Annotated in this window: 58 protein-coding genes, 2 tRNA genes and 1 other RNA gene (1 of these 61 running past the window's edge); 38 read left to right on the top strand and 23 right to left on the bottom strand. The window is 64.5% G+C overall.

What is annotated here, in order from left to right; translation table 11 throughout:
* On the top strand, positions 1-905 hold the 3' portion of the coding sequence (gene nudC, locus CH289_RS25365) for an NAD(+) diphosphatase (RefSeq protein ID WP_037142684.1). Its footprint begins 1 nt before the window's first position; only the last 905 of its 906 coding nucleotides appear in the window; the start codon is cut by the window's left edge — 2 of its three bases fall inside, at positions 1-2; its stop codon occupies positions 903-905.
* 43 nt (positions 906-948) lie between these two features.
* On the opposite strand, the gene CH289_RS25360 is transcribed toward nudC, so the two are convergent.
* A complete protein-coding gene (locus CH289_RS25360) occupies positions 949-1221 on the bottom strand; it encodes a mycoredoxin (RefSeq protein WP_026347939.1) in 273 nt (90 codons plus the stop codon).
* A 109-nt stretch (positions 1222-1330) separates the two neighbouring features.
* Between CH289_RS25360 and CH289_RS25355 the strand changes: the two genes are divergently transcribed.
* From CH289_RS25355 to CH289_RS25345, 3 genes are all read left to right on the top strand, one after another.
* The gene (locus CH289_RS25355) at positions 1331-3457 is read left to right on the top strand and encodes an ATP-dependent DNA helicase UvrD2 (protein WP_020112087.1); all 2127 of its coding nucleotides are present in this window, start codon (positions 1331-1333) and stop codon (positions 3455-3457) included.
* Positions 3458-3587: 130 nt separating this feature from the next.
* Positions 3588-3893 carry a hypothetical protein gene (locus CH289_RS25350; protein ID WP_230594153.1) on the top strand — a complete coding sequence of 102 codons (306 nt, stop codon included), beginning with the start codon at positions 3588-3590 and terminating at the stop codon, positions 3891-3893.
* A 277-nt stretch (positions 3894-4170) separates the two neighbouring features.
* Complete coding sequence (locus CH289_RS25345; RefSeq protein WP_170947480.1) at positions 4171-4434, top strand: WhiB family transcriptional regulator; 264 nt, start codon at positions 4171-4173, stop codon at positions 4432-4434.
* Positions 4435-4509: 75 nt separating this feature from the next.
* Here CH289_RS25345 and CH289_RS25340 read toward each other — a convergent pair whose 3' ends face one another.
* The 3 genes from CH289_RS25340 to CH289_RS25330 all read right to left on the bottom strand — a co-directional run bounded on the left by CH289_RS25340 (position 4510) and on the right by CH289_RS25330 (position 8357).
* The gene (locus CH289_RS25340) at positions 4510-5826 is read right to left on the bottom strand and encodes an ABC1 kinase family protein (protein WP_019666054.1); all 1317 of its coding nucleotides are present in this window, start codon (positions 5824-5826) and stop codon (positions 4510-4512) included.
* Positions 5827-5898: 72 nt separating this feature from the next.
* Entirely contained in the window at positions 5899-6780 is an 882-nt protein-coding gene (locus CH289_RS25335) for a hypothetical protein (RefSeq protein ID WP_020112086.1), read from the bottom strand.
* Between the two features lie 149 nt (positions 6781-6929).
* Positions 6930-8357: a zinc-dependent metalloprotease gene (locus CH289_RS25330; protein WP_020112085.1), complete on the bottom strand. Its 1428-nt coding sequence runs from the start codon at positions 8355-8357 to the stop codon at positions 6930-6932.
* 281 nt (positions 8358-8638) lie between these two features.
* Between CH289_RS25330 and CH289_RS25320 the strand changes: the two genes are divergently transcribed.
* On the top strand, positions 8639-9661 hold the full coding sequence (locus CH289_RS25320) for a YlbL family protein (RefSeq protein ID WP_020112083.1): 1023 nt from the start codon (positions 8639-8641) through the stop codon (positions 9659-9661).
* Positions 9662-9671: 10 nt separating this feature from the next.
* On the opposite strand, the gene CH289_RS25315 is transcribed toward CH289_RS25320, so the two are convergent.
* The gene (locus CH289_RS25315; protein WP_170947479.1) at positions 9672-10277 is read right to left on the bottom strand and encodes a PPA1309 family protein; all 606 of its coding nucleotides are present in this window, start codon (positions 10275-10277) and stop codon (positions 9672-9674) included.
* Between the two features lie 227 nt (positions 10278-10504).
* Between CH289_RS25315 and CH289_RS25310 the strand changes: the two genes are divergently transcribed.
* Positions 10505-13483, top strand: coding sequence for a UPF0182 family protein (locus CH289_RS25310; protein ID WP_026347936.1), 2979 nt, complete (start codon positions 10505-10507; stop codon positions 13481-13483).
* A 107-nt stretch (positions 13484-13590) separates the two neighbouring features.
* Here CH289_RS25310 and CH289_RS25305 read toward each other — a convergent pair whose 3' ends face one another.
* Positions 13591-14193 carry a transglycosylase family protein gene (locus CH289_RS25305; protein ID WP_019666048.1) on the bottom strand — a complete coding sequence of 201 codons (603 nt, stop codon included), beginning with the start codon at positions 14191-14193 and terminating at the stop codon, positions 13591-13593.
* Positions 14194-14713: 520 nt separating this feature from the next.
* Here CH289_RS25305 and CH289_RS25300 point away from each other — a divergent pair.
* A tRNA-Met gene (locus tag CH289_RS25300) sits at positions 14714-14790 on the top strand.
* 159 nt (positions 14791-14949) lie between these two features.
* Positions 14950-15468, top strand: coding sequence for a heme-degrading domain-containing protein (locus CH289_RS25295; protein WP_020112081.1), 519 nt, complete (start codon positions 14950-14952; stop codon positions 15466-15468).
* Here the strand turns inward: CH289_RS25295 and CH289_RS28070 are convergent.
* The 5 genes from CH289_RS28070 to CH289_RS25275 all read right to left on the bottom strand — a co-directional run bounded on the left by CH289_RS28070 (position 15465) and on the right by CH289_RS25275 (position 20226).
* Positions 15465-15644, bottom strand: coding sequence for a hypothetical protein (locus CH289_RS28070; protein ID WP_141216288.1), 180 nt, complete (start codon positions 15642-15644; stop codon positions 15465-15467). The two genes, CH289_RS25295 and CH289_RS28070, sit on opposite strands and share 4 nt — an antisense overlap.
* Positions 15645-15753: 109 nt before the next feature.
* The gene (locus CH289_RS25290; protein WP_094728823.1) at positions 15754-17028 is read right to left on the bottom strand and encodes an RNA polymerase sigma factor; all 1275 of its coding nucleotides are present in this window, start codon (positions 17026-17028) and stop codon (positions 15754-15756) included.
* A gap of 13 nt (positions 17029-17041) precedes the next feature.
* The gene (locus tag CH289_RS25285; protein WP_027498870.1) at positions 17042-17377 is read right to left on the bottom strand and encodes a YciI family protein; all 336 of its coding nucleotides are present in this window, start codon (positions 17375-17377) and stop codon (positions 17042-17044) included.
* Between the two features lie 172 nt (positions 17378-17549).
* Positions 17550-18773 (bottom strand): acyl-CoA dehydrogenase family protein, encoded by a 1224-nt coding sequence (locus CH289_RS25280; RefSeq protein ID WP_019666043.1) that lies wholly within the window; start codon positions 18771-18773, stop codon positions 17550-17552.
* A gap of 46 nt (positions 18774-18819) precedes the next feature.
* On the bottom strand, positions 18820-20226 hold the full coding sequence (locus CH289_RS25275) for an acyl-CoA dehydrogenase family protein (protein ID WP_019666042.1): 1407 nt from the start codon (positions 20224-20226) through the stop codon (positions 18820-18822).
* Positions 20227-20349: 123 nt separating this feature from the next.
* On the opposite strand from CH289_RS25275, the gene CH289_RS25270 reads away from it, so the two are divergent.
* A complete protein-coding gene (locus CH289_RS25270; RefSeq protein WP_019666041.1) occupies positions 20350-20718 on the top strand; it encodes a DUF1304 domain-containing protein in 369 nt (122 codons plus the stop codon).
* Between the two features lie 65 nt (positions 20719-20783).
* Here CH289_RS25270 and hisN read toward each other — a convergent pair whose 3' ends face one another.
* On the bottom strand, positions 20784-21572 hold the full coding sequence (hisN, locus tag CH289_RS25265; protein ID WP_020112077.1) for a histidinol-phosphatase: 789 nt from the start codon (positions 21570-21572) through the stop codon (positions 20784-20786).
* Between the two features lie 58 nt (positions 21573-21630).
* The gene (locus tag CH289_RS25260) at positions 21631-22122 is read right to left on the bottom strand and encodes a beta-class carbonic anhydrase (RefSeq protein WP_019666039.1); all 492 of its coding nucleotides are present in this window, start codon (positions 22120-22122) and stop codon (positions 21631-21633) included.
* A gap of 344 nt (positions 22123-22466) precedes the next feature.
* Here CH289_RS25260 and prfB point away from each other — a divergent pair, with 344 nt between their 5' ends.
* The 19 genes from prfB (at position 22467) to CH289_RS25165 (ending at position 40167) form a co-directional block, all read left to right on the top strand.
* On the top strand, positions 22467-23579 hold the full coding sequence (gene prfB / locus CH289_RS25255; RefSeq protein ID WP_019666038.1) for a peptide chain release factor 2: 1113 nt from the start codon (positions 22467-22469) through the stop codon (positions 23577-23579).
* A 7-nt stretch (positions 23580-23586) separates the two neighbouring features.
* The gene (locus tag CH289_RS25250) at positions 23587-24492 is read left to right on the top strand and encodes a mechanosensitive ion channel family protein (protein ID WP_019666037.1); all 906 of its coding nucleotides are present in this window, start codon (positions 23587-23589) and stop codon (positions 24490-24492) included.
* Positions 24489-24962, top strand: coding sequence for a hypothetical protein (locus CH289_RS25245; protein WP_020112076.1), 474 nt, complete (start codon positions 24489-24491; stop codon positions 24960-24962). Before CH289_RS25250 ends, CH289_RS25245 begins: the two co-directional genes overlap by 4 nt.
* Positions 24963-25030: 68 nt before the next feature.
* Positions 25031-25720 carry a cell division ATP-binding protein FtsE gene (gene ftsE / locus CH289_RS25240; RefSeq protein ID WP_019666035.1) on the top strand — a complete coding sequence of 230 codons (690 nt, stop codon included), beginning with the start codon at positions 25031-25033 and terminating at the stop codon, positions 25718-25720.
* A gap of 92 nt (positions 25721-25812) precedes the next feature.
* Complete coding sequence (gene ftsX / locus CH289_RS25235) at positions 25813-26718, top strand: permease-like cell division protein FtsX (protein ID WP_019666034.1); 906 nt, start codon at positions 25813-25815, stop codon at positions 26716-26718.
* 120 nt (positions 26719-26838) lie between these two features.
* Positions 26839-27312, top strand: a complete 474-nt coding sequence (gene smpB / locus CH289_RS25230) for an SsrA-binding protein SmpB (RefSeq protein ID WP_094728820.1) — start codon at positions 26839-26841, stop codon at positions 27310-27312.
* Positions 27313-27363: 51 nt separating this feature from the next.
* Positions 27364-28215 (top strand): DMT family transporter, encoded by an 852-nt coding sequence (locus CH289_RS25225; RefSeq protein WP_080733949.1) that lies wholly within the window; start codon positions 27364-27366, stop codon positions 28213-28215.
* Between the two features lie 65 nt (positions 28216-28280).
* Complete coding sequence (locus CH289_RS25220; protein WP_033190591.1) at positions 28281-29690, top strand: NAD(P)H-binding protein; 1410 nt, start codon at positions 28281-28283, stop codon at positions 29688-29690.
* 81 nt (positions 29691-29771) lie between these two features.
* Positions 29772-30142, top strand: a transfer-messenger RNA (tmRNA) gene (gene ssrA, locus CH289_RS25215).
* Positions 30143-30268: 126 nt separating this feature from the next.
* On the top strand, positions 30269-30931 hold the full coding sequence (locus tag CH289_RS25210; RefSeq protein ID WP_230594059.1) for an alpha/beta fold hydrolase: 663 nt from the start codon (positions 30269-30271) through the stop codon (positions 30929-30931).
* Positions 30928-32184 (top strand): NAD(P)/FAD-dependent oxidoreductase, encoded by a 1257-nt coding sequence (locus tag CH289_RS25205; protein WP_170947472.1) that lies wholly within the window; start codon positions 30928-30930, stop codon positions 32182-32184. The genes CH289_RS25210 and CH289_RS25205 overlap by 4 nt, the downstream gene beginning before the upstream one ends.
* The gene (locus CH289_RS25200; protein WP_033190592.1) at positions 32175-32915 is read left to right on the top strand and encodes a DUF1365 domain-containing protein; all 741 of its coding nucleotides are present in this window, start codon (positions 32175-32177) and stop codon (positions 32913-32915) included. The genes CH289_RS25205 and CH289_RS25200 overlap by 10 nt, the downstream gene beginning before the upstream one ends.
* Positions 32912-34183, top strand: a complete 1272-nt coding sequence (locus CH289_RS25195; protein WP_020112071.1) for an SAM-dependent methyltransferase — start codon at positions 32912-32914, stop codon at positions 34181-34183. Before CH289_RS25200 ends, CH289_RS25195 begins: the two co-directional genes overlap by 4 nt.
* Entirely contained in the window at positions 34180-35478 is a 1299-nt protein-coding gene (locus tag CH289_RS25190; protein WP_020112070.1) for an SAM-dependent methyltransferase, read from the top strand. Before CH289_RS25195 ends, CH289_RS25190 begins: the two co-directional genes overlap by 4 nt.
* Positions 35475-36278 carry a DUF1295 domain-containing protein gene (locus CH289_RS25185; RefSeq protein WP_020112069.1) on the top strand — a complete coding sequence of 268 codons (804 nt, stop codon included), beginning with the start codon at positions 35475-35477 and terminating at the stop codon, positions 36276-36278. Before CH289_RS25190 ends, CH289_RS25185 begins: the two co-directional genes overlap by 4 nt.
* Positions 36279-36353: 75 nt before the next feature.
* Positions 36354-37994 (top strand): phosphoglucomutase (alpha-D-glucose-1,6-bisphosphate-dependent), encoded by a 1641-nt coding sequence (pgm, locus tag CH289_RS25180; RefSeq protein WP_026347934.1) that lies wholly within the window; start codon positions 36354-36356, stop codon positions 37992-37994.
* On the top strand, positions 37991-39214 hold the full coding sequence (locus CH289_RS25175) for an MFS transporter (RefSeq protein WP_019666023.1): 1224 nt from the start codon (positions 37991-37993) through the stop codon (positions 39212-39214). Before pgm ends, CH289_RS25175 begins: the two co-directional genes overlap by 4 nt.
* Positions 39215-39234: 20 nt before the next feature.
* Positions 39235-39987: a DsbA family protein gene (locus tag CH289_RS25170; protein ID WP_026347933.1), complete on the top strand. Its 753-nt coding sequence runs from the start codon at positions 39235-39237 to the stop codon at positions 39985-39987.
* Between the two features lie 107 nt (positions 39988-40094).
* Positions 40095-40167: transfer RNA gene (locus CH289_RS25165), tRNA-Ala, on the top strand.
* A gap of 69 nt (positions 40168-40236) precedes the next feature.
* On the opposite strand, the gene CH289_RS25160 is transcribed toward CH289_RS25165, so the two are convergent.
* Entirely contained in the window at positions 40237-40584 is a 348-nt protein-coding gene (locus CH289_RS25160; RefSeq protein WP_019667997.1) for a histone-like nucleoid-structuring protein Lsr2, read from the bottom strand.
* A 444-nt stretch (positions 40585-41028) separates the two neighbouring features.
* Here CH289_RS25160 and CH289_RS25155 point away from each other — a divergent pair, with 444 nt between their 5' ends.
* Entirely contained in the window at positions 41029-42024 is a 996-nt protein-coding gene (locus tag CH289_RS25155; RefSeq protein WP_027498869.1) for an N-acetylmuramoyl-L-alanine amidase, read from the top strand.
* A 29-nt stretch (positions 42025-42053) separates the two neighbouring features.
* A complete protein-coding gene (locus CH289_RS25150; protein ID WP_020112067.1) occupies positions 42054-43121 on the top strand; it encodes a CobW family GTP-binding protein in 1068 nt (355 codons plus the stop codon).
* Here the strand turns inward: CH289_RS25150 and CH289_RS25145 are convergent.
* From CH289_RS25145 to CH289_RS25135, 3 genes are read right to left on the bottom strand one after another with little or no spacing between them, the layout of a single operon-like run.
* A complete protein-coding gene (locus CH289_RS25145) occupies positions 43118-43531 on the bottom strand; it encodes a molybdenum cofactor biosynthesis protein MoaE (RefSeq protein ID WP_020112066.1) in 414 nt (137 codons plus the stop codon). The two genes, CH289_RS25150 and CH289_RS25145, sit on opposite strands and share 4 nt — an antisense overlap.
* Positions 43528-44502: a bifunctional molybdenum cofactor biosynthesis protein MoaC/MoaB gene (gene moaCB / locus CH289_RS25140; RefSeq protein ID WP_230621125.1), complete on the bottom strand. Its 975-nt coding sequence runs from the start codon at positions 44500-44502 to the stop codon at positions 43528-43530. Before moaCB ends, CH289_RS25145 begins: the two co-directional genes overlap by 4 nt.
* A 44-nt stretch (positions 44503-44546) precedes the next feature.
* The gene (locus CH289_RS25135) at positions 44547-45794 is read right to left on the bottom strand and encodes a molybdopterin molybdotransferase MoeA (RefSeq protein WP_230594060.1); all 1248 of its coding nucleotides are present in this window, start codon (positions 45792-45794) and stop codon (positions 44547-44549) included.
* Between the two features lie 131 nt (positions 45795-45925).
* On the opposite strand from CH289_RS25135, the gene moaA reads away from it, so the two are divergent.
* Both moaA and CH289_RS25125 read left to right on the top strand, forming a co-directional pair.
* The gene (gene moaA / locus CH289_RS25130; protein ID WP_019668003.1) at positions 45926-47011 is read left to right on the top strand and encodes a GTP 3',8-cyclase MoaA; all 1086 of its coding nucleotides are present in this window, start codon (positions 45926-45928) and stop codon (positions 47009-47011) included.
* Positions 47004-47246, top strand: a complete 243-nt coding sequence (locus CH289_RS25125) for a MoaD/ThiS family protein (RefSeq protein ID WP_019668004.1) — start codon at positions 47004-47006, stop codon at positions 47244-47246. The genes moaA and CH289_RS25125 overlap by 8 nt, the downstream gene beginning before the upstream one ends.
* Positions 47247-47252: 6 nt before the next feature.
* Here CH289_RS25125 and nadE read toward each other — a convergent pair whose 3' ends face one another.
* A complete protein-coding gene (nadE, locus tag CH289_RS25120) occupies positions 47253-48098 on the bottom strand; it encodes an ammonia-dependent NAD(+) synthetase (protein ID WP_019668005.1) in 846 nt (281 codons plus the stop codon).
* A gap of 37 nt (positions 48099-48135) precedes the next feature.
* Positions 48136-48729 (bottom strand): TetR/AcrR family transcriptional regulator, encoded by a 594-nt coding sequence (locus CH289_RS25115; RefSeq protein ID WP_019668006.1) that lies wholly within the window; start codon positions 48727-48729, stop codon positions 48136-48138.
* A 105-nt stretch (positions 48730-48834) separates the two neighbouring features.
* Between CH289_RS25115 and CH289_RS25110 the strand changes: the two genes are divergently transcribed.
* The 6 genes from CH289_RS25110 (at position 48835) to nrdF (ending at position 54003) form a co-directional block, all read left to right on the top strand.
* A complete protein-coding gene (locus CH289_RS25110) occupies positions 48835-49401 on the top strand; it encodes an NAD(P)H-dependent oxidoreductase (RefSeq protein ID WP_020112064.1) in 567 nt (188 codons plus the stop codon).
* Positions 49402-49439: 38 nt separating this feature from the next.
* Positions 49440-49562 (top strand): type B 50S ribosomal protein L36, encoded by a 123-nt coding sequence (ykgO, locus tag CH289_RS25105; RefSeq protein WP_019668008.1) that lies wholly within the window; start codon positions 49440-49442, stop codon positions 49560-49562.
* A gap of 448 nt (positions 49563-50010) precedes the next feature.
* Complete coding sequence (nrdH, locus tag CH289_RS25100) at positions 50011-50244, top strand: glutaredoxin-like protein NrdH (protein ID WP_019668009.1); 234 nt, start codon at positions 50011-50013, stop codon at positions 50242-50244.
* A gap of 38 nt (positions 50245-50282) precedes the next feature.
* On the top strand, positions 50283-50747 hold the full coding sequence (nrdI, locus tag CH289_RS25095) for a class Ib ribonucleoside-diphosphate reductase assembly flavoprotein NrdI (protein ID WP_020112063.1): 465 nt from the start codon (positions 50283-50285) through the stop codon (positions 50745-50747).
* Positions 50748-50794: 47 nt separating this feature from the next.
* The gene (gene nrdE, locus CH289_RS25090) at positions 50795-52957 is read left to right on the top strand and encodes a class 1b ribonucleoside-diphosphate reductase subunit alpha (RefSeq protein ID WP_019668011.1); all 2163 of its coding nucleotides are present in this window, start codon (positions 50795-50797) and stop codon (positions 52955-52957) included.
* A gap of 44 nt (positions 52958-53001) precedes the next feature.
* Complete coding sequence (nrdF, locus tag CH289_RS25085) at positions 53002-54003, top strand: class 1b ribonucleoside-diphosphate reductase subunit beta (protein WP_019668012.1); 1002 nt, start codon at positions 53002-53004, stop codon at positions 54001-54003.
* A gap of 27 nt (positions 54004-54030) precedes the next feature.
* Here the strand turns inward: nrdF and CH289_RS25080 are convergent, their stop codons facing one another.
* From CH289_RS25080 to CH289_RS25065, 4 genes are all read right to left on the bottom strand, one after another.
* Positions 54031-54228, bottom strand: coding sequence for a type II toxin-antitoxin system antitoxin (locus tag CH289_RS25080; protein WP_020112062.1), 198 nt, complete (start codon positions 54226-54228; stop codon positions 54031-54033).
* 4 nt (positions 54229-54232) lie between these two features.
* Complete coding sequence (locus CH289_RS25075) at positions 54233-55150, bottom strand: SPFH domain-containing protein (protein ID WP_027498868.1); 918 nt, start codon at positions 55148-55150, stop codon at positions 54233-54235.
* Between the two features lie 165 nt (positions 55151-55315).
* Positions 55316-55786: an NUDIX hydrolase gene (locus tag CH289_RS25070; RefSeq protein WP_019668015.1), complete on the bottom strand. Its 471-nt coding sequence runs from the start codon at positions 55784-55786 to the stop codon at positions 55316-55318.
* Between the two features lies 1 nt (position 55787).
* On the bottom strand, positions 55788-56852 hold the full coding sequence (locus CH289_RS25065) for an ABC transporter substrate-binding protein (RefSeq protein ID WP_020112060.1): 1065 nt from the start codon (positions 56850-56852) through the stop codon (positions 55788-55790).
* Positions 56853-57215: the final 363 nt, after the last annotated feature.

Raw genomic sequence — 57215 nt, 5'->3', positions numbered from 1 at the left:
TGCCACGATTCGAACTCGCTTCTCCACCGTTGTTGTCCCGCTCGCCACTCGATCGAGCCGAGGAACTTCGAAAGAACACCGACGCGCTGCGCAGCGGCTGGCCGACGGCGAAGGTACTGCAGGTCGATCACCGAGGAAGGCTCCGGGTCGAGGGCGATTCTCTGGTGTACGTCGATGCGACGGACCTCGGTTCGGAACCCGCGCTGGACGCCGTGTTTCTCGGCATCGACGACGGACGTCATCTGTGGGCGCAGCGCGTCGGGGCTCTGACCGGCGAGCTGGGGGACCTTCGGACCATCGGTGAGCGTCTGGACGCGACCCAGCTGTCGATCCTGACGAGCGCGCTCGCGATCCTGAACTGGCATGCGAGTGCAAGCTTCAGTGCGCTCGACGGCGCAGCGACGACTCCGTCGGCGGCCGGGTGGTCGCGGGTCAGCACGTCCAACGGCCACGAGGAGTTTCCCCGCACGGACCCCGCGGTCATCTGCCTCGTGCACGACGGAGCGGACAAGGTCCTCCTGGCCCGGGCTCCGGCGTGGCCGGAGCGTCGATTCTCGGTCCTCGCGGGCTTCGTCGAAGCGGGCGAATCGCTCGAGACCTGCGTCCTACGGGAGATCCGCGAGGAAGTCGGCATCACCGTCTCCGACATCACGTACCTCGGCAGTCAGCCGTGGCCGTTTCCGCGGTCGGTGATGATCGGGTTCTCCGCCGTCGCCGATCCCGAGGTTCCGCTGAACTTCCTGGACGGTGAGATCGCCGAGGCGCACTGGTTCGACCGCAGCGAGGTCCGAGCGGCTCTCGAAGTCGGCGACTGGGCCGCCGACTCCGACTCACGGCTTCTGTTGCCGGGCTCGATCTCGATCGCCCGGGGCATGCTCGAAGCGTGGGCGGGCTCCGCCGGTTAGGTTGCGCAGCGTCGTTACCGCGTCCGACCCGCCACGCGTGGCATCAGAGTCCGAGTGCGCTCTTGACGGCGGCGAGTGACGGGTTGGTCGCGGTCGAGCCGTCGGCGTACAGAACGGTCGGGACGACGTGGTTGCCGCCGTTGACGCTGCCGACGAACTCGGCGGACTTCGGATCTTCCTCGATGTCGATCTCGGCGTACGCGATGCCGGCTTCGTCGAGCTGGGTCTTCAGACGCCTGCAGTAACCGCACCACGTCGTGGAGTAGACGGTCAGTGCCGCGGGGGACTCGGGTGCTGAGTTCTCGGTGGTAGTCACGAGACGATTCAACACCGATGCCGAATGTGTTGTTCCGTCGGTCGAGTGAGCACCGGCGGAGTCCGAGGCGGCAGACGGGATGACGGGTGTGTCGGCACCCCCTGACAAGATGGAGACCATGTCTGTGGATTCGATGACCGCCGGGTTGGATCCCGAACAGTCGGCCGCGGTGTCGGCCCCACGAGGCCCCGTCTGCGTTCTCGCCGGTGCCGGTACCGGCAAGACGAGGACCATCACGAGGCGCATCGCACACCTCGTCGACGCCGGTCACGTGTCGGCCGGGCAAGTCCTCGCAGTGACCTTCACGGCGAGGGCCGCGGGGGAGATGCGCGGCCGGTTGAGAGAACTGGGTGTCGGTGGTGAGGGCCCGTCCGTGCAGGCCCGCACGTTCCACGCTGCTGCGCTGAGGCAGCTGAAGTACTTCTGGCCTCAGGTGGTCGGGGACACGGGCTGGCAGCTTCTGGATCGGAAGTTCGCCCTGGTGAGCCAGTCGGCGCACCGCGCCGGAGTGTCCACGTCGACGGACTCCGTGCGCGATCTGGCCGGTGAGATCGAATGGGCGAAGGGCTCGTTGATCGCACCCGAGGACTACCCGGCAGTGGCCGCGCGGCTGCGCCGGGAGGTGCCGATGGATGCTGCGAAGGTCGCCTCGGTCTACGCCGGGTACGAGGATTTGAAGTCGCACGGCGGCGACGGAATGCTGCTGGATTTCGACGACCTGCTGCTGCACACCGCTGCTGCGCTCGAGGAGCATTCTGCCGTCGCCGACGAGTTCCGTGAGCGGTACCGCTGCTTCGTGGTGGACGAGTATCAGGACGTGACGCCTCTGCAGCAGCGTGTGCTCGATGCCTGGCTCGGTGAGCGTGACGACCTGACGGTCGTCGGTGATGCGAATCAGACGATCTACTCGTTCACCGGCGCGACCCCGCGATACCTACTGGATTTCTCGCGACGCTTTCCCGACGCCACCGTCGTGCGTCTCGAGCGTGACTACCGATCGACTCCCGAGGTGGTGTCGCTCGCCAACCGGGTGATCGGTGCAGCGCGCGGGCGGATCGCCGGGACCCGGCTGCAGTTGATCGGGCAACGCCCGGCAGGCCCAGAACCGGAGTTCTTCGAGTACGACGACGAGCCGGCCGAGGCCGACGGTGTCGCTCGGGCGATCAAGAGGTTGATCGGCAAGGGTGTCGCGCCCGCGGAGATCGCGGTGCTCTACCGCATCAACGCGCAATCGGAGGCGCACGAGCAGGCTCTGACGGAGTTGCAGATTCCGTACCAGGTCCGTGGCGGCGAAGGGTTCTTCAACAGACCTGAAGTGCGGCAGGGTATTTCGGCGCTTCGCAGCGCCGCCGGTAGGGACGATCTGCCGGACGAGTCCAAGTACGGCGACGGCCTGCCGTCGCTGGTGCGAGCTGTACTGGCGCCGCTCGGTTTGACGTCGACGGAGCCGACGGGTGCGCAGGCGCGGGAGAAGTGGGCGTCGCTCGGCGGGCTGGTACAGGTCACCGAAGAATTGTTGGCGCAGGATCCGGCGCTGGATCTGGATCGTCTGCTCGGTGAACTGGCGGCCCGCGCCGAGGCGCGGCATCCACCGGTCGTCCAGGGTGTGACGTTGGCGTCGCTGCATGCAGCGAAGGGTCTCGAGTGGGACGCTGTCTTCATCGTCGGACTCGCCGACGGCACGCTGCCCATTTCGCATGCGCTCGGCAGCGACCCGAGTGCCAACAACGACGCCGCGATCGAAGAGGAACGGCGGCTGCTGTACGTCGGCGTCACTCGTGCGCGCGAGCATCTGCATCTGTCCTGGGCGCTCGCGCGCAACGAGGGCGGTCGCAAATCCAGGCGTCGGTCGCGTTTTCTCAACGGGTTGATTCCCGAGGATTCACCCGCATCACGCATCGCCACTCCGACGACCAAGAAGTCCGGACCCAAGTGCAGGTTGTGCGGCAAACCGTTGATCGGAACGGCGGCGACCATGCTCGGTCGCTGCGAAAGTCACCCGACGGACGTCGATGTTGCTCTGCTCGATGCGTTGAAGGCATGGAGGTTGGACAAATCGCGGGAGCTGAAAGTGCCTGCCTACGTTGTCTTCAGCGATACGACGCTCACGGCCATCGCGGAGCAGCAACCACAGGACGACCGCGGTCTCGTGGCCATTCCCGGGATCGGCGCGAAGAAGTTGGAACGTTTCGGTGAGGACGTCCTGACCGTCGTGCGGGAATCATCGACCAACTGATGTAAAGCCGCAGGTAGAAAATAACTTGTGCAGTTTCGACCAACAGGTTTAGTCTGTTTTCACCGCTCGCGGGAGACCGCGTGCCACAGACATTGTCCGCATATCGATTCGGAAGTAGGAGGTGGAGAACATGAAGATTTTCAATTCGATCGTCACGAGCGCTGTCGCACCCGCGACCGACGCACGGCTGATGCACGTCCTCGGTAACTCCGCTCACTTCTCTTCCGCGTCGACGGGCGCGGCAGTGCGCGTCGCCGGAGCGCATCAGCTCGCGGCCGACGCAGCCTGCGCACCAGCAGCAGTCGTTCCAGCCGCTGCAGCGGCCGAAGCTTCTGCCGCCCAGTGGTTCGCCGCCAAGGCGTCCCCCGCAGCCCGCCGTCGCCGTACGGCAGTGGTGTCCGTGGTCGAAAGTCGATATCGAGAGAAATCTCGGTAGAGCTTTCGACTTGCCTTACAGGCCACGGACCCGCATACGCGGACCGTGGCCTTTTTCGTTCGATGAGTCCCCTCGAATTCGAACTTCTCGGCCCGACCGGTTCGCTCAGATACCGAACAACCGTAAACACGCCGCACGAAAAGTAGAGGAGACCGACGTGTCAACCGCCACGATCCGGACGACATGCCGATACGAACGATCCGAACATGCTGCAACCGAGCGATACTCGGCCACGCACCTCGGCGACCAGGCGACCCCGGCCAGCGAGACCTCCTCGTTGGACACCCAGAATGCCGGCACCCTCGGCGACGAAGTGCCGTGCCGTGTGGCCGATCCGGATCTCTGGTTCGCCGAGACACCGGGAGAATTGGAGCGAGCAAAGGCGCTGTGCGCCGAATGTCCCATTCGGCGCACGTGTTTGAGTGCCGCACTCGACCGTGCCGAGCCATGGGGAGTATGGGGAGGTGAGATTCTCGATCAGGGAGTCGTCATCGCCCGCAAGCGCCCGCGTGGACGGCCGCGGAAGCAGCAGGTCGCGTGACCTGGATGCGATCCGGTGTTCGCCGTATCCATTGCACACCACGGGCGTATCCGCCCCGTTCTCGGACGAGACCGATCAGGTCTCGTCCGAGAACCCAGGCATCCACTCCGTCAGGATGGCCATGTACGGCGCGTAGGCATCCAATTGCGCGCAGATGCCCACGAGTCCGCCCAGCACCCTGAAGATCATGACCTGCTCGGCAGGCATGTTGAGCGCCCGCGCGGTCTTGAACTGCGCACTGTCGAATTCCGTTGCCGTACCAGCAGCTTTCTGCAGCCACGACCTGGTGAAGTGAAAAGAGTCGGTCCTGATCGGATCGGTGAACGGACGTAGGTAATCGGCAATCTCCCTCGCCGTCACCGTTCTACCTGGAATCACGAAACCACTGGCCGTACACAGTTCGACCAGTTCGTCGAACTTTTCTTCCCGCGCCAGCCTGACCATCCGGCCCAACACCGGCGGGAGGCCGTCGGGCATCGGTGCGGTGGCCCCGAAGTCGATCACACCGAGACGCCCGTCGGGCAGCATCATGAAGTTGCCGGGGTGCGGATCGGCGTGCAGCAGGCCCGCGAGTGCGGGCGCAGCGAACGCGAAAAGCACCAGAAGCTCACCCGCGGCATTGCGCTGCTCCACGGAACCGTCGGCGATGATCGACGACAACGAAGTACCGCTCATCCATTCGGTGACCAGCACCTTGGGTGCACTCGCCACCACGCGGGGCACAGCGAACCGGCTGTCACCGTCGAACGTCGACGCGAACACACGTTGGCTCGCCGCCTCGATCCGATAGTCCAGTTCGTCCTCCGTACGGGCGATCAACTCGTCGAGGACTGGTTTGACGTCGGCCCCGGTGAAGATCGCACTGAAGGTGTTGGCAAACCGCGACATCGTCTTCAGGTCGGCACGGAGCGCGTCGTCTGCACCCGGATACTGCACCTTCACAGCGACGTCTCGGCCGTCGGACCATACTGCACGGTGCACCTGCCCGATGCTCGCCGACGCGATCGGGGTGTCGTCGAACGAAGCGAACCGTGACCGCCAGGCGGTGCCCAGCTGCCTGTCCAGTACCCGGTGCACCTTCGCGGCGGGAAGCGGCGGAGCGTCTGCCTGCAGCTTGGTGAGAGCCTCGCGGTACGGTTCGGCGAACTCCTCCGGCACGGCGGCTTCCATCACGGACAACGCTTGCCCGAATTTCATTGCACCGCCCTTGAGCTCGCCCAGTACCGAGAACAACTGCTCGGCAGCTTTGGCGGCAAGATCGGAGTCGATCTCCTGGCGGTTCCCCCCGGCCAACTTCTTTCCGAAACCGACTGCAGCCCGACCGGCGATACCGATCGGGATGCGCGCGAGTTTGGCTGTCCGGGCCGAACCCCGGCGTGGAATGTCTGGCACGCCTCCATCATGTCGGACGGGACGACATTCTGCCGAGACTGCAGGCCACAGCGCCTGTGTTCGCGTCGTTCGTCACACGGCACAATCGCAGTGCGGATGACGAGTCCACCGACGCCGTTCGATGACGTGCGAGCCGAGGTCGATCTCGACGGTCGTGTCGATCAACGACGGTCGACGGTCGCGGACGAACTGGTGTATCTGTCCGAGAACGACCGCCGCGGCTGCCAGGACGGTGGGTTTGTCCGCATGCCCGACGCTGCCGAGGAGCTGCGCGGAGATGTGCGGCCACTGTGGGTCGAGGCCGCCTCTGGTCAGGTCGGCGCACCGGAGACAACTCGTCGTCCCCGGAATGACGAACGGACCGACCACGCCCGTGCCGTCGCGCAACCGAACCTGCACGTGCGGTGTTCTGGCGCGAACCAGCTCGGTCACGAGATGTGGATCAGGGGCCAGGTCGTCCGTGAGTACCGCGACATCGCCGGCCGTGATGGCGGAGCCCGCGACTTTGCCCGCCCCCGACGAGGAACGCCGGACCGTGATCGAGGACGACGTCGGGAGGACCGCGACGACAGCGTCGGCCAGCGGCCCGCGTCCGACGACGTGTACCACGGTCTGCGTCGTTCCCTCGGGAACGTGAGGCCGCGAACGCCCTTCGACCAACAGTTCTGCCTCGACGAGCTCGGCCAGCAGTGTGGACATCGCATTGGCGGACATCCCGACGGTGCCCGCGTACCAGATCGTGTGGGCTCTCGAATGAACTCCGTCGAGCCGACGCAGTAGATCGACGAGGACGTCGTACTCGACACCCGGCGGAGGCGTGACGACGAACGACCGATCCGGATTCCACCCGAGTCGGATCGTGCCGTCTCGTTGCGAGAACACCGGTACGTCGAGCCTGGGCCGCCGCAGCATCGGAACCGGCTGGGCAGAGTGGGGTGATTCCTGGGCGGACATGGACGCAGAGTTGCACACGACGCATCCCCGTCGACGGCGTCGAGGACGGGTTATCCACAGGCCGTCGGACGCCTCACCAGCGCGATCGAGACAAAACGAGGGATGCGCCGAAAATTTCGGCACACCCCTCGTCGACCGTGAATTCGGGATCAGCCGGTGCTGCCGGCGTCCCCGTCCTTCTCGTCCGCGTCCTTCTTGTCCCCGTCGTCCGTGTCCGTCTCGTCCGACTTGTTCTTGGCTGCTCGTTCCTGAGCCTCCATGGCCTCGAGCTGAGCGATGGGGTCGTCGAAGGAGCTGGACCCTCCGCCGATGACGCCGTCGACGAACCCGGCCGGGTCGTCAAGATCGGACGACACCGGCAGGAGGTCCGGGTGGGCCCAGACGCCGTCGCGTCCCTCGATCCCTGCGGCGGTGGTGAGTCGACGCCACAGATCGCCTGCTTCGCGAACCTTGCGCGGACGAAGTTCGAGGCCCACGAGCGTCGCGAACGTCTGCTCGGCCGGTCCACCGGATGCACGTCGGCGACGAATGGTTTCCGCGAGCGCCACGGCGCCGGGCAGCCTTTCCCCGAGGGCTTCGGAGACGACCGTCTCCACCCAGCCTTCGACGAGGGCGAGCAGAGTCTCGAGTCGTTCGAGCGCCTGCTTCTGTTCGGGAGTCGTCTGCGGCTCGAACGCGCCCTGCTGCAGAATCTCCTCGATCTTCGACGGATCGGTCAGCGACGCCGGGTCGAGGCCCGACGCGGCTTCCTCGATGGCCGAGAAGTCCATCCTGATACCGCGTGCGTACTCCTCGACCGTCGCCAGCACGCGCTGACGAAGCCACGGAACGTGGCTGTACAGGCGCTGGTGCGCAGCTTCGCGGGCTGCGAGGAACACCAGAACTTCACGTTCGGGTTGTTCCAACCCCTCGGTGAACGCCGTGATGGACTCGGGGAGAAGCGCGGACACTCCGTTCGGTCCGAGGGGAATTCCGATGTCGGTCGACGTCAGAACCTCCTTGGACAGCTGCCCCAACGCCTGGCCGAGCTGGGAACCGAACGCCATGCCGCCCATCTGCGTGAGCATCCCCATCATCGGTCCCGCCATCTGCTGCGCTTCGGCAGGCAGACCGGCAGTCCACATTCCGGAAATCTGCTCGGCCACCGGATCGCACAGCCTCTTCCAGGTGTCGATCGTGTTCTCCAACCAGTCGACCGGAGTCCACGCCGACGTCTTGGACGCACCAGCGGGAAGAGTCGTCGCGCCGTCGAGCCACAGTTCCGCGAGATGAGCGGCCTCGGAGACCGCGTCGGCCTTGCCCTTGCCGACGGGAGTGAAGTCCCCGATCTGCTGGCGTGCCAACTGCTTGGCCAGGTCGTAGTTGACCGGGCCCGCAGCGGAGCCACCGGCACCGGGCGTACCCATGCCGCTCAACATCTGCCCGAACTGGGTGAGCATCTGCCCCAGGGCCGCAGGATCGAAACCCTCGGTGCCGAAGCCGAAACCGCCGGGATTACCGCCGGAGCCCTCGCCACCGCTCTGATCCTTCTTCTTGTCCGGATCCTCGTCGGAGCCCTGAAAACCGAAATTGCTCATAAGTCAACGGTACAAGGCGAGGGCGCGAACAGCACCGCTGGTGATCACGCTTACGGCGAACGCTGTGAGTGGAGCCTGCGGAATGAACCAGGAGGCTGTGAGTGGAGCCTGCGGAATGAACCAGGAGGCTGTGAGTGGAGCCTGCGGAATGAACCGGTGGGCTGTGAGTGGAGCCTGCGGAATGAACGGGGAGGCTGTGAGTGGAGCCTGCGGAATGAACGTGGTGGGTTCTGACGGGGGTCTCACATCGTCGTCACAGTCGGCGGATCTATGTTTGTCGGGTGAATCGTCGGATTGCCACTCTTGTCGCCGCCCTCGTACCGGTTGTCGTGCTCGGTGTGGTCGGTACCGTCGTGACGGTTCCGTTCGCTGCGCTCGGACCGGGACCGACGTACAACACCCTCGGTGATGCGGACGGGGTTCCTGTCGTGCAGATCGACGGGACGGATGTCGATCCCACCACCGGGCATCTGAACATGACGACGGTGGCGGTGCGTGATCAGCTGAACATCTTCGAAGCGCTCGGTTACTGGGCGAGTGGACGGCAAGGGCTCGTCCCGCGCGAGGAGGTGTATCCGCCGAACAAGACGAAAGAAGAGGTCCAGGAAGGCAATCAGGCCGATTTCGAACAGTCCGAGAACAGTGCTCAGCTCGCGGCGCTGCACCATCTGGGACTGCCCGTTGTTCTCGTCGTCGGTTCGGTGGCGCCCGACGGTCCGGCCGCAGGCCTGTTGAACGAAGGTGAGCGGCTCGTGTCGGTGGCGGGGGAGCCCGTCGCTTCGGTCAGCGCTGTGCGTGAGTCGGTCAGTGCTCGCTCACCGGGGGAGTCCGTCGACATCGTCGTGGAGAAGGACGGTGCCACCCGGACCGAGTCGGTGGTGCTCGGTTCCCGTCCCGACGATGCGGAGTCCGGCTACCTCGGGGTCACACCTGCCGAGGAGCCCGACGTTCCGTTCACGGTCACGTTCAACCTGGCCGACGTCGGCGGGCCCTCGGCCGGTCTGATGTTCAGCCTGGCCGTCGTCGACAAGTTGAGTCCCGGCGAGCTGAGCAACGGCGATTTCGTCGCCGGGACCGGCACCATCGATTCGGCCGGAGCAGTCGGGCCGATCGGCGGCATTCCGTACAAGCTGATCGCTGCGCGTGAGGCCGGGGCGACGACGTTTTTGGTGCCGTCGCAGAACTGCGACGAGGCGTCGCAGAACGTTCCTGCCGGACTTCGTCTGGTCAAGGTCGACTCGCTCGACGGAGCCATCGACTCGCTCGATGCCCTCGGCCGCGGGGAAGACGCGCCCAGCTGCTGACGAACCGAGGTCAGTCGTCCTCGACGAGGTCGAATGTCGCGTGCAGGGCGGCGACGATGCCGGGTGCAAGGCCCTCGTAGAGCAGGAGCTCCACCGGGGCGAACGGATCCGCGTCCTCGTCGGGCTGCAACTGCAGAAGGGTCAGGGACGGACCGTCCTTGAGCACGGCTGCGATGAGCCTGCCGTCCTTGCGGTCGGGATGCGCATGGGCGGCGGCGCGGGCGGCGTCGTCGGCCGCGTCTCGGTCGGCGAGAAGTGGGACCAGTGCGTCGTCGAGTGCCGACTCCGCGGTGGGAGGCAGGACGACGATCTCCTGCACCAGTGCGCACCCGACGACACCGTCCGGCCACGTCGTGGTGGCCAGGAATTCGTCGAGCGCGGGCGATCCGCCGGTGATGTCCTCGGGTAGCGAGTGCTGCTGGATCGGGGTGAGCAACGCACCGTCGGCGAGGTCGTCGAGCAGTCCGGGTTCGGCGGCCGCCAGAAGTTCGGTGGGAACCAGCGCGAACAGCTGGGGGACCTGACCCCAGCCTTCACCGTCCACGAAGTCGGCGACCTCGCGCGCGCACCGCCCGAGAGCGGCACCGAGGGCATCGTTGTCGGCGTTGGGTTCCACGCCGTCACGGAACAGGTCGTCGCTGAAATCGCTCACCCGCCCATCTTCCCATTCCGCTGTTCGGCCGTCGCCGACCCATGGTCCGCGCGCGCAGGACGAAGGGGTGTCAGCGGCCGGTGCCGCCGTTCCGTACAGTGGTTCCCAAATCGGACAGGCGACGCACTCGGTGCGCCGTCGAACCCCATCAGCGATACCTAGGTGTATCGCCCGAAGTTGGAGTGTGGCACGTGGGCATGAGGGCCCCAACCGGTCTACCGTCGCTGTCGCGGCGCGGACGGATTCTACTTGTTCTGGCTTTGGTCCTCGCAGCGTTGCTGCTTGTCGGCCCTCGCCTCATCGACACCTACACGAACTGGCTTTGGTTCGGGGAGGTCGGCTTTCGGCAGGTCTTCACGACCACGCTGCTGACGCGCGTCGTTCTGTTCCTGGTCGTCGGATTGTTCGTCGGCGCGGTGGTCTTCGCGTCGCTGCTGCTCGCGTACCGCAATCGGCCGGTGTTCGTTCCGGTCGCCGGTCCGAACGATCCGGTCGCCCGCTATCGCACCACGGTGATGAGCCGTCTGCGCCTGTTCGGTATCGGAATACCGTTGGCGTTCGGCATCATCTCGGGACTGATCGCGCAGACCAACTGGGTGACGGTCCAGTTGTTCCTCAACGGTGGCGAATTCGGAATCACCGACCCACAGTTCAACTTGGACTACGGCTTCTACTCGTTCGATCTGCCGTTCTACCGATTCATCCTGAACTGGCTGTTCGTCGCGACGCTGATCGCATTCTTCGCAAACCTGCTCACGCAGTACGTCTTCGGCGGAATCCGGCTGGCGGGTCGTGAGGGCGCTCTGACCCGCGCGGCGCGCATCCAGCTCGCGGTGCTCGCCGGATCGTTCGTGTTGTTCAAGGCGATCGCGTACTGGCTGGACCGGTACTCGCTGCTGTCCAGCGGACGCAAGGAACCCATCTTCACCGGTGCCGGCTTCACCGACATCAACGCGGTGCTTCCTGCCAAGCTGATCCTGCTCGCCATCGCGTTGATCTGTGCCGCAGCCTTTTTCGCCGCGATCTTCCTCCGTGATCTGCGTGTTCCCGCTCTCGCGACGGCACTCCTGGTGTTGTCCTCCATTCTCGTCGGCGCGGTCTTCCCGCTGCTGATGGAGCAGTTCTCGGTCCGACCGAACGCGGCCGAGAAGGAGCGTACGTACATCGAGCGCAACATCGCCGCGACGCGTGACGCGTACGGCATCGGGGACGATCAGGTGGAGTACCAGCCGTACTCGGGAGAAGGCTCGCAGAATCCCCGCGAGAGCGACGCGGACATCACGACCATCGCCAACACTCGTCTTCTGGATCCGAACGTGCTGTCTCGCACGTTCACCCAGCAGCAGCAGCTGAAGAACTTCTTCGGCTTCCCGTCGACCCTGGACGTCGACCGTTACGAGATCGACGGCCAGCTCCAGGACTACATCGTCGCCGCCCGTGAGCTGTCGCCGGAGTCCCTGACCGGTAACCAGACCGACTGGATCAACCGCCACACGGTCTACACCCATGGAAACGGCTTCGTCGCCGCGCCGGCCAATCGCGTCAACGCGGCCGTCGAGGATCCGACAGCAGAGGGTGCCACCAGCAACAGCGGCTACCCGATCTACACCGTCAGCGACATCGCCTCGCAGGGCCAGGATCAGGTCATCCCGGTCGATCAACCTCGCATCTACTACGGCGAGGTGATCGCCCAGGCCGACCCGGACTACGCCATCGTCGGCGCGACGGGCGCCGGTGACCGTGAATACGACACGGACGATTCCAACTACACCTACACCGGTGCGGGCGGCGTCTCGGTCGGCAACTGGTTCAACCGTCTCGCCTTCGCGGCGAAGTATGCCGAGCGCAACATTCTGTTCTCGGGCGCCATCGGTGACGACTCCAAGATCATCTTCAACCGCGATCCTCGGGACCGCGTCCAGAAGGTGGCCCCGTGGTTGACGACCGACACGGACTCCTACCCGGCGGTCGTGGACGGCAAGATCGTCTGGATCGTCGACGGTTACACCACGTTGGAGAACTTCCCGTACGCGCAGCGGGCGTCGCTGGACGGTCTGACCGCGGACAGCATCGAGCCCACGACCGGCAGGCCGCTCCCGCGCGAGGAAGTGTCCTACATCAGGAACTCGGTCAAGGCCACCGTCGACGCATACGACGGCACCGTGACGCTCTACCAGGTCGACGACACCGACCCGGTGTTGAAAGCGTGGATGGGTGTGTTCCCGGATTCGGTTCAGCCGGAGTCGGATATTTCGCCGGAGCTTCGGTCGCACTTCCGCTACCCGGAGGATCTGTTCAAGATCCAGCGCGAGATGCTGGCCAAGTATCACGTCGACAACCCCAGTGAGTTCTTCACCAACAACGCGTTCTGGTCGGTTCCCAGTGATCCGACGGTGGACGGCGGAACGGACTTGAATCAGCCTCCGTACTACGTGCTGATCGGTGATCCGGAGACCGGTGAACCGTCGTTCCGTCTGACCAGTGCGATGGTCGGGTTCAACCGTGAACTTCTCTCCGCGTACATCTCGGTGCGTTCGGATCCGGAGAACTACGGAAAGTTCACGGTGCTGCAGCTACCGACCAACACGCAGACGCAGGGTCCACAGCAGGCGCAGAACTCGATGACATCGGATTCGCGCGTGGCCTCGGATCGGACGCTTCTTCAGCAGTCCAACACGATTCAGTACGGCAACCTGCTGACCCTGCCCATCGCGAACGGCGGCATTCTGTACGTCGAACCGCTGTACACCGAACGGAACACGGCTTCGACGTCGACGTTCCCACAGTTGACCAGGGTTCTCGTCAGCTACCGCGAGCCAGGTTCGGGAGGCGGCGTCCGCGTCGGGTACGCCGCAACGTTGTCCGAGGCCTTGGACCAGGTCTTCGGATCGGGTACAGGTACCGCGGCGACGGCACCGGGAGGTGACGCCGCGGATCCGCAGTCGACGGCGGAAGCGCCCGACACAGCGAACGGCACCGAGCAGGGAACGGCGCCGGCACCGGCGACCACGCCGCCGGCGACCGGTGGTCAGCCATCGGCCGCGGAGGTGCAGCGTCTGAACTCTGCTCTGGCCGACGTCAGGTCTGCGCAGCAGAGCGGCGACCTGGGTCGTCTGGGTGACGCGTTCGATGCCCTTCAGCAGGCCATCGACGCGTACAACGCCAACTGACCGTGCACTGATCCGGCAGCCGCACACACGAAGGCGCCCGCATCGCTTCTCTTCCTGAAGCGGTGCGGGCGCCTTCGTATATCAGCAGGTCAAGCCTGCGGACGGATTCAGCGTCCGATCGACGCGAGAACCGGGTTGGTGCTGACGAGCTGCTCGAACTGAGCGCTCAGGCCGTACTGGTCTGCAATGCCCTTTGCGGCGTCGAAGCCCTGCTTGGCTGCTGCGGTTGCCTGATCGACAGCCTGCTGCGCCGGTGCCTGGAACTCGGGCGCGACCGGAAGTGCCGGTGCTGCGGGAGCAGCGGGTGCCTCTTCGACAGCGGGTGCGGCCGGTGCAGCGGGGGCTGCCTCGGGCTCCGGGGTGGATGCACCGGTGGTGAGGTTCTGGCCGCAGACCGGCCATGCGCCGACGCCCTGGCTCTGCAGCGTGTTCTCGGCAACGCGAATCTGCTCTGCCTTCGAGGCGTTGTGCGGCGATCCGGTGCCGCCGTTGGCGGTCCAGGTGCTCTGCGAGAACTGCAGGCCGCCGTAGTAGCCGTTTCCGGTGTTGATGTTCCAGTTGCCGCCGCTCTCGCACTGTGCGACGCCGTCCCAGTTGTGCTCGGCTGCGCTGGCGGTGCCCACGGAAAGGCCGAGGGGAATCGCAACGACGGCGCCGGTAACGGCGGCCCATCCGAGTGCACGCTTGCCGAAATGAGTTTCCTTGGTCATGCGGGGTGAATCCTCTCCGCGCTTGCCTGCGCAACCCAGCCAGGGGACGACGATCGTTCGTGGTCGTCTCCGGGCACCGTGTACGAGAGGCCGGCGGGAGGACTCGGTGCGCGGCGTCGTACGTGTTGCGGCTCTGCCCCCGTGCGTATCGGGGAACCGTTCCCCGCGGGGCAGAGCGATGCAGCGGCGGGGGCGGTACTGACCCTGCGTTGTAGGGCCGACCGTGAAGGTAGTCGAGGATCGTCGTGACGTCACACAAAGAATTCGGGAACCCCCTGTCCATCATGTGAGACGGGTATTGGTGAAACTGCAGGTGGGACGGCCCCGGAATGTATTCGAGTCCCGTTCGTTACATAGCTGTTATGTGGGATGTCTCACGCAGTTTCTGTGGTCCAGCGCACTGGTTTCGGCTGTTGTTTCCGGTATTTCGCATGTCGAACGACGCAACGGTGTACTTGTCGACGGCTGTGCACGCGATTTGCATCCGGCGGACACCTTCGGGTAACTTCATCTCTTGCAACGCGGGGTGGAGCAGCTCGGTAGCTCGCTGGGCTCATAACCCAGAGGTCGCAGGTTCAAATCCTGTCCCCGCTACCAACGCAAGAACCCGGCACCGTTCGACGGTGCCGGGTTCTTTGCTGTGTGCCCGAGGTGAGCGCCCTTTCGCTCGCATGCAGTCCACTCGGCCGGCCTTCGGCGGCGTTCCGGTAGTTCGTCAGGACATAAAGACTTAATGGTTCGCGACAGGAGACGGCAATGGCAGATGTGAACGAGGAACAGGCACGGTGGGCCGCTGTGCATGCGCGAGTCGTGGAGCAGGAGAAGCTGATCGGCTTCGAGCGCTTCGACTACGACGATGCCTGGGCTGTCGGATCTACCTTGGTTGCCGCAGCCCGAGACACAGGGTTGCCGATAGTCGTATCGATCGTGTTCGGCGAGCAGCGGGTTTTTCACGCGGCCGTCGCCGGCAGCACGGCCGTGAACGACGACTGGGTCGGCTACAAGATCAACACCGTTCGCCGACACAATCTTTCGTCGTACGGGGTAGGCAGTCAGTATCGATCGGAAGGTCGGGACTTCGACGCCGAATCGCGGTACGACAACAGCCGATACGCAGCAGCAGGCGGAGCTGTTCCCATTCGAGTAGCGGGGTCACTCATCGGCGTCATCGGGATTTCGGGCCTGCCGGAAGCCGACGACCATCAGATGGTCGTCGACGCCCTTGCTTCGCATCGATCGCGCGCGATTCCAGCCGAACTGCGGGTCGGCAACTAGCTCGAGGAATCCGATTCCGTGCTCGCTGCGGACGATTCATCCGTCTCGTCCGCGGTGAGGTCGACGGTATCGACCCCCTCGAGAGCCGTGAGCTCCTGTTCGGCCTCGGCGATGAGTCCCTTGGCTTCGTCCTTGATCTTCTTCGCCCACTCGGACATCGTTGCCCTCACTTCCATCGAATATCGATTCCTGCAGTCCTCTCAGTCTATGAGTGTCGGTTCCGGCCCCGAGCGGGCAGCGTCGGACTCGTCCATCCGACAGTGACCCTGCAGTCCGTTTCGGGCATCACGAGCCCGCGGCCTCCCGAGCTTCGTCGGCCCGCCGTCGGAGGTAATCGCGCTCGGGTATCGACCCGGCAGTCGCGCACGCGCGCTCGAAACAGGTCGCTGCGTCCGACGATGCACCGAGGCGGCTGAGTACGTCGCCGCGAGCAGCGTGATACGGCGAGTAGGCCTGCAGGGCGGGTTCGTCGGCCAACGCGTCGAGCTCCATCAGCCCAGCGACCGGCCCGTCGCGCACCGCAATTGCGGCTGCTCGGTTCACAGCGACGACGGGAGACGGGGCGAGCGACATCAACACGCCGTACAGTTCCACGATCTGCGCCCAATCGGTGGCCTCCCACGTTTCCGACTCCACGTGGAGGGCTGAAATCGCGGCCTGTACCGAGTAGGGGCCGGCGGCTCCGCCCGTCAGCGCCCGTACGGTCAGGTCGGCTCCCTCGTCGATCATCTCCCGATCCCACCGGGCCCGGTCCTGCTGGTCGAGCATCACGAGCGTTCCGTCGCCGTCCACTCGTGCCGCAGAGCGCGCGTGAACCGACAACATGAGCGCCAGCAATCCCGTCACCTCCCGTTCGCGGGGCAGCAGGGCCTGCAGGATACGGGCGAGCCGAATTGCCTCGTCGGCAAGATCGACACGGACCAGGTCGTCACCGCTCGACGCCGCGTACCCCTCGGTGAAAATCGAATACACGACCTGCAGCACCACCGTCAGTCTGGCGGGCAGCTCGTCGGGGCCGGGTATTCGAAACGGAACCCGGGCCTCTCGGATCTTCTTCTTGGCCCGTGAGATTCGCTGACCCGCAGTCGATGACGGGATCATGAAAGCCCGGGCCACCTCGGCGGTCGTGAGCTGCGCGAGGCAACGCAACGTGAGCGCAACTCGGTCGTCGACGTTCAGTGCTGGATGCGCGCACATGAAGAACATCTGCAGCCGTTCATCGGGCACGTCGTCGTCGAAGGCGCCGGCCGCGAGCGACTCGGTTCGCTGCCCGATACCCGCGCGATCCTGCTCGATCTGAAGTATCGCCAGCTTGGTCGAGAGCGTCCGATCTCTGCGGAGGCGATCGACCGCCCGGCGCCTGGCCGTGGTCAACAGCCAGGCGCCGGGTTTCGTGGGCATTCCGTCGATCGGCCAACGCTGCAACGCAACCTCGATCGCTTCCGAGGTGACTTCCTCGGCCAGGTCGATGTCGCCGTAGCGGTGCACCATCGACGCCAGAAGTCGCCCGTGCTCCTCCCTGAAGACGTCCGAGAGGGAGGCGCGTACGTCGTCGGACACCGGCGTGACGCCGTCAGTACTCGGCGACAGGACGGACGACGACGGAGCCCCCGCCCTTGGAACCGGGGCACCGTGCGGCCCAGTCCAACGCGGCGTCGAGGTCGGGGACATCGATGATCTCGAAGCCCCCCAGAACCTCGCGGGTCTCCGCATACGGTCCGTCGGTGATGCTGCGTTCTCCGGACGAATCGACCTGCACGGTCGTCGCCGTCGTGAGGTCGGCCAGTGCGTGACCGGTGACCCATACGCCTGCGTCCTGCATCTCCTTGCCGTACTGCACCCAGTCCGACGGAGTGCATCCGTTGTCGAAATCGGCACGCGGTGCGTTGATCAGCAGCATGTACTTCATGGTGTCCTCCATCGAATTGCTCTTCTGTCTGCGTACATGATGACGACGAACGGGATACGCCGTCTTCGACACGACCCGAAGAAGTTTTTCGGTGGACACCCGATTCTTCCGTCGATACGCGACGTGGCCCCGCGAACCTCACGGTCCACGGGGCCACGTCGTCACAGCTACATCACTTCAGTTCGGCGGATGTCTTTCCGAGAACACGACGGGCGACGATCAACTGCTGAATCTGCTGGGTGCCTTCGAAGATGTCGAGAATCTTCGCGTCACGGCTCCACTTCTCGAGCAGAAGGCGCTCGGAGTAGCCGTAGCTGCCTGCCAGTTCGACGGCCTTGAGCGTGATGTCGGTGGCCGAGCGGCCGGCCTTCGCTTTGGCCATCGACGCCTGCAGCGAGTTCGGCTCCTTGTTGTCGGCCATCCACGCGGCCCGCAGCGCGAGCAGATGAGACGCCTCCCAATCGGCCTCGAGACGCAGGAACTCGGCTGCCGCGGCATGCTGACTGTAGGCGGGAGTGGTGTACGAGATCTCCACGCCGGCCTCGTCGAGGATGGAGCGCAGTTCTTCGAGGGCGGCACGAGCCACACCGATGGCCATACCTGCGACGAGCGGGCGAGTGTTGTCGAACGTCTGCATGACGCCCGCAAAACCCTTCTCGGTGTTCACCTCGGCGGAACCGAGGAGGTTGTCCTTCGGGATTCGGCAATCCTCGAGCAGGAGAGCGGCGGTGTCCGACGCCTTGATACCGAGCTTGTGCTCGAGCCGAGCAACACTCAGGCCCGGTGCGTCACGCGGTACGACGAAGGACTTGATCGCCGCGCGGCCCTTGGAACGGTCGACACTCGCCCACACCACGATGTGCGTCGAGCGTTCACCGGCGGTGACGTAGATCTTCTCGCCGTTGAGGACCCACTCGTCTCCGTCGAGCACCGCAGTCGTCGTCACGGCAGCGGAGTCCGAGCCGAAGCTCGGTTCGGTGATGGCCATCGATGCCCACACCTTGCCGAAGCGTTCGAGCTGCTCGTCGGTGGACACGGCCGCGATGGCGGAGTTGCCGAGGCCCTGGTACGGAATGGACAGTGTCAAACCGACATCGCCCCAGCAGGTTTCGATGACGTTGACCAACGCAGCCATGTTGCCGCCGTTGGCATTGGCGGTCTTGCTGGGCTTCGGAGCGCTCTCGCTGTCCTTTTCCCGGCCACCAGCGGCGCCGCCGACCTCGGTACCGGCGTCGGACATTCCCTCCACCATGGATGCCATGGTGTCGAGTTCGACGGGGTACTCGTGCTCGGCGAGGTCGTACTTGCGAGAGATCGGGCGGAAGATCTCGGCCGCAACCTGGTGAGCCTGATTCGCCTGTGCCCGAAGCTTCTTGGGAAGTTCTAGATTGATCATGAGTTCAGTCCTTGACCGATGAGTTGCCTACGAGGATGGGGGCGAATCAGATGAGGACGATGCCCTCGGTGACACCGACAGCGCGGAGATCGCGGTACCAGCGTTCGACCGGATGTTCCTTGGTGAATCCGTGTCCACCGAGCAACTGCACACCGTCGGAACCGATCTGCATGCCCTTCTCGGCGGCGAGGCGGCGGGCGAGTGCTGCTTCACGTGCGAACGACTTGCCCTGCTCGGCTCGCGATGCGCCGCGAAGAGTGACCAAGCGCAGCCCGTCCAGCTCGATCGCGATGTTGGCGACCATGAACGCAACCGCCTGGCGGTTGCTGATCGGCTCGCCGAACGCCTCGCGCTCGTTCACGTACGGAATCACGTAGTCGAGGACGGCCTGGCCTGCGCCGACTGCGAGAGCGGACCAGCCGAGCCGGGCAAGGCTGATGGCGTCGGCGTAGTCGAGTGCGCGCTGATCTGCGTCTCCATCACCGAGCAGTGCGGATTCCGGAACCGCGACGTCGGTCAGTACGAGTCGACCCAGGCCGGCGGCACGCAGCCCCATGCTCGGATCGGCTTCGACGACGAGACCCTTGGTGTCGGACTCGACGATGAAGAACGCAGGCCTGCCTTCGAGTTCGGCGGCAACGACGAACAGTTCGGAGCTACCCGCCGCAGGCACGACGCTCTTGACGCCGTTGAGCTTGAATCCGCTGGGGGAGCGCACGGCCTTGGTCTGCAGAGCGAACGGGTCGAACAGTGCACGCGGCTCGTTGACCACGACGGCCGCACCCGGGACCTTCTCACCGACGAACGCGGGCAGGTAGGTCTTCTGCTGCGCGTCGGTGCCCCACTGCGTCAACGCGACCGCGACACCGCTCGGCGCGAGGATGGGAAGCGCGAGTCCGAGGTCGCCGTGGGCAAGCGCTTCCGCCACCAATGCGTTGGTGACGGCGCCACGCTCGGTGGCCGCGCCGTCGAGTTCTTCGGGAACGTTGATGAAGGTGATGCCGAGTTCAGCAGAGCGACGAACGAGATCCTCGGGCGACGATGCTGCCGCATCTGCGTCGTGCGCTGCGGGTCGGAGGATCTCCTCGGCGAACTCCTTGACGGTCTCGACGATCATGCGCTGCTCGTCGTCCGGAGTGAGGTCGAAGTAGTCGAGGTTCTTGACCGCGGCGTCCTCGAGGCGTTTCGGCTTGTCGCCTCCGGTGACCTTCGCGAACGTGCGGTTGGCGGCGCCGAGGGTCTTGAAACCCGTCTTGGTGCTCTCGTACGTCACGCGGTCGATGGTCTGGCGAAGGTTGTACTTCTCCGCGAGGTCGGACCCGGTGATTGCCGTGAGCACACGCATGGCGGTGCCGATGGCGTCTCGCTTGAACGGGTTGAGGCCAACTGCGGATGTATCGCGAGGCGCCTTGCGCTTCGTCTCGATGACACTGTCTTGCTTGCTCATGATCACCAGCTGTTTCTCGGCGTCGGGCTCGGACGGGATCTATCTTACTCCCGGGTAAGTTAGCTGTCTACTCCCGAGTAAGAAGTTGGCCCTTCGCGCACGTCACACCCGTTGTGGGAGCATTCGAGCATGCCTGTCATCGCTTCGATCTTCGCTGCCGTCGCCGCCGCGCTGCACGTGGTCATCTTCTTCATGGAATCCGTCGCGTGGACCAAGCCCGCCGTCTGGCGCAGATTCGGAGTCGCCAGTCAGGCCGACGCCGATGTGGTCCGCCCGATGGCCTTCAATCAGGGCTTCTACAACCTGTTTCTGGCAGTGGGAATCGTGGTGGGCCTGTTCCTCGGAGGCGACGCCGGGGACGCGATCGTCGTGTTCTCGTGCCTCAGCATCGTCGGTGCCGCATTCGTGCTGGCCACCGGCGGGCGGAAGTACTTCCGCCCGGCCGTGATCCAGGGCATCACCCCGTTGTTGGCATTGCTGTTCGCAGCTTTCCTGTGAGTGGAAATGTCGCGACTTCTGGTCGCTCCGCAGGCTCCGCCCCTGGCCCTGGCCTCGATTTCCACTCACGTGCGGCGGAGCCGCGTCAGAACCTCGTCGTGCAGAAGGGCGTTGGTGGCCACTGCGCTTCCGCCGTGCGGGCCTGCGGCGCCATCGAGTGAGGAGAAGCGCCCACCTGCTTCCCGAACCAGGATGTCCAGGGGTGCCAGGTCCCACAGCGACACCTCGGGTTCGGTCGCGATGTCGAGGGTGCCCTCGGCGAGGAGGCAGTAGGAGAAGAAGTCGCCGTACCCGCGAACCCGCCACACCTCGTCCGTCAGGTCGACGAATCGATCTCGCAGCCCACGCTCCTTCCAGCCGGACAGGCTCGCGAAACTCAAACTGGCAGAGCTCAGTTCGCGAACCGACGATACTGTGATGGAACGAGGTTCGCCGCCGTCGTAGGACGTCCACGCGCCCCCGTCCTTGGACGCCCACCAGCGCCGGTTCAGCAACGGAGCACTGATCACGCCCACCACCGGAATGCCGTCTTCGAGCAACGCGACGAGCGTGGCCCAGATCGGCACACCTCGCACGAAGTTCTTGGTTCCGTCGATCGGGTCGACGACCCATTGGCGCCCGTCGAAGACAGCGTCGCCACCGAACTCTTCGCCCAGGACGGAATCGTCCGGCCGCTCGTCCTGGAGGATGGACCTCACCTTGTTCTCGACGGCGAGGTCGGCGTCGCTGACCGGGCTCAGGTCGGGTTTGTCGTCGACCACCAGGTCGAGAGCGAGAAAACGATCCCGCGTGATGACGTCGGCCCGGTCGGCGATGGACAGTGCGAGCTGCAGGTCAGCGGCAGAAAAAGTCACGCGTCAAACACTAATGCCCGGGGTGTCGGTGGCACCGTCACCCCGGGCGCTGTGCACGTCAGGCGGTGACTTCGTTCAACTTCCCGGTCGCGACGTCGAAGACGAATCCGCGCACCGAGTCGTGCTTCGTCACGAACGGGCTCTGCTCGATCCGCGCGAGCGACTGCCGCACGTCGGCGTCGAGGTCGGGGAACGCTTCGGCTGCCCAGTTGGGCTTGATGCCGATCTCGTCCTGGATGCCGTTCTTGAATTCGTCGTCGGTGAACGTCAGCATTCCGCAGTCGGTGTGGTGAATCAGAATGATCTCCTTGGTCCCGAGCAGACGCTGACTGATGGCGAGCGACCGAATCTCGTCGTCGGTGACGACGCCACCTGCGTTGCGGATGACGTGCGCCTCGCCTTCGTTCAATCCGAGAATGCGGTAGACGTCGAGACGCGCGTCCATGCATGCCACCACCGCAACGTTCTTCGACGGTGGAAGCGGGAGCGGTCCGGTGAACTGTGCCGCGTACGCCTCGTTGTTCTTCAGGTACTCGTCGGTGACCGACATCGATTCTCCTCCAGAAATTTCTGCGTGGGGTGGGGCTGCGCAGATGGCGCCGACTGTGGGCACCCCTGCGGTTGGGGTGAACCGTGGTCAGCGACAGAGACTGGCGCCGGTCCTGCAGAAATCGACGTGGAGGCGCGCAACCAACAGCAGGGGGTGCGCGGCATGGTCGCATGCGTATGTGTCGATGCCGAGAAAACTAACAGGAGATCGACGTTCGGGCCAGGGCTCGCGATCCACAGCCGTGCCTGCTCACGCCCTTGAAGGGCCCGTCGGCACCGTAGAAATCCTGCTCGTCGGGCAGCGTTGGTCGGGCGAGCGCGCCGCGGCCGGTAAACTTCGATCTCGTGCATCCTGACGTCTCCGCGGACCTGAACGAACTCGACATCACCCTCACGACGATCGAGTCGGTTCTCGACGTCGAGGAACTACGTCGCCGGATCGACGAGCTCGAACATCAGGCTGCGTCGCCGGACCTGTGGAACGACCAGGAACACGCTCAGCAGGTCACCAGTCAGCTCTCGCACGCGCAGGCCGAACTCCGCCGCGTCGAGGAACTGCGGGGGCGCCTCGACGATCTGCCGGTGCTCTACGAGCTGGCCGAAGGAGAAGAAGGCGACGCAGCAGCGTCGGCGACGGCCGATGCCGACGCCGAGCGGGCATCGCTGCGCGAGGACATCGCCGCGGCCGAGGTGCGCACGCTTCTCTCCGGTGAGTACGACCAACGTGACGCGCTCGTCAACATTCGTTCCGGTGCAGGCGGCATCGACGCCGCGGACTGGGCCGAGATGCTCATGCGCATGTACATCCGCTGGGCGGAGAAGCACGGCTACGGCGTCGAGGTCTACGACACGTCCTACGCCGAAGAGGCCGGAATCAAGAGCGCTACCTTCGCGGTGAAGGCTCCGTACACCTACGGCACGCTGTCGGTCGAGCAGGGCACCCACCGCCTCGTCAGAATCAGCCCGTTCGACAACCAGGGACGACGGCAGACCTCGTTCGCCGAGGTCGAGGTGCTTCCGGTCGTCGAGACGACCGATCACATCGAGATTCCCGAGGGTGACATCCGAGTCGACGTCTATCGGTCCAGCGGTCCGGGCGGACAGTCCGTCAACACCACGGACTCGGCCGTGCGTCTGACGCACATTCCCACAGGAATCGTCGTGACGTGTCAGAACGAGAAGTCGCAGCTGCAGAACAAGGTGTCCGCGATGCGGGTCCTCCAGGCCAAGCTGCTCGAGGTCAAGCGCAAGGAAGAGCGCGCCGAGATGGACGCCCTCAAGGGCGACGGCGGAAGTTCCTGGGGTAACCAGATGCGCTCCTACGTGCTGCATCCGTACCAGATGGTCAAGGATCTGCGCACCGAGTACGAGGTCAACAACCCCTCCACCGTGCTCGACGGCGACATCGATGGTTTCCTGGAAGCAGGAATTCGATGGCGTATGCGGGGGGACGAGTAGACACACGATGAACACAGCACTGTCGTTCTCGGTAACACCGGAGGTCCAACTCAACGGCCTCGGAATTGTGCTGTACATCCTCGGAGGACTCCTGGTCGCGCGTCTCATCACGTGGACAGGTACGCGGATCACCTCACGCATCGACTCCAACTATCAACACAGCGATGCCCTGGTGCGGTCCGAGGCAGCAAAGCATCGGCACGCACTCGCTCAGGTGATCACCTGGGTCGCTGTCACTCTCGTCTACATCCTGGTGACCATCGAGGTGCTCAGGAGGCTCGGCTTCGGCGTCGGTGGCCTCGTCGCTCCCGCGACGGTGATCGGTGCGGCACTGGGTTTCGGTGCGCAGCGGGTCGTGCAGGACATCCTGGCCGGATTCTTCATCATCACCGAACGGCAGTACGGGTTCGGTGATGTCGTGCAGATCGCCGTCAACGGCTCGGCAGAGGACGCGGAAGGCACCGTCGAGGACGTGACGCTGCGCGTCACCCGCGTTCGGAGCGTCGACGGGGAAGTCATCACTGTCCCCAACGGCCAGATCGTCAAAGCCATCAATCTCTCCAAGGACTGGGCACGCGCCGTCGTGGACGTGCCGATCCCGTCCATCGCGGACTTGAACCGGGTCAACGAGATCCTCCGCCGCGTGGGACACACGGCATTCGAGGACCGCCGTCTGCGGCCGCTGCTGCTGGACGAACCGACCGTCATGGGGGTCGAATCCATCGAGGTCGACCAGGTCAACGTGCGGCTCGTGGCTCGGACTCTTCCCGGCAAGCAGTTCCAGGTCGGCCGGGAACTACGTGTTCGGGTGGCAGCAGCGCTGCAGCCCGAGGGCATCAGCGTCAGCCCGGACGTGTCGACCGCAGGAGTCGCACCGGACGGCGCCCGCCGGGATCGCGAGGAGGAGCTGTGACCGAACCTCGACCGGACACGGACACCGACGCGCAGCCGCGTAACTGGAGAAGCTGGAGAATTCCGAACCGCATTCGTGGCGTGCGGACGTCGACGCTGTTCTTCGGTGTCTGCTTCGTACTGACCGGACTGCTGTACGTACAGGTGGACGAGGTCGTCACCGCGCAGCGAGAAGACGTTCAAGGACCGACGGCGGTCGACCCGGGGAGCTACCCGACGCAGGCGCCGCAACAGACGTACCAGCCGACGTACACGTCAACTCCTTCTCCGACCACCACGGTCGATCCGTCCGCCACCGACGAGCAGTCCGGCGCGCCCGGGGTGTCAGGTGACCCCGGATCGCCCACAGGGCAGACCGGTACGTCGGCAACGCAGGATCCGACGTACCTGCCGGGGCTGACGGTGCCGCCGCAACTGCGGTCCCTGCTACCCCCTGCTCCGCAGGCCCCGACGGCCACCGGATCTCCCTAGGATTCCTCAGGCAACACACATGTCGAGCCGAGTCGGTTACCGGTAGGTAAGGGCTACACTGGCGACCCGTGATCAGCACCTCGAATGTCTCCAAGTCCTACAAGACATCCACCAGGCCGGCGTTGGACGACGTCACGGTGTCGGTGGACAAGGGCGACTTCGTGTTTCTCATCGGACCGTCGGGATCCGGGAAGTCGACGTTCATGCGCCTTCTCCTGAAGGAGGAGACACCCACCTCCGGCGACATCCACGTCGCGGACTTCCACGTGAACCGGTTGTCCTCGCGGCGCGTGCCGAAGCTCAGACAGAGCATGGGGTGCGTGTTCCAGGACTTCCGTCTGTTGCAGCAGAAGACGGTCGTGGAGAACGTGGCCTTCGCGCTCGAGGTCATCGGCAAGCCGCGATCGATGATCAAGCGGACGGTGCCCGAGGTCCTGGATCTGGTCGGGCTCGGCGGCAAGTCGGATCGACTGCCCACGGAGCTGTCCGGTGGTGAGCAACAGCGCGTCGCCATCGCCCGGGCCTTCGTGAACCGCCCACTGGTGCTGCTGGCCGACGAACCGACGGGAAACCTCGATCCGGACACGAGCCAGGACATCATGATGCTGCTCGAGCGGATCAACAGGACCGGAACGACGGTGCTGATGGCGACCCACGACAACCACATCGTCGACTCGATGCGTCGGCGGGTCATCGAACTGGACAACGGCAGAGTGGTGCGTGACGAGGCCCGAGGGGTCTACGGCGTCGGTAGGTAGTACGCCGCCGCACTTCTGCCGCCACGACTACAGACATCGACGACTACAGACATCGACGACTGCAGACACCACCGAAGGGCCCGGATTCCCCGATGCGCGCAAGTTTCATTTTCAGCGAAGTCCTGACCGGACTTCGCCGCAACATCACCATGACCATCGCCATGATTCTGACGACGGCCATTTCGCTCGGCCTGTTCGGAGGCGGACTGCTCGTGGTGCAGATGGCGGGCAAGACGCAGCAGATCTTCCTGGACCGCGTCGAAGTACAGATCTTCCTCACCGACGACATCTCGGCGACCGATCCGGACTGCGCGGAATCCACGTGCTCCACGTTGCGCAGCGAACTCGAGCAGACACCGTCCGTGGTGTCGGTTCAGTACCTCAACCGCGACGACGCAGTCAAAGATGCGACCGAGCGCGTGTTCAAGGATCAACCGGAACTCGCGGAGCTGGTCAGCCCGGACAGCTTCCCGGCCTCTTTCAAGGTCAAGCTCAGTGATCCCGAACGCTTCGGCGTCATCAACGACAACTTCGCCGGTCAGCCGGGAGTGCAGAGCGTGCTCAACCAGCGAGACCTGGTCGAGCGTCTGTTCAGTGTGCTCAACGGTGTACGCAACGCAGCATTCGCCATCGCGATCGTTCAAGCCGTGGCCGCGGTTCTGTTGATCGCGAACATGGTTCAGATCGCGGCGTTCACCCGCCGCACCGAGGTGGGAATCATGCGACTCGTCGGTGCAACCAGGTGGTACACCCAGCTGCCCTTCCTGCTCGAAGCCGTGGTGGCTGCGCTGATCGGATCCGGGCTCGCGATTGCGGGGCTGTTCACCGCGAAGAACCTCTTCATCGACGACGTGTTGTCGGAGGTGTACGACGCCAACATTCTCGCCCGAATCTCCAACAGCGACGTTCTGCTCGTCTCTCCGTTCCTGGCGCTCGTCGGCATCGGTATGGCGTCGGTCACCGCGTACATCACGTTGCGGTTGTACGTCCGCGAGTAGGTTCCCGATTCGGCCGAGTCCATCCGGAAGAAAAGTGCTTGCGACACGGTTCTATGCTGGAGCGGACAGCGCAGAGAGCGCGTACGCACGGACGAACAGCGCTCGAGAAAGGGCCCTGAAGTGAAAGAGAAGGGCCGCAAGGCCATTGCGACGAACCGCAAGGCGCGCCACCACTACTCGATTCTCGACGTCTACGAGGCCGGTATCGCGCTCGTGGGCACCGAGGTGAAGAGCCTGCGTGAAGGCAAAGCGTCGCTTGCGGACTCGTTCGCGACGGTCGACGACGGCGAGATCTGGTTGCGCGGGCTGCACATCCCCGAGTACACGCAGGGGAGTTGGACCAACCATGCGCCCAGACGCACCCGAAAACTGTTGCTGCACAAGCGCGAGATCGAGCGACTCGTCGGGAAGACGAAAGAAGGGTCGCGGACCCTCGTACCGTTGTCGATGTACTTTTCCGACGGCAAGGTCAAGGTCGAACTTGCCCTCGCGAAGGGTAAGCAGGACTACGACAAGCGCCAGGACCTGGCCCGTCGCACCGCCGAGCGTGAAGTGACCAGGGAACTCGGCCGCCGCATCAAGGGTATGCGGTGAGGGGGTATGCGGTGAGGGGCGAGCGGTGAGGGGTTCGCGCTGACCGCGATCCTGCTCGCACTCGTCGCCGCGGTGGGATACGGCGTCAGCGATTTCGTCGGGGGTGTGGCGTCCCGTCGGGTGGCGGCCCTGCGAGTGGTGATCGTCTCCTACCCGTTCTCGTTGGTGATCGTGCTGATCGTGGCGCCGTTCGTCGGGGGCCAGATCTCTTTGGTGCCCATTCTGTGGGGCTTGGCGTCGGGAGTGGCAGGTGGCCTGGCCGTCTGGTGGTTCTACCTCGCGCTCGCGTCAGGCCCGATGGCGGTCGTGTCTCCGCTGACCGCCGTGCTGGTGGCGGGCATACCCGTCGTCGCCGGATTCGCGATCGGGGAGCGTCCGGGTGCGCTCGCATTCGTGGGTATCGCATTGGCGTTGATCGCGGTTCTCCTCGTCAGCAAGGAGTCTCCCGACGACACGACGGGTGAAGTAGCCGGTGGTCGCGAGATGAAATTCACCCCGACGGTGGCGTGGTTGACCGTCGGATCGGGTGTCACGTTCGCGCTCGCGTTCATCTGCCTCCATCAGATCGGCGACGGATCGGGATTGTGGCCGCTGGCGGCATCTCGCGCGTCGGCGACGGCGGTGGTGTGGTGTGTTGCGCTCGCCTCCGGTCATTTCGCGCTGCCGCACGGCAGTGTGCTGAAGCTCGCTGCGTTCGTCGGCATTCTCGACGTCGTGGCGAACGCCGCCCTGCTCTACGCGTACCAGGGTGGGTTGCTGTCCTTGGTCAGTGTCATCGCATCGCTGTATCCCGCGGCGACCGTGCTCCTGGCGATGGTCATGCTCGGCGAGCGTGTCGGCAGACTGCAGCAGGTTGGGATGGTCGTCGCTCTCGGCGCGGTGGGTCTGATCGCCCTGGGTTGATCGGCCGACGTCGACGGGCCAGGTGAGATCGGGTTGAGATACCCCCGCGGGGGTATCGATAGACGATGAACGCCAACAGCAGCCCCGATGCCCGCCGTGTCCTCGTCACCGGAGCGACCGGTTACCTCGGCGGCAGGCTCGCTCCGCGACTTCTGGACGCGGGATTCACGGTTCGGGTGTTGGCCCGCACCCCCGACAAGCTCCAGGGAGTGCCGTGGGCGGACGACGTCGAGATCGCCCAGGGAGATCTGGGTGACCGCGATTCGCTGAAGAAGGCGTTCGCCGACGTCGATGTCGTCTACTACCTCGTGCACTCGATGGGTTCCGGCGGCGGCGACTTCAAGAAGACCGAGCGTGAGAGCGCCGAGAACGTCGCTGCGGTCGCCGCGGAGGCCGGAGTGTCGAGGATCGTCTATCTCGGCGGGCTGCACCCCCAGTCGGGGGAGCTTTCCGAGCACCTGGAATCGCGCGCCGAGGTCGGCACGATTCTGTGCGAGTCCGAAGTGCCGACCTTCGTCCTCCAGGCCGGAGTGGTCATCGGTGCGGGATCGGCGTCGTTCGAGATGATTCGCCACCTCACCAACAGGCTGCCGGTCATGACGACACCGCGCTGGGTCCACAACAAGATTCAGCCGATCGCAGTGCGCGACATCTTGCACTACCTCCTCGGAGCTGCGGACGCGGACCTTCCCGAGAGCAGGACCTACGACGTCGGCGGCCCGGACGTGATGGAGTACGGCGAGATGATGAACATCTACGCGGACGTTGCAGGGCTCCGTAAGCGCCAGATGGTGGTACTGCCGGTTCTCACCCCGCGGCTGGCCGGCCATTGGATCGGTCTGGTGACCCCGATTCCGAGGGGACTGGCGATGCCGCTCATCGAATCACTGCAGTTCGACGCGGTGGCCCACGAAACCGATATCGACGCCGTCGTCGAACGACCGGAGGGTGGTCTGACGCCGTACCGCGATGCGGTTCGGCTGGCTCTACGCACCATCGACGACGGCGAGTCGGAGTCGACGTGGACGTCGACCGTGTCGGCCCCGTCGGATCCTCTTCCTTCCGACCCCGATTGGGCGGGAGAAACCGTCTTCACCGACGTGCGCAGCGTCTACCTCGGGAGCGGGGCCGACGAGATCCGCAGCCGTGTGGGCAAGGCCGTAGCAGCAGGCAGCGCCGAGAACTGGCAGATCGAGCGCGGTGCGTCGGACGGCGGTGCGTCGGACGGCAGTGATTCGGACGGCAGTGATTCGGACGGTGACATCAGGCTACGTTCCACTGCTACGTTGCCCGGGAACGCGTGGATGCAGTATTCGGTGGTGTCTGCAGGCGGGGGAACGCGGCTCGAGCAACGCATCGACTTCTTTCCTCGCGGCCTCGCAGGCCGCGCCTTCTGGTACGGATCGCTGCCCGCCCGCAAGGTGATCGCAGGGCGTCAGTTGCAACGCGTCGTTGCCCTGGTCGACCGCGCATAGTGACGCGCGCCGTATATCGGGATGATTCTGTCCGGGGGACGCGTTACACTGACAAGCCCCGGCAGAGTGCTGGGGACGTACGGGGCTGAACGGTTTCGACTCTGTATGTTGAGTCAGGGGAAGCGTGTCGGTGCAGGCGAGAGACCACCGTAAGCGTCATCGCAAACATATAAGCGCCGATTCCAATCAGCGCGACTACGCACTCGCTGCCTAAGTAGCGACTGCGTGTCTGTCAGTCCGGGTTCGCCCTCGACCCGGGTACTGGCATCAGCTAGAGGGCTTACCGATTCACTCGGCCACGGAGTGATGAGGAACATCAAACAGTGGCTGGGATCGTCATCCTGGCTTGTTTGCGAGATCAGGAGATCCAAGTAGAGGCATAGCAGACTGCACACGGAGAAGCCCTGGTGATACAGCGGAGGACCCGGGTTCGATTCCCGGCAGCTCCACCGAGACCGGGTCGGAAAGCACACGCTTTCCGACCCGGTTTTTTCTTGCCCGAAGCCTGTAATTCACCTCACAATCGCCTGGCATCGCAAGAATCCAACCCGTGGCAGCGATGGTGTCGAATAGTGATCATGAGCAAGATCGCCACGCCGAAGTTGTGGTCCGGCCCCAGTCCGCGCGGCACTGTCCGCGCCGTCGTCCTCGTCCTGCACGGAGGCAAAGTGGACAGCCACGCGCCCAGTAGGCCCTGGCATCTGTCGGGACTGCGCATGTGGCAGTTCACGTGGGCGCTGCGGCGTGCCGGCCGAGCCGATGGCGTAGCAGTACACCAACTGCAGTACCGGTTCCGCGGATGGAACGGTGTCGAACGCAGCCCCGTTCGTGACGCCCGGTGGGCGTTGCTACGGATTCGAGACGAGCACCCCGGTGTGCCGGTGGTGGTCGTCGGGCACTCGATGGGCGGGCGGACGGCAGCCGCCGTCGGCCACGATCCGGGGGTCCTGGGCCTCGTGGCGCTCGCGCCGTGGTGGCCCGACGGCGACGAGCTGGCGAACATCCAGTCCGACCGGTCGGTGCGGGTCCTCCACGGGCGCGACGACAGTTGGACGGATCCGCGAAAGTCGTCGGCTGAAGTCGAGTCCGCACGCAGGCGGGGTGTCGATGCGACGTTCGTGGACATGGACGGCGGTCACTTCATGATTCGAAAGTCCCGCACATGGGTAGAGAGAACGACGAAATTCGCGATGGACATCATCGCGCGTGTCCCCTCTGAAGAAAACGGAGTGTCGTCGTGACGCGTCGGCGTGTGGCGGTCGTAGGTAGTGGTGTCGCGGGTTTGACTGCGGCGTACGTGTTGTCGAAGTCCGCGCACGTGACTCTGTACGAGGCCGACGACAGGCTCGGCGGTCATGCCGATACACATGATGTCGACGGTGTGGGCGTCGACACCGGCTTCATCGTCCACAACGACCGGACGTATCCGACTCTGCTCCGTCTCTTCGCCGAGTTGAACGTGCCCACGCAGGAATCCGACATGAGCATGTCGATTCGGTGCGACGGTTGTGGCCTCGAATACTCCGGTGGCCAGGGGGTCCGAGGGATTCTTCCATCGGTACGGACGTTCGCCCGCCCTCGGTATCTGAAGATGCTGCGCGAAATCACGCGATTCCACCGGACCGCGACGGAGTTGCTGCGAGAGACCGACAGCACTGTCTCCGACGAAACTCTGGCCGATTTCCTCGGTCGCACGCGCTTCTCCGAATACTTCACCGCGCATTTCATGGCTCCACTCGTCTCGGCGGTGTGGTCGTGTGATCCGGGCACGGCCCTGAACTATCCGGCGCGATATCTGTTCACCTTTCTCGAACACCACGGCATGCTCAGCGTGACGGGCTCTCCGGTCTGGCGCACGGTGACCGGCGGCTCGGCGCGCTACGTCGAGCGCGTCGCCGCGCACATCGACGAGATCCGCACGAGTACAGCGGTACACGCGGTGTACCGACACGTCGACGGAGTCGACATCCGCGATTCTCGCGACGTGCTGGAACGCTACGACGCCGTCGTCATCGCGGTACATCCCCACCAGGCGCTGAAGATGCTCGCCGACCCCACCGCGCTCGAGCACTCGGTGCTCGGGTCGATGCCGTACTCCATCAATCACACTCAGCTCCACACCGACGAGGCGGTACTTCCGGCGACGCCGAGGGCGCGGGCGTCGTGGAACTACCGAATTCCGGAATGCGGCGCGCAGCCGGACAGCGTTCTCGTCAGCTACGACATGACGAGACTGCAGAGGCTGGCAGGCTCGCAGCGATTCCTGGTGACACTCGGTGGATCTCACGTCGTCGACCCGTCGACCGTTCTCGACGAGATGACGTACGAGCACCCGCAGTACACGCCCGCGTCGCTCGAAGCTCAACGCAGGCTCCCGGAATTGAACACCGACACTGTGGCTTTCGCGGGTGCGTACCACGGTTGGGGCTTTCACGAGGACGGTGCGGAATCAGGTCGGGTGGCTGCCGAACGTGTGGGCGGGCAGTGGACGTGACGCACGCCAACGCCATCTTCTCGACGACCATCGTGCACGTGCGCACGGCGCCGATACGAAACAAGTTTCGCTACCGCAGTTACAGTTGGTTCGTCGACCTCGACCGTCTGCCCGCGTTTCCGCGGTGGATCCGGCCACTCGCGACGTTCCACGCGAGCGATCACATCGGTGACCCCTCGAAGTCCATCCGGCAGAACATCGACGCGTTTCTGGCGGACCAGGGCATCGACCTCGGCGGCGGACGGATCACGATGCTCGCCAGCGCCCGAGTGCTCGGACACACGTTCAACCCGCTCAGCGTCTTCTGGTGTCACGACCGGGAGGACAGGCTCGTGTGCGTCGTCGCTGAAGTCCACAACACCTACGGTGAGCGATACGCCTATCTGCTGCACACCGACGACGTGGGCGCGGCGCGAGCACGTAAAGAGTTCTACGTCTCTCCGTTCAACGATGTCAGTGGCGAATACCGGATGAAACTACCCGAGCCGGACTCGACGCTGGCGCTCTCCATCGTTCTCGAACGCGAAGGCGCACCGCCCTTTGTGGCGAGCGTGACCGGGCACCGAAGGCCTGCCACCACTCGATCGGTGCTGGCATCGGCAGTTTCGGTTCCGCTCGCGCCCGCGCGTGTGGTGGCACAGATTCGCTGGCAAGGAATTCGGCTGTGGGCGAGGGGTCTACCGATCGTTCCACGTCCGAAAGCACCCGCTGTACGAAAGGCAACACGATGACAACCGTCGTTCGATCGAAGTCCGACGTGGACACACACAATTGGCCAGGCATCGCTTTCGTGCCGGCAGGGACGAAGGCAAAGGTCGCCGCGCCGGTCGCCGACTTCCTGTTTCGCCGCGCAGTGGGAACGCTGCCACTTCGGGCTCGCTTCGCCGACGGCAGCGTGATCGGTGGCGGCGGCCCCGAATCCCCGGTGATGCATATCGTGCGGCCCGCCGACTTCGCTGCGCGAGTAGGCCAGAGCGGACTCATCGGGTTCGGTGAGGCGTACATGGCAGGGGACTGGGACGCGGAAGACCTGACCGCGGTACTCGAAGTGTTCGCCACTCGGATGGCAACGTTGATTCCGAGATCGCTGCAGCGTCTCCGCGGCCTGTACGTGCCGAAACCCCCACGTGCGGAGCGGAACACGACCGACAACACTCGCTCCAACATCTCGCGACACTACGACCTGTCCAACGACCTGTTCGAACTGTTCCTCGACGAGACCATGACCTACTCGAGCGCGCTGTTCGCGTCCGGGGGCACCCGTGAGGACGGCGAACCGCTCGCGGAAGCGCAGCGACGCAAGATCGACAGGTTGCTCGACCGCGCCCGCGTCGGAGAAGGAAGCCGCGTACTGGAAATCGGCACGGGCTGGGGTGAACTGGCCATCCGTGCGGCGGCGCGGGGGGCGACGGTGCGCTCGGTGACGTTGTCCACCGAGCAGCAGGAACTCGCCTGCAAGCGTATCGCCGACGCCGGGTACTCGGAACGGGTCCAGGTCGACCTACTCGATTACCGCATGGTCGACGGCGAATACGACGCGGTGGTGTCGGTCGAGATGATCGAGGCGGTCGGACACGAATACTGGGGTACGTACTTTCGGACCATCGACAGGGTTCTCGCGCCCGGTGGGAGAGTGGCGATCCAGGCGATCACGATGCCGCACGATCGGATGCTGGCCACCCGGAACACCTACACCTGGGTGCACAAGTACATCTTCCCCGGTGGGTTCCTGCCATCGCTGCGCGCGATCGACGAGGTCACCGAGAGTCACACGACTCTCCGTGTGCGCGAGCGATTGTCGATGGGCGACCATTACGCACGGACCCTGCGGAGGTGGGACGAGGAGTTCACCGCCCGCCGCGCCGAGACGTCGGAGTTGGGGTTCGATCGGACATTCGACCGAATGTGGCACTTCTATCTGTGCTACTCGGAAGCGGGCTTCCGCTCCGGGTATCTCGATGTGCAGCAGATCGTTCTGGACCGTAGGGGAGACAGATGAGCACCGCTGGAGTTGCACCGCGTATCGCGGAGTTGGTGGCGCCCTATGTCGGAGGGAATCTGCCGGTGCGCTTGCACGCATGGGACGGCAGTGTCGCCGGGACCGTCGGCGCCCCCGACGTACACCTGAAGTCGCCGAACGTTCTGCGGCGACTGCTGTGGAACCCGGGGGAGTTGGGTGCGGCGCAGTCCTACGTACTGGACGAACTCGACGTCGACGGTGACCTCGGAGCTGCCCTCGCCCACGTGTGGAGCGAAGTTCGAGCGAGGAAGCTGTCGGCCGTTCGTCCGTCACCCGCGGCGCTGCTGAAGCTCGCCAAGTTGGCCCGTGAACTCGGAGTGTTCGGTCGTCCTCTCGCCCCGCCTGCGTCGCAGGCGGTCGTCAAGGGCAGGCTGCATTCGCTGGTGCGGGACCGCGCCGCGATCAGCCACCACTACGACCTGTCGAACGACTTCTACGAACTGGTGCTCGATTCCCACATGGCGTACTCGTCGGGGTACTGGACGTCCACCGCACCCACGTACACCCTCGACGACGCACAGACGGACAAGCTCGACCTCGTGTGCCGCAAGATCGGCCTGGACACCGCTCCCGGTCAGCGGTTCCTCGACGTGGGCTGCGGTTGGGGTTCGTTGAGTCTGCACGCGGCACAGGAATACGGCGCCCACGTCGTCGGCGTCACGATCTCGCGTGAGCAGAAGGCGTTCATCGACAAGCGAATTGCCGACCGAGGACTACAGGACCGCGTCGAGATCAGGATCCAGGACTACCGCGAGATCCCCGACGGTCCGTTCGACGCGGTCGCGTCCATCGAGATGGGCGAGCACGTGGGTGAGTCGAACTACCCCACGTACACCGCTGCGTTGCACCGCAACGTGCGGCCGGGCGGGCGGGTGTTGATCCAGCAGATGTCCCGCAAAGAAGGTGACAATCCGGGCGGAGGTGCGTTCATCGAGCAGTTCATCGCTCCGGACATGTACATGCGTCCCGTCGGTCGGACCGTCGCGATGATCGAGGAAGCCGGACTCGAAGTGCGCGACGTCCATGCGATGCGTGAGCACTACGTGCGAACGGTGGACGTGTGGACCGAGCGATTCGAGGCGCGCTGGGACGACGTCGTCGAGCTCGTCGGAGAGGAGGTCGCACGCGTCTGGCGGCTGTATCTCGTCGGCGGAGGCATGGCGTTCCGCGAGGGCCGAATGGGCGTCGACCAGATACTGTCGGTGCGCCCCGGACCCGACGGGCAGGTCGACTTCGATCCCGTTCGACCTGTCTGGGTAGGTACCGAACCGTGAATGCATTCGATCGGTCCGAGTTCCTGACAGTGTCCGGCTCCGCGCTGCTCGCCACCGCCGTTCTGATGATCGTCACCGCACTCGTCGGCAGCAGGATCGGGCGGCACAGCGTCGTCGACGTGACGTGGGGGGGAGGTTTCGTCCTCATCGCGCTCGTGTCGGGCGTGGTCGGAACCGGGGAGGGATGGCGCCGGCTGCTGGTGACGGTCATCGTCGCGGTATGGGGACTGCGCTTGGCGTGGCACGTGTTTCGCCGGTCGATCGGCAGCGGCGAGGACCCGCGGTACGAGGAGTTGCTGTCGAAGGCCACGGGAAACCGTACTCTCTACGCCCTCCGGAAGATCTACCTGACGCAGGGGGTGGCCCTGTGGTTCGTCTCGCTGCCCATCCAGGTCTCCGCCGTCGCGCAGTCCTCCGTGCCGGTGACGGTCGTTCTCGGCGTGCTGCTGTGGGCTGCCGGCCTGACATTCGAAGCCCTCGGTGACGCGCAGTTGAGAGCGTTCAAGGCGGACCCGTCGAACAAGGGCAGGATCATGGACCGCGGTCTGTGGTCGTGGACGCGGCACCCCAACTACTTCGGTGACGCCTGTGTGTGGTGGGGGATCTTCCTCGTCGCGGCGTCGGCGTGGCCCGGGGTGCTCACGGTCCTCTCACCCGTTGCGATGACCTATTTCCTCGTGTTCGCGACGGGTGCGCGTCTGCTGGAACGCTCCATGGAACGACGCCCGGGATACGCCGACTACCAGCGTCGCACGAGTTACTTCCTGCCTCGCCCTCCGAAATCACCCCGCACTTCCTAGCCGCGCCCCGCCGCGTTCTCGGTCAGCGATTAGAGTCGAACTGGCCGGCACAGGGTGAGAACAAGGAGGCGCATCGTGGCGCACGAACGAGCTGGAACAATTGCCCTTCCCGAGGACCTCGTGGATGTCGCGCAGTTGATCACCGCCTACTACTCGCGGACGCCCGACGTGTCGGATCCCGGGCAACAGGTCGTGTTCGGAACCTCGGGACACCGGGGTTCCAGCCTCGACTCGGCGTTCAACGAACGCCACATCCTGGCGACAACTCAGGCGATCGTCGAATATCGTGCGTCCCAAGGGATCACGGGTCCGCTGTTCATCGGGCGCGACACCCACGCACTGTCCGAGCCTGCCTGGACCACGGCGCTCGAAGTGTTGGCCGCCAACGATGTCACCGTGCTGGTCGACTCCGGGGACCGCTACACACCTACTCCGGCTGTCAGTCACGCGATTCTGCGGTACAACGCGTCGGGACCGGAACGCCGCGCCGACGGAATCGTCGTGACCCCGTCTCACAACCCACCGCGTGACGGCGGCTTCAAGTACAACCCTCCCCACGGCGGGCCCGCCGACAGTGACGCCACGTCGGTCATCGCAGACCGCGCCAACGAACTTCTGCGCGCCGACCTCGCCGGGGTGCGGCGGGTGTCCCTCGACACCGCGATGCGCACCACCGTCGAACGCTACGACTACCTCGGCACGTACGTCGACGACCTGCCCAGCGTCGTGGACCTCGACGCGGTTCGCGCCGCGGGCGTTCGGATCGGTGCAGATCCGCTCGGCGGCGCGAGCGTCGACTACTGGGACGCGATCGCCGAGCGCCACAACCTCGACCTCACCGTGGTGAATCCACTCGTGGACTCCACCTTCCGTTTCATGACTCTCGACACCGACGGCAAGATCAGGATGGACTGCTCGTCACCGAACGCGATGGCGTCGTTGATCGCAGCTCGGACGTCGTACGACATCGCCACCGGCAACGACGCGGACTCGGACCGGCACGGCATCGTCACGCCCGACGGTGGACTGATGAATCCCAACCACTACCTGGCCGTGGCGATCGACTACCTGTTCACGCATCGTTCGGGATGGTCGCCGACCGCGCGTGTCGGTAAGACTCTGGTCTCGTCGTCCATGATCGATCGGGTGGTTGCCGGACTGGGTCGGCAGTTACTGGAGGTTCCCGTCGGTTTCAAATGGTTCGTACCCGGACTGCTCGACGGCGACCTCGGTTTCGGCGGAGAGGAGAGCGCAGGTGCGTCCTTCCTGCGCACCGACGGCCGCGTCTGGACGACCGACAAGGACGGCATCATCTTGGCGCTCCTCGCGTCGGAGATCACTGCGGTCACCGGAAAGACACCGTCCGAACGCTATTCGGAGTTCACCGCCGAGTACGGCGACCCGTCGTACGCTCGTGTGGATGCACCGGCCACCCGTGAGCAGAAGGCGGTCCTCGGCAAGCTGTCTCCCGAGCAGGTGACCGCAACCGAACTCGCAGGTGAAAAGATCACCGCCACCATGACGACGGCGCCCGGCAACGACGCTGCCATCGGAGGGCTGAAGGTCACCACCGAGAATGCGTGGTTCGCGGCACGGCCCTCCGGCACCGAGGACGTCTACAAGATCTACGCCGAATCGTTCCGAGGAGCCGATCACCTCGCTCAGGTTCAGGCAGCGGCAAAGGAATTGGTGTCCCAGGCCCTGAACGAGTCGTGACGGAAGACAATCGGCAGGAAAGCAATCGCACACCGGTCTCGTCCGAGATCTGGGTACTGATCGCGGCAAGCTTCGTCATCGCACTCGGGTTCGGCATCGTCTCGCCTGCGCTCCCGCAGTTCGCGACCGAGTTCGGAGTCGGCGTGTTCGCCGCGTCCGCTGTCATCAGTACCTTCGCGCTGATGCGTCTTCTGTTCGCCCCCGCAAGCGGGACGCTGGTGCAGAAACTGGGGGAGCGCCCGATCTACCTGTCCGGTCTGTTGATCGTCGCGCTGTCCACCGGTGCGTGTGCGTTCGCCCAGACCTACTGGCAGCTCCTCGTGTTCCGTGGGCTCGGTGGCATCGGATCCACGATGTTCTCGGTGTCCGCACTCGGACTGTTGATCCGGATGAGCCCACCACAGAGCCGTGGACGGATCTCGGGCCTCTACGCCACGAGTTTTCTGCTCGGATCGATCGGTGGTCCGTTGCTGGGCGGAGCCGTCGTCGGGCTCGGTCTCCGTGCGCCGTTTCTCATCTACGCGGTGGCGCTCGTGATCGCCGCGGCCGTCGTGTTCTTCGCGCTCGGCGACGTCGAGGAAGAGAAAGCGAGTGCGGATTCGTCGGTCCCCGTTCTCACCCTCCGGGCGGCGTGGGCGGTGCCCGCCTACCGAGCGGCACTGGCGTCCAACTTCGCGACGGGCTGGGTGATCTTCGGCGTGCGAGTGGCCTTGATTCCGCTCTTCGTCATCGAGGTACTCCAGCGGTCCGCGGCGGTCGCGGCAGTGTCGTTGGCCGTCTTCGCGGTCGGTAATGCGATAGTGCTCACCACCGCGGGGCGTCAATCGGACCTCCGCGGGCGCAAACCCTTCGTCGTGGCAGGTCTGGTCGTCGCAGGCGTCGGGACAGCGGGGATAGGGCTCACCGACGACATCGCGCTGTTCATGGCGTTCTCGGTTCTCGCGGGCGTCGGATCCGGTCTGATGACACCGGCGCAGCAGGCGTCCATCGCGGATGTCATCGGGTCCAAAGCGCGCGGTGGACCGGTGCTCTCCACCTTCCAGATGTCCGCGGACGTGGGTGCGATCCTCGGCCCGGTGGTCGCAGCCAAGATCGTCGAGGGGGCGTCGTACGGCACCGCTTTCGTGGCATCCGGCGTGATTCTGCTCGCGGCAGCCGCATGGTGGATCACCGTCCCCGAGCCGGGAGGTAGGAAGAGCGCCGCAGCCCCGTCCACGTGAGGCTTTCGTATCATGTGCACGTGAGTCAAAAGAGAACATCCGGGGCAAAGTACACACCTCAGCCGACGTCCAACACCTTCACTTACGTGCTTGCGGGCGTCGCACTTGTCGTGGTTGTCGCCGTGATCGTGGTGGCCATCCTCTGGCAGCGAGGTGGCGACGAGCCACGCAACGACGGATACGGCTCGGTCCGCAACGCCGAGGTCGTCTCGACCGTATCCGACGACGGTGTGGTCGAACTCGGTGTTCCGGGTGCGCCGCGCACCGTCGACATCTTCGAGGACCCGATGTGCCCGTTCTGCGGCGAACTCGAGGTGAAGCACGGCCAGGAACTGGCACAGAAGATCGACGAGGGAACCATCGCGGTTCGCTATCACATGGTCGTTCTGCCCCAACTGAATCAGTTGTCCGCGAGCGGCGACTACTCCAGTCGGGCGGTGGCTGCGTCGCGCTGCGTTGCCGAATCGTCCGACGCGATCGTGTACTCCGCGTTCCACGCAGAATTGTTCTCGACAGAGTTCCAACCGGAAGAGAACGGTGAGACCGACCACTCGAACGCCGAACTGGCGGAGATGGCCACGCGTAATGGTGCGAGCACTTCCGTAGCAGACTGCATCACCAGTGGAAGCGCCGCAGACGTAGCCTCTGCCGACGCGGAAACCGCCCGGGCTGCATTGGCTGCGGCAGGAGCCGCCGGCACCCCCGGCGTTCTCGTCGACGGGCAACTCGTCGACGCACTGCGTGAGTCGTCATGGGTCGAATCCATCGGCTGACACCCGCGCTTCGCCGGTGACGCGCTCTGAGCTGCTGATTTGTTCCCGTCAACGACAATGGTGTAACTTCGTTCGAGCAACCGCAAGGTAACGCGGAAGCGAAGTACGGGGCTATGGCGCAGCTGGTAGCGCACCACACTGGCAGTGTGGGGGTCAGGGGTTCGAGTCCCCTTAGCTCCACAAAGAGGAGAGTCACCACCATGGTGACTCTCCTTTTTTGTGTAAGTACTCCGGTCGGTCGCGGCGTTCCTAATGCGCCGCGTCGAAGGCTTGCTCCACGTCCGTCGGAATTCGACCGCGAGTGGAAATCGCGTAACCGTTCGACTTCGCCCATTCCCGAATCGCCTTGGTCTGATTCGCGTCGCGTTTGGAGTTCACCGAAACGGATCCGCCGGACTTCTTCGCGCGCTTTCCGCCCACCCGCAACGAATGCTCGATGTAGTAATCGAGCTTCCGGTGAAATTCCTTGGCGTTCTTGTCGCTGAGGTCGATTTCGTAACCGACACCGTTCACCGAAAAAGTTATGTGCTCGCCGCCGGATTCGATCGGCTTGTCATCGATATCGTCCACCAGTTGGACGAAGACTTTCTTGGCCATATGAAAAGTTCTCCAATGAAGTTCAGGTGCGTCTGCATCACACTCAACGCGACTATACGACCGACCGGGCAATTTATCCATGCACGACGAATTGTCGTCTGCCGCTGTTCGGAGCGGACGTGACGTTCGGTCACTTGGAGTGACCGAACGGTTCATTCGGTCTCGGATGGTTGCTTTTGCGAGCTCGTTTTGTGTGTCACCGAAAGGAATATGAAGTGTGCGGAGGTTTTGGAGTGAACGGCAACGGTTGAGTCACGGCATGCTCACGATTTGCTTCCGAAAGGCTGATTGCTCGTCGATGTGCGTGATGCTGCTGCTTCACTTGGGGCTCAAGTGTCCACTGATTCCTGTGGGAACGACCGAGGGCTCGTGTGGCCTGGTGGCTGTCGGAGTGAGAGGGGAGCGGTGCGCCGGGCTCAGGCCGCGGTGCGCTCACAACCGTCGATGAACAAAACTGGTGTGCTCGCGTTTCTGTCGATCGGACTGCTGTCCGCTGCGGTGATCGCTCCCGCGGCGGCGAGTGCCGATCCGGCCTCCGACTCGACCGGGAACGAACTCTCCGGCAAGACGGTCTTCCTGGACCCGGGTCATCAAGGGACGGGCCACTCGGAGGATCTCACGCGTCAGGTCGACGATGGACGCGGCGGAACCAAGGACTGCCAGACGACGGGCATGACGTCGCTCGGTGGAGTGCCGGAGCACACGATCAACTGGAACGTCTCGCAGCTCGTGAAGTCGAGTCTGGAGAGCCTCGGTGCGACGGTGGTGACTTCGCGGGCGGACGACACCGGTTGGGGCGGCTGCGTCGACGAGAGGGCGGAGGCCGCCACGCGATCGGGGGCCGACGTGGCCGTCAGCATTCATGCGGACTCCACGTCCACAGGCCCGGACGAGAACAAGCACGGCTTCCACCTCATCGTTCCCACCTTGCCGATCCCCGATACAGCGGCCGACGCGGCACAATCGGCGGGTGGGCGACAGGCAACGTCACTGATGCGCGACGCCTACGAACGTGCCGGTTTCACTCCTGCCAACTACGCCGGTGTGACAGACGGTGTTCAGGAACGCGCCGACGTCGCAGGCCCTGCGCTGACGGGTGTACCGCTGGTGTTCGTCGAGATGGGCAACGGATCCAACCCGTCGGATGCGGACACATTGGAGACCACCGACGGTCAACTGAAGCACGCGATCGCGCTGTCCACCGGGATCATCGACTATCTGCTCGGGCCGGACACCGAAGTCGCTCCCGACCAGAACGCAGCCGAGACGGTGCCGTCGGTGCCGACTGTTCCCTCCGCTGCCGATTCGACCGCGGGAAACTCGCTGTCGCGGTTGCTGTCCGAGCTCGCTCCCTACGTCGACGCCGGTGGCGGTGAGGCGGACGTTCGGGCCGTCGCCGATGTCGCGCAAGGTCTGCTCCGTCAGATCCTGACTCGATGACCGAACGCGGCACCGAGTAATCTCGCTGCGTGGCCGAGGCAGACCGAACGATTCCCGTTGTCCTCGTCTCGGGCTTCCTGGGTTCCGGCAAGACGACGCTGCTCAATCACCTACTTCGGCACAATCGCGGAATTCGCATCGGCGTGGTCGTCAACGACTTCGGGTCGATCAACATCGACTCGATGATGGTTGCCGGACAGGTGGACTCGATGGTGTCGCTGGGCAACGGTTGCCTGTGTTGCGCCGTCGACGTGGACGAACTGGACGCGATGTTCGACGTCCTGGCGGGTAGCAAATCCGCGCTCGACGTGATCGTCGTCGAAGCCAGCGGTCTCGCCGAGCCCCGAAATCTCATACGAATGGTTCTGGCGAGCGACAATCCGCGGGTGTCGTACGGCGGTCTCGTCGGGGTGGTCGATGCCGTCGAATTCGCCTCTACCCGAGCCGAACACCCCGAACTCGACCAGCACGTGCAATTGGCCGACCTGGTGGTGCTCAACAAAGCGGACGTACCGTCGCCCGACGCACTGTCGGACATCGAATCCCTCGTCCGCGGCATCGTCACCGACACGCCTGTTCTGACGACCGACCACGGCCGAGTCGACGCCGAACTGCTCTTCGACGTCCCCGAGCGTGTGCAGGATCCCACGCAGGCGCGTCAGATGTCGTTCGACGAGATTCTCTTCGACCACGACCACGACCACGACAGCCATGGCGAACAGGACGACCATGCACATCATCTGCACGCGAAGTACTCCACGACGAGCTTCGAGAGCGACGAGCCGTTCGATCCTCGACGGTTCGTCGACATGTTGGAGAACCCGGCAGGCGACGTCTACCGCATCAAGGGCTTCGTTCACTTCGACGTACCCGGCTACCGCGAGCGCTACGAGGTGAACACCGTCGGCCGGCACATCACGATGACGCCGACGGAGTGGGGCGACGACACCACGAGAATTACCCGGCTCGTTCTGATCGGCACCGACCTCGACGAGGAACTGGCCGAGATTCGGCTACTGGATTGCGTCCGGCGGCCCGGTGACCTCGCCGACGAGTCCGCGATGCTTCCGGTTCACCGGTACGTCCGGTCCGGTTAGAGGCCGACCCATTCCGACGTGCCCGACGCGAAGTGCTGTCGCTTCCAGATGGGTACCTCTGCTTTGATCCGTTCGACGAGCAGCGCACACGTTGCGAACGCCTCGGCGCGGTGGGGCGACGCGACGGCGGCCACGAGGGCGACGTCGCCGATCGACAGGTCACCGACGCGATGCACGGCTGCGACCGGCAGGCCGGATTCTTCCGCCACTTCCACGCAACACGTACGAAGGAACCGTTCCGCCTCGGGGTGGGCCTGGTACTCGAGGGCCGACACCGATTGTCCGCCGTCGTGGTTGCGCACGACGCCGGAGAACAACACGACGGCACCGTGCGTCGGACCGGCGACGGCACTTTCCACCGCCGAGGTGTCGATGGGATCGGCGGATATCGCGGCGAGCAGGTCGGTCATGGGGTGTTCACGTCACTTTCCGAATCGGCGTGGAGTCCGTCTCCAGCAACCTGGGCGAGTAGATGGTCGACGATCGGATCCAGCACCGCCAGGCCGTCTTTCACGCCTCCCGGTGATCCGGGGAGATTGACGACGACGGTGCGGCCCGCCACCCCGGACAGTCCGCGGCTGAGCGTCGCATGCGGCGTGACCTTCGTTCCCCGGAGCCGGATGGCGTCGGATATCCCCGGAAGTTCGCGGTCCAGAACGGCCTTGGTCGCCTCGGGGGTCGCATCGGTCGGGGAGACACCGGTGCCACCGGTGCTGACGACGAGGGCGGGGCCGTCGGTGAGAGCGTCGCGCAGGCCTGCCGCGATCTCTGCGTCGGCGTAGACGAGTGGGCCGCGTACGGTGAATCCTCTGTCGAGAAGCCACGCTACGATGCGGGGCCCGGTCGTGTCCTCACGGGTTCCGTTCGCACCACCGGTAGAGGCGACCAGAACGGCGGCTGTTCGGCCCGCCGGAGATGTTTCTGTCACGGACGTAGGCCCAGCGGAGACGGTGTCCTCACGCGACCACGACCCTCGTTTGCCGCCTTCTTTGCGCACCAACCGAATACCGTTCATCGTCGCCGACGGGTCGACGGCCTTGACCATGTCGTGCAACGTGAGCCCGGCCACGGCGACGGCCGTCAGCGCTTCCATCTCCACTCCGGTCGGACCTGTGGTCTTCGCGGTGGCCTCCACCGTGATCGTGGTGTCGGTGAAACCGAACACGATGTCGACCTTAGACAACGCGAGTTGGTGGCAGAGCGGGATGAGTTCCGACGTCTTCTTCGCTCCGGAGATTCCGGCGATCCGTGCGGTCGCGAGCACGTCGGCTTTCGGCATGCCATCGGCACGCACCAACGCGATCACCTCCGCCGTGGTGGCCAGTTCGCCTGCAGCGACGGCGATTCGAGTGGTGTCCTGTTTGGCGGAGACGTCGACCATGCGCGCCCGACCCTCGGAGTCGAGGTGGGAGAAATTGGACGTGGTCACAGCGGGATCACCTGAACCTTCTCACCGGCTTCGAGGGCCGTCGTGTCTTCGGGAACGTCGACGAGTACGTCGGCCCACGCCATCGCTGCGACGAGGTGTGACCCTGGCCCGGCGACCAACGAGACACCGTCGTCGCCGAGTCGCGCCCGGAGCATCTGTCGCTTGCCGCGGATCGACGTGATCGAGTGCGCCAGCGGGACCGGCCGCGGCTCGATCCGATCCAGGCCTGCCGCCTCTCGCACGATGTTGCGCGCGAAGACCAGAAAGGACACGACCGTGCTCACCGGATTGCCCGGAAAGTCGAGCACGGGCGTTCCCTCGATGGTCGCGACGCCCTGTGGACCACCGGGCTGCATGCGCACGGAGCCGAAACGCCCACCCAGCGGACCCACTACATCCTTCACGACCTCGAAGTCACCCATCGACACGCCGCCGGACGTGATCACGAGTTCGGCTTCGCGGGCAGCGTCGAACAATATTTTCTCGAACTCGCCCCGGTCGTCCGAGCTTCGGCGGACGGAGACGACGTCGGCGCCGTTTGCCCGCAGGTGAGCCGCCAGCGTGAGCCCGTTGGAATCGAAGATCTCGCCGGGACGCAGGGTGCTGCCGGCGTCGACCAGTTCGGCCCCGGTGGTGATGACCGCGACCGTGGGTCGAGAAACCACGGCGACGCTGTCGAGGCCGACCGCGGCGAGCACCGCGATGTGGCGCGGTTCGAGGACCTGCCCGGCCCGCACCAGGATCGTGCCCGCGGTGATGTCGCTGCCCTGCTCACGGATGTAGTCACCCGGTTGCCTCGACACGGTGACGGTCACGGCATCACCAGTGGGCGTTGACCGTTCGGTGTTCTCGACGGGGACGACGGCGTCCGCGCCGACGGGCACGGGCGCGCCCGTCATGATCTTGACTGCCGACCCCGACTCGATCCGGACGATCTCCGACGGACCCGCGGCAACGACACCGTCGACCCGCAGCGTGACCGGAACCGCCGCGACGTCCGATGCGAGAACGGCATATCCGTCCATCTGCGAATTGCGGAACAACGGGAGGTCGACGGGGGAGACGACGTCGGCGTGGACGACGCGACCGAGAGCGTCGGCCACCGACACGGACAGAGGCGTTCTGGTGCGCAGCGGGCGCAACAGTTCTTCGACGACTGCGAGGTGTTCCTCCACCGACGCCGCGCTCGGACGGTGCGCCCGCCCGCCGCCATCCGGTGATCCATCATGCCCAGCACTGCTCATTCCACGATCCTGCTCATTCCACGATCCTATGCGCGCTCCGTCGCGCGAATGTTCGGTGGATCGCACGAAGAATCGGGCGGACGGCATACTGGAGGATGGACAGTCGGACACCGAACATTCGAAGGAGGGTCATGACAGTCGGCAATGCAGTGGGTACCGGTGCCGTCGGGCTCGGAATCCCTTCGATCGGCCGGGCGAGGACCGACACCGTCGAGGACCGGCCGGACGTTCCCGTCCTCGTCGACAGATTCGGACGCGTCGCTCGTGACCTCAGAGTGTCCATCACCGAGAAGTGCTCGCTGCGGTGCACGTACTGCATGCCGGAATCCGGCCTGCCCGCCATCGAGGCTCGAAATCTGCTGACGGCAAGCGAGATCGCCCGCGTGGTCGGTGTCGCCACCTCGCACCTCGGCGTCGAGGAAGTCCGCTTCACCGGGGGAGAACCCTTGATGCGTGCGGATCTGGCGGAAATTCTCCAGCTCTGTTCGGACGCCGCGCCGGGCGTGCCGCTGGCGATGACCACCAACGCCGTCGGTCTCGAACACCGTGTCGACTCCTTGGTGGCCGCGGGTCTCGGACGGGTGAACGTCTCGCTCGACACCATCGACCGGCACCACTTCGCGGAGCTCACTCGGCGTGATCGGCTCCCCTCGGTCCTGGCGGGTGTGCGCGCGGCCAGGCGCGCCGGTCTCGACCCGGTGAAGATCAACGCAGTCCTGATGCCGGAAACGTTGCACGGCGCAGCCGACCTGCTGCAATGGTGCCTCGACGAGGGCGTCGCACTGCGTTTCATCGAACAGATGCCCCTGGACGCGGACCAGGAATGGGCGCGCGCGAACATGCTCGACGCACAGCACCTGCTCGACGTGCTGTCGGCCCGGTTCGAACTGACGGAAATCGGTCGCGCAGACCCGTCGGCTCCCGCGGAGGAATGGGCGGTAGGCGGAACATCCGCCACCGTCGGAATCATCGCGTCCGTCACCAGGTCGTTCTGCTCGGATTGCGACCGAACGCGGTTGACCGCCGAAGGCACCGTTCGGTCGTGTCTGTTCAGTGACGAGGAAACCGACCTTCGCGCAGCATTGCGCGGCGGCGCCACCGATGACGAGATCGCACGGCTGTGGCGCGGCGCGATGTGGAACAAGTGGGCCGGCCACGGCATCGACGCCGCCGATTTCGTACCGCCTGCACGGAGCATGGGAGCAATCGGTGGTTGAGGTCAGGTACTTCGCCGGCGCAGCCGACGCTGCCGGATGCGCGCACGAAACGTTCGATCTTCCCGCCGGAAGCACACTTGCAGCTCTCAAAGCTGCTGTGCAACAAAGACATGGAAGCTCGGTGGTCGACGTGCTGCGAGTCTCGGCGTTTCTCGTCGGCGACGACCTGACCCGTGATGCGGGCACGACGCTCGGCGACAGGGTCGATGTCCTGCCGCCGTTCGCCGGCGGTTAGCGTCCTTCAGTTCTCGGTGGTCCACCAGTCGTCGAACGGAGTGACCGGAACGGCGCGCTTGTGCCTGGTGTCGAGGAACATCCGCTCCAACTTCTCGGCGACCTCGTCGGACACATCCTTGCCCTCGAGATAATCGTCGATCTGGGCGTACGTGACGCCGAGTGCTTCCTCGTCCGGGAGCGCAGGACGGTCGTCTTCCAAGTCCGCCGTCGGCACTTTCTTCCACGTGCTCTCCGGTGCGCGCAGTTCACGTAGCAATGCCGCACCCTGGCGCTTGCTGAGGCCGGTGAGCGGGGTGATGTCGACACCGCCGTCTCCGAACTTGGTGAAAAATCCGGTTATTGCCTCGGCTGCGTGATCGGTTCCCACGACGACGTAGCCCAACTGCCCGGCGAGCGCGTACTGCGCGACCATGCGCTGGCGCGCTTTGATGTTGCCGCGCACGAAGTCTCGGACCTCGGACGTGCCCAGTGCCTCGGCTGCGGAAGCCGCCGAGGCGTCGGACGCCTCCTTGATGTTGACGGTGACCGTCCGGTCCGGACCGATGAAGGTCAGTGCCGTCGTCGCGTCGTCCTCGTCGGCCTGGACTCCGTACGGCAGACGCACCGCGACGAACTCTGCCTCGGCGCCTTCGCTGCGTAGTTCGGCCGCGGCACGCTGGCAGAGCGCGCCCGTGAGGGTGCTGTCCTGACCACCGCTGATGCCGAGCACGAATCCCTTCGCGGGGCTCGAGCGCAGATAGGCCTTCAAGAAATCGACGCGGCGTGTGATCTCCGCCGCGGGGTCGATCGACGACTGGACCGCCAGTTCACGCAGGATGCGGGTCCGAAGTTCCGAGCGTAGTAGTGACATTCGGCCATTCTAGGGGCGGCGAGCGAACTTTCGCCGGTCAGCGGGTGGCTCGGCGCACCAGGTCTTCCCAGCCGTCGGCGAGCCGTTCTATCGGCATACCCAGATCGCGGAACTGATGCATGACCAGTGTCGCTTCGAGTGGGGTCAGCAGGTTGTAGGCCAGCAGTTCCAGATCGCCGCCGACGCCTGCGCTGCGCAGAAGTGTCAGCACATGGGTGTAGTTCACCATGTGAGCAGGTGCGGAGTACCGCACCAGGGCCGAGTTCTCGGCCGCGCGCATGACCTCGCCCTGAACCTCCACCAGTTGCAGCCGAGCGCGGCCGAAGGCGACGAGCCTGTCGATCGGGTCGGCACCCGGGCCCAACGGCGGGGGACCGAACAGGAACGACTGCTGGAGCTCTTTCTCCGTGTGATCGAGCAGAGATTGCATCAGGCCGGATCGACTCCCGAACCGACGGAACACTGTGCCCTTGCCCACACCCGCCTTGGCGGCGAGGCCGTCCATGGTCACGGCGTCGGCGCCGACCGTCGCGACCAGTTCCGATGCCGCGTCCAGCAGGAGCCGCCGGTTACGCGCGGCGTCGCACCGCTCGGTCTCCTCGCCGGCTATGGGCAGCATGAAATCGGTCACAAGGGACAGTCTACCTGCTCGGGAATGGAAGTGGACCGCGGTCCGTTTGAGTGGTAAGAATTGGGTCGAACACCGGCTGCACACTCGAACTCGAAGGAATTACTCATGTCTGATGCACACGTTCTCGTTCTCGTTGGAAGTCTCCGCGCGGATTCGGTCAACAAGCAGATTGCCGATACCGCGGCGTCGCTGACCCCTGAGGGCTCCTCGGCCGTGGTCTACGACGGTCTTGCCGATGTGCCGTTCTACAACGAGGACATCGACGTCGACGGCAAAGTTCCCAGCTCCGCACTCGCGCTGCGTGCAGCGGCGGAGAAGGCCACCGCGTTTCTGCTCGTCACGCCCGAATACAACGGCACCATTCCTGCAGTTCTGAAGAACGCCATCGACTGGCTCTCCCGTCCGTACGGCGCCGGTGCGGTGTCGAAGAAGCCGGTCGCCGTCATCAGCGCGTCGCCGAGTGGTAACGGTGCCAAGTGGGCGCACGACGATGCACGCAAGGCCGTCGGCATCGCGGGCGGCAAGGTGCTCGAGGACGTCGAGCTCACCATCGGCGGAACCATCGACAAGTTCGGAACTGCTCACCCGCGCGAGAACGCCGAGGTCTCCGCCGAGATCGGCGCCGTCGTTGCGGAGTTGGTCAAGGCATCCGACGAGCTCGTCGCCGCCTGATTACGGTAACGGGAATCGTTTTCATGTAGAGTTTTCGTATGAAAGTACGAAACTCACTGAAATCGCTGAAGAACAAGCCGGGCGCCCAGGTCGTTCGCCGTCACGGCAAGGTGTTCGTGATCAACAAGAAGGAACCGCGGTTCAAGGCGCGCCAACGCTGACGGATCGACGGCGCATCAGCGCCTACGGGCGGTCGGAAGAGGCCCTCGGAGTCGACAAGACTCCGAGGGCCTTTCTCGTGTGCGAACCGGACTGTTTCACCCTTCGCGTGCGGCGTGTCGGCTTGCTGTTCTCGGTCACCACGAGTTCGTGTCTTCGATGTGACGCATGACATGAAAGCGTGTCGCACGCGACACGCCGCAGCGACCGAACGATTTGCTCGTCGGCAAGACTGTGACCAGCGAATACCAACGATGTTGTTCGCAACATCTCGTGTTGTAGGCATATGTCGGACACAAGGTGTAGTGTCTGAGCAGTCGAGAGGACACAACGCAGGAAGCCCCGAAAACGGGCTCGAAGCACGGTGAATCGTCTCGAAACTGCTCTGACCCGGGTTGCCGCTCGGCGTCGGAATCGTCGGCCGAGGTCGGTACGGAAAAGGGGAACATCATGAGCATCACCGTCTACACCAAGCCCGCCTGCGTTCAGTGCAATGCCACCTACCGCGCTCTCGACAAAGAGGGCATCGAGTACAACGTCGTCGACATCTCGCAGGATGCCGAGGCTCGTGATTACGTGATGGCGCTCGGCTACCTCCAGGCTCCCGTCGTCGTCGCCGGTGAAGACCACTGGTCCGGATTCCGTCCCGACCGCATCAAGGCACTCACGGCGAGTGTTGCTTGAACTCAGGATGCTCCGGACGTAGGAGGAGATGAGCAGGTGTGAATTTCGCTCCCGCTCCGCCGTCGACGCATCCGATCGTCTACTTCTCCAGCGCATCCGAGAACACGCATCGGTTCGTCACGAAGCTCGCGCTTCCGGCAAGTCGCATCCCGCTCAAGAACCCCGAGGACTTCTCGGTGGACCAGCCCTACGTGTTGATCGTGCCCACGTACGGCGGGGGGATGACGTTCGAGGGCCGCGATACCAGCTACGTCCCCAAGCAAGTCATCAAATTTCTCAACCGCAAGCACAATCGGTCGCTGATCCGAGCGGTCATCGCGGCCGGCAACACCAATTTCGGTGATTCGTTCTGCTTTGCAGGCGATGTCATTTCGCAAAAGTGCGCAGTTCCGTATCTCTACCGATTCGAACTGATGGGCACTCCCGAAGACGTACATCGAGTCCGCGAGGGTCTCGAGGACTTCTGGGAGCGCGAATCCCGCCGCGCGGCGCAGGTCCACTAGCGCAGCGCACACAACACACGACATGTAGAAGGAACTGGAGCGAAGCCGTGGCACCGACCATCACCGAGGTAGCACCCGTCAACGCCGCTCGATCGGACAGCGATCTGGATTATCACGCGTTGAACGCGATGCTGAATCTGTACGGTCCCAACGGCGAGATCCAGTTCGAGAAGGACCGCGAGGCGGCCAACCAGTACTTCCTGCAGCACGTCAACCAGAACACTGTCTTCTTCCACGATCTGGACGAGAAGCTCGACTACCTCGTCGAGGAGAACTACTACGAGCCCGAGGTACTGGACCAGTACTCGCGCGAGTTCGTGAAGTTCCTGATCAACCACGCCTACTCGAAGAAGTTCCGTTTCCCGACGTTCCTCGGCGCGTTCAAGTACTACACGTCCTACACGCTCAAGACGTTCGACGGTAAGCGTTACCTCGAACGCTTCGAGGACCGCGTCTGCATGGTCGCTCTGACCCTCGCGGCCGGTGACGAAAGGCTCGCGACGGATCTGGTCGACGAGATCATCGCCGGACGGTTCCAGCCCGCCACCCCGACGTTTCTCAACTCGGGCAAGAAGCAGCGCGGCGAGCCCGTCTCCTGCTTCCTGCTGCGCATCGAGGACAACATGGAGTCCATCGGGCGCTCCATCAACTCTGCCTTGCAGCTGTCCAAGCGCGGTGGCGGTGTTGCCCTGCTGCTCAGTAACATTCGTGAGGCAGGCGCCCCGATCAAGCGGATCGAGAACCAGAGCTCGGGCGTCATTCCCATCATGAAGCTCCTCGAGGACTCGTTCTCCTACGCCAACCAGCTCGGTGCCCGTCAGGGTGCGGGAGCGGTGTACCTCCACGCGCACCACCCCGACGTCTACAAGTTCCTCGACACCAAGCGCGAGAACGCGGACGAGAAGATCCGCATCAAGACACTCTCGCTCGGAATCGTCATTCCGGACATCACGTTCGAGCTGGCGAAGAAGAACGAGGAGATGTACCTGTTCTCCCCGTACGACGTCGAGCGCATCTACGGCGTCCCGTTCGCGGACATCAACGTCACCGAGAAGTACTACGAGATGGTGGACGACAAGCGAATTCGCAAGACCAAGATCAAGGCGCGCGAATTCTTCCAGACACTCGCCGAGCTCCAGTTCGAATCCGGTTACCCGTACATCATGTTCGAGGACACCGTGAACCGAGCGAACCCGGTGAAGGGCAAGATCACCCACTCCAACCTCTGCTCGGAGATCCTGCAGGTCTCGACGCCGTCGCTGTTCAACGACGACCTGTCCTACAGTCACGTCGGCAAGGACATCTCCTGCAACCTCGGCTCGCTGAACATCGCCAAGACGATGGACTCGCCGGACTTCGGCAAAACCATCGCCGTCGCGATCCGTGGATTGACCGCCGTGTCCGATCAGACCCACATCTACTCGGTGCCGTCGATCGAGCAGGGCAACAACGACTCTCACGCCATCGGCCTCGGCCAGATGAACCTGCACGGATACCTCGCGCGTGAGCGCATCCACTACGGTTCCGTCGAAGGCGTCGACTTCACGAACATCTACTTCTACACCGTGCTGTTCCACGCCATCCAGGCGTCGAACCAGCTCGCGAAGGACCGCGGAACCTACTTCAAGGGGTTCCCGGAATCCAAGTACGCCTCGGGTGAGTTCTTCGACAAGTACACCGACCGGGTGTGGGAGCCCAGTACCGCTCGGGTGGCGTCTCTGTTCGCGGAAGCCGACGTGCACATCCCCACGCAGGCCGACTGGTCCGCGCTGAAGGAGTCGGTGCAGCAGTACGGCATCTACAACCAGAACCTGCAGGCCGTTCCGCCGACCGGATCGATCTCCTACATCAACAACTCGACGTCCTCGATCCACCCCGTCGCGTCCAAGATCGAGATCCGCAAGGAAGGCAAGATCGGTCGGGTCTACTACCCGGCGCCCTACCTGACCAACGACAACCTGGACTACTACCAGGATGCCTACGAAATCGGGTACGAGAAGATCATCGACACCTACGCCGCGGCAACGCAGCACGTCGATCAAGGCCTGTCACTGACGCTGTTCTTCAAGGACACCGCCACCACGCGTGACATCAACAAAGCGCAGATCTACGCATGGCGCAAGGGAATCAAGACGCTGTACTACATCCGGCTGCGTCAGATGGCACTCGAAGGCACCGAGGTGGAGGGCTGCGTTTCGTGCATGCTGTAGGCCGAGGCCGCTGAACTTCACCCGATTCGAACCCAGAGGACACCATGACTGCTGCACCGCACTCGCCCGCGGACGGGGCGAAGATCAAGCTCATCGACCGCGTCTCCGCCATCAACTGGAACCGCGTCCAGGACGACAAGGACGCTGAGGTCTGGGAGCGGCTGACCAGTAATTTCTGGCTGCCGGAGAAGGTCCCCGTCTCCAACGACATCCCGTCGTGGGGCACGCTCAACGCCGTCGAGAAGCAGCTGACGATGCGTGTGTTCACCGGATTGACGTTGCTGGACACCATCCAGGGCACCGTCGGCGCAGTCAGTCTGATCCCCGACGCCGTCACCCCGCACGAGGAAGCCGTCTACACGAACATCGCGTTCATGGAGTCGGTCCATGCCAAGAGTTACAGCTCGATCTTCTCGACGCTGAGCTCGACGCGTGACATCGACGACGCGTTCCGCTGGTCGGAGGAGAACCCGAACCTGCAACGCAAAGCCGAGATCGTCCTCGACTACTACAAGGGCGACGACCCGCTCAAGCGCAAGGTCGCGTCGACGCTTCTCGAATCGTTCCTCTTCTATTCGGGCTTCTACCTGCCGATGTACTGGTCCTCACGGGCGAAGCTGACCAACACGGCCGACCTCATTCGCCTGATCATCCGCGACGAGGCCGTGCACGGCTACTACATCGGGTACAAGTACCAGAAGGGCCTCGAAAAGGTCACCGAAGCCGAGCGCGAAGACCTCAAGAACTACACGTTCGAGTTGTTGTTCGAGTTGTACGACAACGAGGTCGAGTACACGCAGGACCTCTACGACGAGATCGGTCTGACCGAGGACGTCAAGAAGTTCCTGCGCTACAACGCGAACAAGGCTCTCAACAACCTCGGATACGAAGGCCTGTTCCCCAAGGACGAGACCGACGTCAACCCGGCGATCCTGTCCGCACTCTCCCCGAATGCCGACGAGAACCACGACTTCTTCTCCGGTTCCGGGTCGTCCTACGTCATCGGCAAAGCAGTCAACACCGAAGACGAGGACTGGGACTTCTGATCCTGTTCGACAGCGCAGGCCCTCCGGCTACGAGCCGGGGGGCCTGCCCTGCTTCCGCATCGTTTCCGCGTCCTTCGGCATCCGTCCTTGCTCGGTCAGAGCGCGACGCAACAGAAACTCGATCTGCGCATTCGTGCTCCTGAGCTCGTCGGAGGCCCAGCGGGCAAGCGCGTCGTGCACCGCAGGGTCGAGTCTGAGCAGAAGCTTCTTGCGTTCGACGGGCATCGGATTACTGGTAGAGCGATCCGGTGTTCACCACGGGCTGTGTGTCGCGGTCACTGCACAGCACGACGAGCAAGTTGGACACCATCGTGGCCTTCCGTTCCTCGTCCAACTCGACGACGTGCTTGTCCTCGAGCTTCGCGAGCGCCATCTCGACCATGCCCACCGCGCCTTCGACAATCTGCTGACGTGCAGCGATGACAGCACCTGCTTGCTGACGACGCAGCATCGCCTGCGCGATCTCCGGGGCGTACGCAAGTCGATTGATCCGCGTCTCGATCACCTCGACGCCCGCCGATCGAACCCGTGCGTGCACTTCCTCGCTCATCGCGCCGGTGATTTCGTCGGCGTTCTCGCGCAGCGACATTCGACCCTCGGCATCGTACGGGTAGCTACCGGCGATATGCCGGACCGCCGACTCGGTCTGCACCGCGACGAACTCCTCGTAGTCGTCGACCTGGAACGACGCGAGCGCGGTGTCCGCCACCTGCCACACCACGATCGCCGAGATCTCGATCGGGTTGCCGTCTGCGTCGTTGACCTTCGACTGTCCCGTCTCGTGATTGCGAATTCGCGTCGAAATGGCCTTGCGGTACGTCAACGGATTTGTCCAGCGCAAGCCGGGCGTGCGGAGCGTTCCGCTGTACGAACTTCCCAAGAGCTGAAGCACGCGAGCCTGATTCGGCTGCACCAACGTCAAACCCGCAAGAACGGGAAGCGACACGACGAACAACACAGCGCCGACGACAGCCAGCGGGACAACGGTGAACACGAGGCCGAGTACGAACGCCGCAATACCTCCCAGGAAAAGAACGAGCCCGACCCCGAGCATCGACCACCCCGGCAGATCCCACCCCGGCCGTTCGGCAATCGTCGTCGTCGGAGCACCCGTCGGTTTCTCGGCAACAGTCGATGGTCCAGTCACAATGGCCTCCCTCTCAGTAGTGATACTAAAGTGATATCACATTCCGCGCCGCCGTCGCACCGAACGTGACGTTTGGTCACTTGGAGTGACCGAACGTCACGTTCGGTCAGTCAGACTGACCGAACGTCACGTTCGGTCCCGAAAGGGGGTGGGGGAGGAGGCGGCTCAGCGCCGGAACCAGGCTTCGGCGTTGTCGCCGAGAGCGTGGTGGATGCGCAGACGCGAGGTGTCGGCGAGGTTGTCGGGGAGTTCGGCGGGGTCGAACCATGCGACGGCGAGGTTTTCGTCGTCGGCGACGTGTGCGTGTCCGCCGGTGTGGTGGGCGAGGAAGGTGATGTCCAGGTACTGGGCGACGTCACCGTTGGGGTAGGTGATCGGCTCGGTGACGTCGACGCCGGTGAGGCGGACGAGTTCGGCGTCGATGCCGGCTTCCTCGCGGATTTCGCGGAGGGCGGCCGGTCCGGGTTCTTCGCCGGGTTCGAGGATGCCGGAGACGACGGCCCATTTTCCGTTGTCCCGCCGCTGGGTCAGGAGAACCTTGCCGTCGGAGATCACGACGGCGCTGACGCCGGACAGCCAGAGCGGTGACGTGCCGACCTTGTCGCGGAGAGCGAGGACGAATTCGGGGATCGGCATGTCAGGACACGTACGCGTTCAGGGAGTTGGTGACGTCCGCGAGGATCGTGCGGGCGGCGACCAGTCCGCTGCCCGACCACACGGTGTCGTTGACCACGAAGATGCGTCCGTCCTTCGCCGAGCCCAGGTCCTCCCACGCCTCTCCGGTCATGACCGAGGTGCCGTAGTCCTCCCCGGCGTCGCCGTCGAAGCGGACGTAGACGATGTCGCCTTCGGCGGCGGCGACGTCTTCGGCCGATCCGGTGGCGGTGGCGTCGACCTGCGTCGGAGGCCTTTGCACGCCGATCTCCGCGAGAACGGAGCTCGCGAACGTCGAGGGTGCGTCGGTGGAGAAGGAGTCCGGGAGGAACCGCACGACCGACGCCTGCGTCTGCTGGGCGTTGACGTCCCGGCCGACCTGCTCGGCGTCCGCCGTGAAGCGGGCCAGTTCGTCGAACGCGGTCCCGCCCCGCCCCAGTGCAGCGGCCGATTGCAGGAATGCGCCCTTCCATCCCTGGTCGGTGCTGGTGAAGACGGTCGGCGCGATGTCGCCGAGTGCCTCGTACATGTCCGGTCCCAGCGAATCCGCTCCGATGATCAGGTCGGGGGAGAGGCCTGCAATGGCGTCGATGTCCGGTGAGCCCACGGCCCCGACCGACGGGATCTGCGTGATTCCGGTGCCCAGGTACAGCTCCTGATCGCCGTCGCCGCGGAAGTCGGGATCGAGCGGAGCTGCGCCGACGACGCGTTCCCAGACACCGAGCGCGCAGGTGGCGTCCAGTGATGCCGCGTCCAGTACGACGACGCGCATCGGGTCCGCCGGCACGTCCGTGATGCCCTCGCTGTGACCGACCGGGCGGGTGTCACCGTCGATGCCCGTCGGATCCAGGGGTGCAGGAGCCGGGCACAGCCCGACGGTGTCGCGGTCGTTGCCGACGACGCCGGCTCCGGCGATGTTGGTGGTGCTCCGAACGATGGTCGACGCGTTGTCCTCGGAGGACGCGGTGTCCGAACATCCGGATGCGAGCGTCAGTGCTGTCACCACGATCGCAAGGGCAGCGGTGCGCGCCTGAGACGTCTTGGTCAACTCGGATGTTCCTTACGGGAGTCGGGATGCCGTCATACCCTATCGAAGAAGATCGACCGCTCCTCGAATCGCCGGTCTCGCTGGTCGTTCGACGCCGCCCAGCTGGTGCGGGAGCCGAATACGACACACGGTAGGACCGGGTTGGTCAGGCTCGGAGTGCACGGTCTAGGATTCGAATAGCGCAAGACACCAGGACGTCCCGCTTGTCGATCGGGATGGGACGCATCTTCAGGAGGATCAGTGACTGCCCTAGCGCCTAGGCCTACTCCCGCTGTGACGGCGGCTCGGCCTTTTCCGCCGCGGATGGGACCTAAGGGTTCGTTCGTTCACAAGGCGATTACGACCACTGATCCCAAGGTGTTG

The organism is Rhodococcus sp. RS1C4 (assembly GCF_002258225.1).
In the GTDB taxonomy this organism is placed as follows: Bacteria; Actinomycetota; Actinomycetes; order Mycobacteriales; family Mycobacteriaceae; genus Rhodococcoides; species Rhodococcoides fascians_E.
This window is presented reverse-complemented; position numbering and strand designations above follow the sequence as displayed.

What these genes read in the sequence shown, in the direction of transcription:
- CH289_RS25355 (WP_020112087.1), top strand. Translation starts at nt 1,331, where the DNA reads ATGGAGACCATGTCTGTGGATTCGATGACCGCCGGGTTGGATCCCGAA.
- CH289_RS25350 (WP_230594153.1), top strand. Translation starts at nt 3,588, where the DNA reads ATGAAGATTTTCAATTCGATCGTCACGAGCGCTGTCGCACCCGCGACC.
- CH289_RS25335 (WP_020112086.1), bottom strand. Translation starts at nt 6,780, where the DNA reads ATGTCCGCCCAGGAATCACCCCACTCTGCCCAGCCGGTTCCGATGCTG.
- CH289_RS25330 (WP_020112085.1), bottom strand. Translation starts at nt 8,357, where the DNA reads ATGAGCAATTTCGGTTTTCAGGGCTCCGACGAGGATCCGGACAAGAAG.
- CH289_RS25305 (WP_019666048.1), bottom strand. Translation starts at nt 14,193, where the DNA reads ATGACCAAGGAAACTCATTTCGGCAAGCGTGCACTCGGATGGGCCGCC.
- CH289_RS25295 (WP_020112081.1), top strand. Translation starts at nt 14,950, where the DNA reads ATGGCAGATGTGAACGAGGAACAGGCACGGTGGGCCGCTGTGCATGCG.
- CH289_RS28070 (WP_141216288.1), bottom strand. Translation starts at nt 15,644, where the DNA reads ATGGAAGTGAGGGCAACGATGTCCGAGTGGGCGAAGAAGATCAAGGAC.
- CH289_RS25285 (WP_027498870.1), bottom strand. Translation starts at nt 17,377, where the DNA reads ATGAAGTACATGCTGCTGATCAACGCACCGCGTGCCGATTTCGACAAC.
- CH289_RS25280 (WP_019666043.1), bottom strand. Translation starts at nt 18,773, where the DNA reads ATGATCAATCTAGAACTTCCCAAGAAGCTTCGGGCACAGGCGAATCAG.
- CH289_RS25270 (WP_019666041.1), top strand. Translation starts at nt 20,350, where the DNA reads ATGCCTGTCATCGCTTCGATCTTCGCTGCCGTCGCCGCCGCGCTGCAC.
- CH289_RS25260 (WP_019666039.1), bottom strand. Translation starts at nt 22,122, where the DNA reads ATGTCGGTCACCGACGAGTACCTGAAGAACAACGAGGCGTACGCGGCA.
- CH289_RS25250 (WP_019666037.1), top strand. Translation starts at nt 23,587, where the DNA reads ATGAACACAGCACTGTCGTTCTCGGTAACACCGGAGGTCCAACTCAAC.
- ftsX (WP_019666034.1), top strand. Translation starts at nt 25,813, where the DNA reads ATGCGCGCAAGTTTCATTTTCAGCGAAGTCCTGACCGGACTTCGCCGC.
- CH289_RS25220 (WP_033190591.1), top strand. Translation starts at nt 28,281, where the DNA reads ATGAACGCCAACAGCAGCCCCGATGCCCGCCGTGTCCTCGTCACCGGA.
- CH289_RS25210 (WP_230594059.1), top strand. Translation starts at nt 30,269, where the DNA reads ATGAGCAAGATCGCCACGCCGAAGTTGTGGTCCGGCCCCAGTCCGCGC.
- CH289_RS25195 (WP_020112071.1), top strand. Translation starts at nt 32,912, where the DNA reads ATGACAACCGTCGTTCGATCGAAGTCCGACGTGGACACACACAATTGG.
- CH289_RS25190 (WP_020112070.1), top strand. Translation starts at nt 34,180, where the DNA reads ATGAGCACCGCTGGAGTTGCACCGCGTATCGCGGAGTTGGTGGCGCCC.
- CH289_RS25160 (WP_019667997.1), bottom strand. Translation starts at nt 40,584, where the DNA reads ATGGCCAAGAAAGTCTTCGTCCAACTGGTGGACGATATCGATGACAAG.
- CH289_RS25155 (WP_027498869.1), top strand. Translation starts at nt 41,029, where the DNA reads ATGAACAAAACTGGTGTGCTCGCGTTTCTGTCGATCGGACTGCTGTCC.
- CH289_RS25145 (WP_020112066.1), bottom strand. Translation starts at nt 43,531, where the DNA reads ATGACCGACCTGCTCGCCGCGATATCCGCCGATCCCATCGACACCTCG.
- moaCB (WP_230621125.1), bottom strand. Translation starts at nt 44,502, where the DNA reads ATGGTCGACGTCTCCGCCAAACAGGACACCACTCGAATCGCCGTCGCT.
- CH289_RS25135 (WP_230594060.1), bottom strand. Translation starts at nt 45,794, where the DNA reads ATGAGCAGTGCTGGGCATGATGGATCACCGGATGGCGGCGGGCGGGCG.
- moaA (WP_019668003.1), top strand. Translation starts at nt 45,926, where the DNA reads ATGACAGTCGGCAATGCAGTGGGTACCGGTGCCGTCGGGCTCGGAATC.
- nadE (WP_019668005.1), bottom strand. Translation starts at nt 48,098, where the DNA reads ATGTCACTACTACGCTCGGAACTTCGGACCCGCATCCTGCGTGAACTG.
- CH289_RS25110 (WP_020112064.1), top strand. Translation starts at nt 48,835, where the DNA reads ATGTCTGATGCACACGTTCTCGTTCTCGTTGGAAGTCTCCGCGCGGAT.
- ykgO (WP_019668008.1), top strand. Translation starts at nt 49,440, where the DNA reads ATGAAAGTACGAAACTCACTGAAATCGCTGAAGAACAAGCCGGGCGCC.
- nrdH (WP_019668009.1), top strand. Translation starts at nt 50,011, where the DNA reads ATGAGCATCACCGTCTACACCAAGCCCGCCTGCGTTCAGTGCAATGCC.
- nrdF (WP_019668012.1), top strand. Translation starts at nt 53,002, where the DNA reads ATGACTGCTGCACCGCACTCGCCCGCGGACGGGGCGAAGATCAAGCTC.
- CH289_RS25080 (WP_020112062.1), bottom strand. Translation starts at nt 54,228, where the DNA reads ATGCCCGTCGAACGCAAGAAGCTTCTGCTCAGACTCGACCCTGCGGTG.
- CH289_RS25070 (WP_019668015.1), bottom strand. Translation starts at nt 55,786, where the DNA reads ATGCCGATCCCCGAATTCGTCCTCGCTCTCCGCGACAAGGTCGGCACG.